Raw genomic sequence first — 57,671 nt, 5'->3', positions numbered from 1 at the left:
TTTGGCAATTGTATCTGGTCCTAGAATAGGTGGATTATTAAATGCTACTTTCGGTAACGCTGTTGAACTAATCATTTCGATTTTTGCACTACAGGCAGGATTAATTGAAGTTGTGTTAGCTTCTTTAACAGGTTCTGTACTTGGAAATTTATTATTAGTAGGAGGGCTATCCTTCTTTGTGGGAGGGCTTAAATATAAAAGACAAAGTTTTAATGTATATGATGCAAGGCATAATTCGGCTTTATTAATCTTTGCTGTAGTAGTAGCATTTGTTATTCCAGAGATTTTTTCAATGAAAATGGACGCTGGAAAGACGTATCAATTAAGTATTGGTGTCTCGATTATTATGATTATTATGTACCTTGCTGCATTGCTATTTAAGTTAGTTACGCACCGTGGTGTATATCAGCATAAAAGTGATGAAGTCGCTCATGAGGAAGAACCAGAGTGGTCGAAAGGGAAAGCATTACTCATTTTAGCGATAGCAACAATTGCGGTAGCTTATGTGTCAGAGGCGCTCGTGCATACATTTGAGACAGTTGCAAAATCATTTGGTTGGTCAGAATTGTTTATAGGTGTTATTATCGTTGCGATTGTTGGAAATGCAGCAGAACATGCATCTGCAATTATTATGGCGTATAAAAATAAAGTAAATATTGCAGTTGAGATTGCGATAGGTTCTACATTACAAATTGCCATGTTTGTTGCTCCTGTATTAGTACTGCTTTCTATGTTTTTCACGCAAAGGATGCCTTTAGTATTTACAATACCAGAACTTGTTTCTATGATTACAGCTGTTTTCTTAACGATTGCGATTTCAAATGATGGAGATACGAACTGGTTTGAAGGCGGTACTTTATTAGCTGCGTATGTCATTATGGGAATTGGTTTTTATTTATTATGAAAAATAGGCATAACAATTGTGCTCAGAGAAAACAATAAACGAAGTAGTATATATACCTTTATGTAGGAAGGAGCCAGACAGGTGAAACGAGTATACAGCATATGTCTTTCAACTATGGTCTCGTTTATTTTATTATTTCCTAACAGTGGCTTTGCAAAGACAACAGTAGAAACAAAAATGCCTTCATCTGTTTTAAATATTTCTAAAGACAATACGTTTCCAAATGATGCGCAAGATTTACCGCGTTTACAGCCGAGTAAGTTTGCTCAAGAATTATTAAAAACAGCAAATATTAAAATTGAAAATCCGGACTTAATTCGAATGTTTAATGAAACAACAATTTCGAATGCGCCGCTTGCGGTAGGGTACCGAGCAAAGATTTATTTAGGGCAATGGGCTTTACATTATGAATCGATTGATACATCGGTTAATTGGGAATATAAACAAGTAAATCGCAATGTGTACGATAATCGCGGAGGAGATCGCCTATATCCACTACGCTATAAGCAAGAAACACAAAAGACGGTTGAAGGTGATTTAACAGCAGATATGAAAGATGCTGCAGATGTGAAAAAAATGATGCTTCTCAAAGCACTTGAAAAAGTACAATTGCCACTTTCATTTAAAACGACTATTGGTTATGGTACAGGGCATGAGCGTGTGTATAATATTAGTCCGAGTCAACTTGGATATTTATATGCTTATACACCAGCAGTAAATGAAAAAGGGAAAGTAACATTTGGAGAAGTATATCTCGTATTAAAAGGAAATCAAAAAAGGCTTGTTGTAAAAAATATTACTTCTCAAGGAATTGGAGCCGCTATCCCAATTCATGATCATTTATATTTTAAATTCATTTCTTCTTCTCATTCGCAATAAGATAAAAAACGTCAGCTTATAAGCTGACGTTTTTTTATAATGTAATATTTGCTGTTTTTGATAAGAAATCTTCGGTTGGATAGTAGCTGTTTTTTACAAGAACATTCGGTCCAAGACATTTTACTGCTGGACAGTGACAGCTTAATGATTTTGCTGTTTTTGAAGCGCTCCATTTTTCATACGCTTCTTGTAACGTATTTGTTTGAATGTTACCTAGAAGTGGAACATCACCAAAGTCCGTTACAATAATATTTCCATCAAAAATATTTACATTTAAACGAGAACGGCCATCGGGATCGTTACGAACAGTTACATTTTTGCTCTTTTGTAATTTTTTAAATGTGGCAATGTCTCGCTCATCATCGCTACAAGCATAGAAAGGTAAAGTTCCAAATAACATCCATACATTTTCATCGCGAATTTCTAGTAAATGCTCAATTGCATCACGAATTTCAGCTTTTGTTAAAATCTCTAGATTACTCGCGAAGTCACTTGGATACATTGGGTGAACCTCATGACGTTTACATCCCATTTCATCAACGATTTGACGATGAATATGCTCAATGTGTGGTAGAGTTCGTTTATTCAACATCGTTTCGGCTGATACGAGTACACCTGCATCTGATAGAGCTTTACTATTTGTGATCATACGTTCAAATAATTTTGCACGCTGTTCATACGTAGGTTTACGCTCCATCATTGCAAATCCGCCTTCAACGAAGTCGTCAATTGTTCCCCAGTTATGAGATATATGCAATACGTCTAAATAGGGAATAATTTGTTCGTAACGTGCTAAATCTATAGTTAAGTTTGAGTTGATTTGAGTGCGAACACCTCGTTCGTGGGCGTATTTTAAGAGTGGTGTTACATAGTTGTCGACGGATTTTTTTGAAAGCATAGGTTCTCCGCCAGTAATACTTAAAGAACGTAAATGAGGAATCTCATCTAATCGTTTTAATAAAAGATCCATCGGAAGCGGATTCGGGTCTTTCGGCTGTAACGTGTAACCAACAGCGCAATGCTCACAGCGCATATTGCATAACGTCGTTGTTGTAAACTCAACATTTGTTAATAGTAGTTTGCCGTACTCTTCAAGGTCCATATACGCTTCCCATGGATCGTAAGAAGGAGTAATCGGCTTCATTTTTTGTGATATCGTCATATGAAATACTCCTTTGACTATTGAAATAACAATTTGTCCATCCTCTATAATAGAAGAATATGTGCTTTTTATAAAGCGAAACTTTTTAGAGGAAAAAGAGAGAGGGCTTACATTATAGTGAATAACCGTGACAAAATTGATGAAATTACATACCCATTGTAATCATTTTTGCGGTATAATAAAAGCAACTCGAATTAAAAGGAGAGTGCCTTCATGGGAAAAGCAATTCAAGATAAAGATACACAATTAGTATATTTAAAAGAACGTTTAAATATGTTCATTGAAGTAATTGATACAATTGAACCTGAAGAAGTAGAATTAGAAGATGTAGATCGTCTTCTTGCAATGCTAGATGAATTAGAATTAAAATGTGAGCAATTTAAAAAAGACGAATAATATATTAAAAAGGCTGCCAATTCCAATTTGGTAGCCTTTTTCTGTGCGGATAATAGAAGGACGATAGAAAAAGAGGTATAATCAAGTTGTGAAAAATTTCATGTATGCTTGAATAGCGTGAAAGAAATAAAAAGCTGCAGAGCATAACAATGGAATTTTCAGCTCATAACGTTTTGGTAGCGTTCACAATTGAGGGGGAAGTAACAATGGAAAAGCTTCAAGAAAGCATGTATCAACTAATTGTTGAAACGTCAACGAACTTACCGAAAGATGTTCGTCGTGCGATTCAACAAGCGAAAGAGCGAGAAAATGCAGGGACTCGTTCTGCGATGGCACTTGGCACAATTACAAATAATATTAAAATGGCTGATGATAACATCTCACCAATTTGCCAAGATACAGGGATGCCAACGTTTAAAATTTATACACCAGTTGGTGTGAATCAATTAAAGTTGAAGGAAGCTATCTATAATGCGCTTGAGCGGGCGACAAAAGATGGTAAACTTCGTCCAAATTCTGTTGATTCTCTTTTTGGAGACAATAGTGGAAATAATTTAGGACCAGGTACACCGGTTATTAAGTTTGAACAATGGGAAAAAGATTATATTGATGCACGTTTAATCCTAAAGGGGGGTGGCTGTGAGAATAAAAATATTCAGTATAGCTTACCGTGTGAACTAGAAGGACTTGGACGAGCTGGCCGTGATTTAGAAGGGATTCGTAAATGCCTTCTTCATGCGGTATATCAAGCACAAGGTCAAGGATGTAGTGCAGGTGTAATTGGTGTTGGTATCGGGGGAGACCGCACATCAGGTTACGAATTAGCAAAAAATCAATTATTCCGTACATTAGATGATGTCAATCCAATCCCAGAATTACAACAACTTGAAGAATATGTATTAGAAAATGCGAATAAGCTTGGCATTGGTACGATGGGATTTGGCGGAGAAACAACTTTACTTGGCTGTAAAATTGGCGTGTATAACCGTCTGCCAGCTAGTTTCTACGTATCTGTGGCGTATAATTGCTGGGCATACCGTCGCCTTGGTGTAACAATCCATCCTGAAACAGGTGAAATTATGGATTGGTTATATCAAGAAGGTGAAGATACACTGGAGCAAGAAGTACAAGAAAAAACGGAGCAGCGTGAAATTGTATTACAAGCGCCAATTACAGAAGAGCAAATTCGTGAACTTCGCGTTGGTGATGTTGTAACAATTAATGGCATGATGTATACAGGTCGTGACGCAATTCATAAGCATTTAATGGATAACGATTGTCCAGTAGATTTAAATGGACAAATTATTTACCACTGTGGTCCAGTTGTTGTGAAAGATGACAATGACAATTGGCAAATTAAAGCGGCAGGTCCAACGACAAGTATTCGGGAAGAACCGTACCAAGGTGATATTATGAAGAAATTCGGTATTAGAGCTGTCATTGGAAAAGGCGGCATGGGTGCGAAAACATTAGCAGCTTTAGAAGAACACGGCGGTGTATATTTAAACGCAATTGGTGGTGCAGCGCAATATTATGCTGAATGTATTAAAGAAGTGAAAGATGTTGATTTCTTACAATTTGGTATTCCAGAGGCAATGTGGCATTTACGTATCGATGGATTTAAAGCAGTTGTAACAATGGATTCTCACGGTAATAGCTTACATGCAGATGTTGATAAAACATCACTTGAAAAATTAGCTAGCTTTAAAGAGCCAGTATTTAAGTAAACAAAAATGCATCTCGAACGATTCGAGATGCATTTTTTTGGTATATATAGAAAAACATGTTCAGCATGAAAGAATGCGTAGCAACAGAAACTACGAGTACGATTATATATGGAAAGGAGACTATTTATGAAACATAAATGGTTATATATCGGTCTCATTTTTTCAATTATGATGGCACTTGTTCCAGTTTCGGCATTAGCTTATACAAATACTCCACATAACTGGGGAATCCCGCGTCCTAAAAATGAAACAGTACCAGATGCAGGAAAGTTATATACAGATTTACTACAAAAAAATGGCGGGTTTTATTTAGGGGATACGAAGAAAAAAGATATTTATTTAACATTTGATAATGGTTATGAGAATGGATACACAGGGAAAATCTTAGACGTATTAAAAGAGAAAAAAGTACCAGCAACTTTCTTTGTAACGGGGCATTACATTAAAACACAAAAAGATTTATTGTTAAGAATGAAGAATGAAGGACACATTATTGGAAACCATTCTTGGAGTCATCCTGATTTCACAGCGGTAAATGATGAGAAACTTCGTGAAGAATTAACGAGTGTAACGGAAGAAATTAAAAAAGTAACTGGGCAAAAAGAAGTGAAATATGTACGTCCCCCGCGCGGCGTATTTAGTGAAAGAACGTTAGCTCTTACGAAAGAAATGGGCTACTATAATGTATTTTGGTCACTTGCATTTTTGGATTGGAAAGTAGATCAGCAAAGAGGATGGCAATATGCGCATAATAATGTTATGACGATGATTCATCCAGGATCTATTTTATTACTTCATGCAATATCAAAAGATAATGCAGAAGCACTTGCAAAAATCATTGATGATTTGCGCGAGAAAGGGTATCATTTTAAAAGTCTAGATGACTTAGTAAAAAGCAATCAACCGTAAGCATGTATGCTTGCGGTTTTCTCATGCTATAATGATGTGTAAAAAGGATGGGGAAACGTATGTGGAGCGAACATGTTACGTTAGAGTATCCGTATCATTTTGAAGAAGTATTAAAACGTTTATCTTTTGATCCTCTTAACGTCATTCAATTAGATGAGAAAGTTATTTATGTCCCGATTTGTATAGACGAGGAACAGATTGTTGTTCGTCTGCAAGGGATTGGTACTGTTCAAAATCCACAGTTTTGGATTTCTAGTCAGACAGGAGATTCAGAGAAAGTCATGAAACGAATGAGGGCCATTTTTCATTGGAATGAACCGTTTCAAGATATACAAAATCATTTTTTAAACACATCATTACGTCCACTATTTGAAACATATGCTTATACTCCAATTATTTTAGAATTTGATTATTTTGCTTGTCTTCTTCGCTGTATCATTCATCAACAAATAAATTTGAAATTTGCTACTGTGTTAACAGAACAGTTTGTGAAACGATATGGAACAGAGAAGAACGGTGTATTCTTTTTCCCCACTCCAGAAATAGTAGCAAATATTTCAATAGAGGAATTGAGAGAGCAGAAGTTTAGTCAGCGAAAAGCTGAATATATGGTAGGATTAGCAAAGTGTATTATAGGTGGTAAGTTAGATTTAACTAGAATAGAAAACGAAACAGAAGAAGGGGTTACAGCACAATTGTTACCAATTAGGGGGATTGGTGCATGGACAGTGCAAAACTTTTTAATGTTTGGGCTTGGACGGAAAAATATGTTTCCGAAAGCAGACATTGGGATTCAGCGTGCAGTACAAGGTGTATTTCAATTAGATGAGAAACCTGATGATGCATTTTTAGAAAAAGTGAAACAAGAGTGTGAACCATACTGCAGTTATGCAGCGTTATATTTATGGAAAAGTATAGAGTAGAGGTGTAATAATGATACAAAAGCAACATGAGAGTAAGTTGGAAGTTGGTCAAACGTTTCCTGTGACAATTAAACGTCTTGGGATTAACGGAGAAGGCGTTGGTTATTTTAAGAGACAAGTTGTTTTCATTCCCGGGGCATTACCAGGAGAAGAAGTTGTTGCTGAAACGACGAAAATTCAGCGTGGCTTCGCTGAAGCGAAAGTGAAAAAAGTTCGTAAAGCTTCACCACATCGTGTGAAAGCACCATGTCCGGTATACGAAGAGTGCGGCGGTTGCCAATTGCAACATTTAGATTATAAAGAACAATTAAATCAAAAGCGTGATATCGTTGTACAAGCATTTGAGAAGTATATGAAAAACAGTATGGAAGAGAAAATTCGTCCGACGCTTGGCATGGAAAATCCATGGCATTATCGTAATAAGAGTCAATTACAAGTGGGGCGTAAAGACGAAAAGGTTATTACAGGGCTGTATAAACAAAACTCACATCAGTTAATTGATATTGCTCATTGTATGATTCAACATAAAGCAACGAATGAAGCGACAAAAGTTGTAAGACGTATTTTAGAAAAATTAAATGTTTCTATTTACAATGAGAAAAAACAAAAAGGTTTAGTACGTACAATTGTGACACGTACTGCAGTTCAAACAGGGGAAGTACAAGTTACACTGATTACAACAAAAGAAGAGTTGCCAAATAAAGAACAATTTATTGCAGAAGTACAAAAACAGATGCCAGCTGTTAAATCGATTATGCAAAATGTAAACTGGCGTAAAACATCTGTTATTTTCGGTGATAAAACATTTAAATTAGCTGGAAAAGAAGTAATTCAAGAAACACTTGGTGATTTATCATTTGAACTATCAGCACGTGCATTCTTCCAGTTGAATCCAGAACAAACGGTTGTTTTATACAATGAAGCGAAAAAAGCGGCTGCTTTAACAGGAAATGAGAAAATTGTAGATGCGTATTGTGGTGTTGGTACAATCGGACTTTGGCTTGCAAATGATGCGGCGGAAGTACGTGGTATGGATGTAATTCCAGAAGCGATTGCAGATGCAAGAAAAAATGCGAAGCGTCACGGATTTACAAATACGAAATATGAAGCAGGTAAAGCAGAACAATGGTTACCGAAATGGGTAAAAGAAGGATGGCGCCCAGATGTAATTGTTGTCGATCCACCACGTACAGGTTGCGATGATAAATTACTGGAAACAATTTTAAAGGTGAAGCCGAAACAAGTTGTTTACGTATCTTGTAACCCTTCTTCATTAGCTCGTGATGTACAAGCGTTAATGAAGAGCTATGAAGTGGAATATGTACAACCGGTTGATATGTTCCCGCATACAGCTCATGTAGAAAATGTAGTGAAGCTTGTTAGAAAGTAAAGTGTATTTATATTCCCTCACGATATGAGGGAATATTTTCTATGAAGGAGAATAAAATGAACAATTATAAATTAACGATTCAGTACGATGGTGCACGTTTTAAAGGATGGCAACGTCTCGGTAATAACGATAATACGATTCAAGGAAAAATCGAAAGTGTCATTTCCGAAATGGTCGGAAAAGAAATTGAAATTATCGGTTGTAGTAGAACAGACGCTGGTGTACATGCTTTGAATCAAGTTGCTAACTTTCAAAGTGATGAGAAGTTAGTGGAACATAAAGTAAAAAAATATTTAAATCAATATTTGCCAAATGATATTAGCATTACAAATGTGGAAGAAGTACATGATCGATTCCATGCTCGTTACAATTCTAAAGCAAAAACATATCTGTATAAAATTTGGAATGAAGAGCATACGAACCCATTTATGCGTAAATACAGCATGCATGTGAATAAAAAATTAAATGTGAAAAGCATGAAAGAAGCTGCGAAACATTTAGTTGGTTCACATGACTTTACTGCCTTTTCAAATGCAAAATCAAAGAAAAAGTCTATGGTGCGAGAAGTATATACACTTGAAGTGATGGAAGAAGCAGGATTTGTACAAATTAGAGTAAGTGGTAACGGATTCCTTCATAACATGGTCCGAAAAATTGTTGGAGCATTAATTGAAGTTGGATTAGGACAATTAGATGCAGAAGCAATTCCACACATTTTAGAGGCGAAACAACGCAATCAAATTAATTGCCTTGCTGAGGCGAGTGGTTTGTATTTGGAGAATGTTGAGTTTTAATAGTAATAAAAAAATCGAGCTGTGTAGGCTCGATTTTTTTATGGTTTGGAGTTAAGAAGATCTTTCTTTCTTCATACGTATCTTCAAATTCCAAAAAGCAGCAAGCATAATAGCTGCAAAAGAGCCGCTAATTGTTGCTAGTAGTTTTGCATAAGGATAGGCGTTTATATCAACTAGTAACATCATACATACAATGGTAGGGAAGAAGGCTAAGTATTGTAATAACTTTAATTTGTTATCATTACTCATATATATCGTTCCTTTCTAGTATGTTATATGTTTATTATAGCATATTTTACCAAATGTTTATTTGTACATTAAAGCAGATTTATGCTGCATTAACAAGCAATAAAAGTCGAATTGGTGAGGGCTAGTAATCCACTCATCCAAGCTTCATTTCATATGTGTAAATGCAGTTTTTTAATTCGATATTGTAAGTTTTGCCTACTTAATCCTAAAAACTTTGCAGCTTGTGAAATATTACCGTGATACTCTTTCAGAATTTGAGTGATGTAGTTCTTTTCCATTGCTTCTATTGTGTGTTTTAACGTTTTAGGTCTATCAGTATCGTTATTAGTTAGGAAAGGTTGCGTATTGGATTCTTTTTTTATTTGTTCACGAAAGCGAGTAGGAAGATGAAACGCCGTAATAATATTTTCATCTTCAACCAAGTTCATTGAACCTTCAATGATATGTTCCAATTCTCGGACGTTTCCAGGCCAATCATATGCATACAAGAATTCTCTTACATGTATATCTACATCCGTTACAGCGAGTCCAAATTGAATGTTGTACTTTTCGATAAAGTGCTGAACAAGAGCGGAAATATCTTCTTTTCGTTCACGTAAAGGCGGGAGGCATAAAGTAACGACGCTTAATCGGTAATATAAGTCTTCCCGTAATCGATTATGTGTAATAGCTTCAAGGGGGTCTTCATTAATAGTTGCTATAATACGAATATCAATTTCTTTTTCTTGTGTGCCCCCGATTCTTCGTATTGTTTTTTCTTGTATAGCTCGCAGTAACTTCGCTTGAAGTGCTGGACTTAATGAGTTGATCTCATCTAATAACAAAGTTCCTCCGTTTGCTTCTTCAAATAAACCAGCTTTATCGATTGCTCCTGTAAATGCCCCCCGGTTCGTACCAAATAATAAACTTTCCATTAACGTATCAGGTATAGCGGCACAGTTTTGTGAAATAAATGGTTTGCCTGAACGCTGACTTTCATTATGGATACTTTGTGCAAATAGTTCTTTTCCAGTTCCTGTTTCTCCTACGAGAAGTATGGAGGAGGATGTACGAATTACCCTTTTTCCTTCCGCAATGGTTGATTGAATGGCTTCAGAATCACCAATTATGTGATCAAAGGTAAATTTAGTGTTTTGTTTTCGGGAAGAGTCCATTTTTATTGTTTGCTTTAAGTGATTCATCTCTTTTGAAATTTCAATAGCGCCTTTAATTTTTCCATTTTCTATTATAGGGAAAGTATCGTTAATCGTCGTAATTTCTTGCCCTTTATTGTTAAAGTACGTTTGTTTTATATTTTTGTTTGTTTTTCCTAATTTTAATGCTTCTATAAGAGTACTATTTTTATTTTCTTCAAATGCGAATACTTCTAAAGGACTTTTATATAGCACATCTGAGCGCTCCATTGATTCAATTTCCATCATTTTACGGTTATAGATAATCGTTTTACCTTCCTCATTAATAATATGAATCCCGATATCGAGTTCATTGAGCAAAGTTTCATATAGCATATTCATTTCAATGATCTGTTTCAAATTAATTTCTTCTGTACGCATAGATTATCTTCTCCTCATTTCACCCTATGAAGACTGACTTTTTATAATTTTATTAAAATTCTTATAAAATCGCAAAATTTTTTTGCGATTTTCCTTTTAAAACTTCTTACACGGTAGAAAAAATTTGCGGTTATGAAGATTTTTTTGTGAGGAACCCTCATTTTAAATAGGAATTTAAGATTGGTACGCATTTTGCATAAAGAATAGTTGAAATTTTTAAAGGAGGGATATGCAACGTTTCAGTACCAATTAATAAGAAGGAGGAGTGTATAAAGTGAAGACGGTTATAGAAGGCGTGTATAGTCCTTGTTACGGGAAAGTTGAGAAGTTATTTGTTACGGAAAGTTCTTACGTATACGAATGGGAGAAATTAGCGTTAATTGAAACAATAGATAAACAGAAAGTAGAAATTAAGGTAGGAATCAGTGGATATATCGATTCATTAGAAGTAGTAGAAGGACAAGCTATCGCTGATAAAAAGTTATTAATAACAGTGAGGGATGATCTTTTAATAACAGGTAGTGATTAATACTATGTATTTTGCTCTTTTCAATAATTATTTTTCGTATAAAAAATTTTAAAAACGCTTACATGAAATGGGTTTCCAAAGGGAAAAGGGGGGATTTTTATGATGGATCAAAACCAAGGATTAAAAAGGGAATTGAAAAGCAGACACATATTTATGATTGCACTTGGAGGAGTTATTGGTACCGGACTTTTTTTAGGATCGGGGTATACAATTCATGAAGCTGGGCCTGGAGGAGCGATTGTAGCTTATCTTGTTGGAGGATTTGTTATGTATTTAACGATGCTCTGTCTCGGAGAATTAGCTGTTGCGATGCCTGACGCAGGATCTTATCAAACGTATGCGACGAAGCATATTTCCCCTGCAGCGGGTTATGTAGTCGGATGGATGTCGTGGCTAAACTGGTCGGCTACAATAGGTATTGAATTAATTGCAGTTAGTATTTTAATGAAACGATGGTTTCCTGATGTACCGTCTTGGATTTGGTGCGTAGTGTTTGCGGCATTACTTTTTGCTATTAATGCGTTATCTTCAAGAAGTTTTGCAGAAGTTGAATTTTGGTTTGCAAGTATTAAAGTCATTACAATCATTGCATTTATTATTTTGGGCGGAGCAGCAATGTTTGGTTTTCTAGATATGAAAGGAAATGAACCAGCACCAATGTTTTCTAGCTTTACTGATTATGGTGGGTTGTTTCCAAATGGATTATCCGCTATTTTAATTACGATGATTGCTGTTAATTTTTCCTTCCAAGGAACAGAGCTAGTTGGTATTGCAGCTGGAGAGAGTGAAAATCCAGAGAAAACGATCCCGAAGGCAATTAATAATACAGTTTGGCGTATACTTGTGTTCTTTGTATTATCTATTTTCATTCTTGCAGGATTATTCCCATGGCAACAAGCAGGAGTGATAGAAAGTCCATTCGTAGTTGTATTTGATAAAATTGGTATTCCTTATGCAGCCGATATTATCAATTTCGTTATTATTACAGCGGTTCTATCCGTTGCGAATTCAGGATTATATGCAACTTCTCGTATGCTATGGTCTATGTCTAATCAAGGAATGATTAGTCCGATTTTCGGTAAGTTATCTAAAAATGGTGTTCCTATTTATGCATTGATTGTAAGTACAATTGTAGGTTGCCTTTCATTACTATCAGGTATTTATGCGGAAGATACAGTTTATTTATGGCTACTTTCTATTGCTGGGTTCGGAGCGATATTAGTTTGGGCATCTATTGCTCTATCTAACTTATTAGCTAGAAGGGCGTATATAAAGCAGGGCGGGGATGTGAAAGACTTGAAATTTAAAACACCGCTGTATCCATTCGTTCCACTGCTTGCGTTAGTATTAAATATAACAGTAATTGTAGGTATGGCCTTTATTCCAGAACAAAGAATGGCATTGTATTGTGGTATTCCCTTTATGATTGTTTGTTTACTGTTTTACCGTGCGACAAGAAATAAGGGGGGTAACTTAGAGCATATTGAAAAGACAAAGACAACAGAAATAGAAAGTTTATAATAGTGATTAATTTGGAGACTGTAAAATTGTAAACAGTCTCTTTTTTTGTGAAAATAAAGCTGGAAACATACTACGTATGCAAAGGGGAATTAGCGATGAATGAAGAAGTTGCACAGCTATTAGAACAGATTGATCTACGAAAAAATGAGTTACTAGAGCTTACAAAAACATTAATTCGTTTTGAAACACCAGCACCGCCGGCGAGAAATACAAATGAGGCGCAAGAATTTGTTGCACAGTTTTTAAGAAAACGAAATTTTAGTGTTGATAAATGGGATGTATATCCGAATGACCCGAACGTTGTTGGGGTGAAAAAAGGAATAGAAAGTGACACATATAAAAGTCTTATTATTAATGGGCATATGGATGTAGCGGAAATATCAGCAGATGAGGCGTGGGAAACGAATCCGTTTGAGCCATTTATAAAAGATGGTTGGTTAGTTGGACGTGGTGCAGCAGATATGAAAGGGGGACTGGCTGGGGCACTATTTGCTATTCAGCTTTTACAAGAAGCAGGCATTGAATTACCTGGAGATGTAATCTTTCAATCCGTAATTGGGGAAGAAGTTGGAGAGGCGGGAACACTTCAATGCTGTAAAAGGGGATATGAAGCTGATTTTGCAGTCGTAGTGGATACGAGTGATTTACATATGCAAGGACAGGGGGGCGTAATTACTGGATGGATTACTGTGAAAAGCCCCCAAACGTTTCATGATGCAACACGTAGGCAAATGATCCATGCAGGGGGTCGTTTATTCGGAGCGAGCGCGATTGAAAAAATGATGAAAATTGTGCAAAGTTTACAAGAATTAGAGCGTCATTGGGCAGTCATGAAAACATATGAAGGCTATCCATCTGGAACAACAACAATTAATCCAGCTGTTATTGAAGGCGGAAGACATGCAGCATTTATTGCGGATGAGTGCCGGTTATGGATAACAGTACACTTTTATCCGAATGAAACACATGAACAAATAATAAAAGAAATTGAAGAGTATATTGGGAAAGTGGCAGCTGCCGATCCATGGCTAAGTGAAAATCCACCACAATTTAAGTGGGGCGGAGAATCAATGATTGTGGATCGTGGCGAAATTTTTCCTTCTTTAGAAATAGATAGTGAACATGCAGCTGTAAAAACGCTTAGCTCAGTACACGAATCAATTCTTTCTAAAAATGCAATTTTAGATATGTCTGCAACGGTAACGGATGGTGGTTGGTTTAGTGAATTTCATATTCCGGCCGTTATTTACGGACCAGGTACATTAGAGGAAGCTCATTCAATAAATGAGAAAGTAGAAATAGAACAGTTAATTGAATTTACAAAAGTAATAACAGCATTTATATACGAATGGTGTCATACGAAAAAAATAGATTAGTATGTTGAAATCGTACAGGTATGTATACTTGTACGATTTTTTAGTGAACTATTTCAGAGTTGGATAGAAACAACTGAAATAGTTCTTTATTTTTCTATGTCTTTCGTTTTAGCTCAATTAATTTCTCTTTCGCTAATTCAACAGCAATTGCATCATCTAAATAACCAATTGGAAAGAGATAGTCGGGAATAATATCTGTCGATAAAATGAAATACAGTAATGCGCCGCCAAGAACTGCACGCTCTTCTTTTGAAATCGTTTCATTGCAAAATTGTTGATACATATCCGTTAATTGTTCAATGAAAGGACCAGCGCTATCAATTTGTTCTAACTTGCTTGCAAAACTTTCATGAATACGTTTTTCACCCTCTGTTGTTTGCGCATATCGTTCATAGTTTTCAAGTTCTTGTTTTACGCGGGTTGTTGTGTAGTCGAAATCGAATAAGTTAGAGGATTGCAGCGTTTGCTGAATTGTATCAAGAGATGTGTACATATCCGTCTTTTCTTTATTAATGTGAGGAGAATCCGGATACATTTCATCAAATAACAATTGGGGTGGAACTTGCAGACATTCTGCGAATTTTTGTAGGTGTTTTTGTTTTGGCGGTTGTTTACCATTCATAATTCTTGAGATTGTTGCGGGATCAATATTTGTAAGCATTCCGAGTTGACGCATAGATAAGGCACGTTCTTTTAAAAGTTTTTTTATTAATCTACTAAGCCGCTCATTTGGATTTTCTTTAGGCATAGCGAAGGCACTCCTTTTTATTGTTGAAAAAATGTTGAGTATTTATTACATGTATATGAAACAGACAGGCACAGTTGCTCAACATTTTCATAAGATGCATTGAAAAGTGAGAAAAAGGGGTGGCTATTTATGAGTACGGCAGGTCTATTTTCAATTTTTTTAATTGGGATTGCTTCTAATTTAGATAATGCAGGTGTTGGGATTGCATATGGCATTCGTAAAATTAGAATTTCGTGGTTCAACAATTTTATTATCGCATTTTTTGGTTTTTTATTTACTTTATTAGCTGGATTTTTTGGGAACTGGATTGCGTTATTTATTTCAGAGTTTACAGCAAACTTGATTGGAGCAATCGTTTTAGCGATAATCGGTGTGTTTATTTTGTGCCAGCCTTTCTTGGGGCAAAGAAATACCGTAGGCTCTAAAGATGGTAATGTACTTATGGGAATTTTACGTGATCCAGAAAAAGCAGATTTTGATGGTTCTAAAACAATTAGTTTTTCAGAAGCAATTGTTTTAGGGATTGCGTTGTCTATTAATAATATTGCAGGTGGATTTGATGCTGGAGTAACAAACTTGAACCTTTGGCTTACAGCAACTATTTCTGGGGTGTTTAGTTTTATTTGCATAAGTGGCTTTGCGTATGTAGGAAAACGATATTTAGCAGAATACTTAGGGAAATGGGCTACGGTTATTGCGGGTGTGTTATTAATTCTTATCGGGATAGATCAGTTGTTGTAAGGAGAGTAGAAAACAAGGTTCGAGTATTTCCTTGGAAATACAGCAAGGGATTGCATATATCGACGTACTTTTCTCCATACTAATACGGATTTCTTTTAAGAAAGGGGGATTTGTATGGGACGCGGGAAAGCATTTGATCATAAGAAAAAAGGGCATGATCACCAACCACCTAAAGGTGCGTTCATTCATAAAGATGTAAATGAACATACTTTGGAAGAGGAAGAGCTACCAGTAAATATTGAAGCGTATAAAAATAGTTTGAAAAAACATTAAAAGCACCTACATAGGTGCTTTTTTTAACGTATATCTTCAATTAATTGTTCTGATTCTTCATGCATACTGTACTCACTTAATACTTGGATACAAAGCCACTTTAATTCTTCAATCGTATGTTCAAGTTCTTCAGGAAGCACATGATGAATGTCTTCAAGTCCCATTCCGAAATGAATAAGTTCAAGTACTTGATCATCGATGTTCCGATCCATTAATAGTTCAAGTACTTCTAAATTGAATATGTATCGGTGAGCTTCATCGAGTGAAACAACTTTTAGCTTTAAGCTTTCTACAATACTCAATATAAAAAGAAGAATTGTTTTTTCAAGAACAGGCTGTTTTCCCATTTGAAATATTAGTTTCATCTTTCACACCTCCACATATAGCGCTAGGTTGTACTATATTATTCAGGAGGGGGGAGCAAATATGCATGATATAGAGAAACTTTCAGTACGGTTTCTGTACGGTCATGGATAGCTGATAAAGTTAAGATTTTTATGAAATGAAAAAATCCTGCTAGTATAGCAGGATAGTTCTGAATTAAAAAATGCTCCAACCTTCTTGAGCAGAAAGAAGTTCAAGAATTTTAAAACCAGCGATACTATTTCCGTTTGCATCTAAAGCTGGTCCGAAAATACCAATTCCCATTTCGCCTTTTACACAGCCGAAAATGCCACCAGCTACACCACTTTTTGCGGGGATACCAACACGAATCGCAAATTCACCAGACTCGTTATACATACCGCATGTAACCATAAATGTTTTACAAATCTTTGTAATATGCTTAGGGATAATTTGTTTTTCCTTATATGGATCATATCCATCCATTGCAAAAATTAAACCGATACGTGCTAAATCGATACAGTTTACCTCAACTGCACATTGACGAGTGTATAAATCCATCAGTTCTTCGATATCACAATCAATAATTCCGTTTTGTTTCATATAGTAACAAAGTGAACGATTTAAGTAAGCTGTCTCTAATTCTGAATTCGCAACTTTAGAAGAATAATTAATAGTAGGATTATCTGTTATTTCACGTACGAAATGAAGAATGCGCTCCATTTTTTCTTCATTATCTTTACCTGCTAACATGCTTGTAATGGCTAGTGCCCCTGCATTAATCATTGGATTAAGTGGTTTAGAAGGACTTGTCGTTTCTAATTTAATAATAGAATTAAATGGATCACCGGTTGGTTCCATTCCAACTTTAGAAAATACATATTCTTCACCACGATCTAAAAGGGCAAGTGCAAGTGTAATTACTTTTGAAATACTTTGAAGAGTGAATAGTGTTTGTGAGTTGCCAGCATGGATGTATTCTGTTTCTTTATGAAAAATGGCAATCCCTAAATCATCTGGATTGGCATTTCCTAGTTCGGGGATATAAGTAGCAAGCTTTCCTTTTTTCGTATATGGTTTTACTTGTTCTAACAACTGTTGTAAGTTGTTTGTCTCAATGCACTGCATAGTACCAACGCTCCTATTTTGAATTAACTAAGTTTACTTTTCCCGATATGCTCGGAAATAAATAATAACATGAAAAAGTGGAATGATAAAACGAAAGTTGCATGTTCTATAGTGGGTCTTTCGTTTCGCGTATTTTGTAGTGAAAAAGGAGAAATTTCCTTTTATATAACAGTTTGGAAATAGGAGATTTATCCATAAAAAATTCAAAAATAAAAACTACACATCTATACAACTATATGTTATTATGGTTATGTAAATAGAAAGCGTTTTCTAAGGCGTACTTATAATGATAACGATTTCATAAATTTGATAGGGGGAATTAAAATGTTGCAGTTTTTACAACGTATTGGTAAAGCGTTAATGCTTCCAATTGCCGTACTACCAGCAGCAGGATTATTGCTTCGTTTAGGACAAGAAGACGTATTTAACATTCCTGTTATGGCACAGGCCGGTGCAGCAATTTTTGATAATTTAGCACTTATTTTTGCAATTGGTGTTGCAATCGGTTTGTCTGTTGACGGTAGTGGAGCAGCTGGACTTGCCGGAGCAATCGGATATCTTGTTTTACAAAATACAACGAATGCTCTAAGTAAGACGTATTCAGCAGCAGAGTTAAATGATAAATTAAAAAGTGTTCAAGATTTAGTCGGTTCAGTAGATCCAACTAAATTAGCAGATACAATGACAAAGGTTTCAAAAGCAGCGGCGTTAACGCCGAAAATTAATATGGCCATACTCGGTGGTATTATTGCAGGGGTTGTTGCTGGGTTACTATACAACAAATTCCATAAGATTAAGCTACCAGAATGGTTAGGATTCTTTGCAGGAAAACGTTTTGTACCAATCATTACTTCAATCGTGATGCTTCTTTTAGGATTAGTATTCGGTCAAATTTGGCCAACGATTCAAAGTGGTATTGATGCAGTAGCACACGGTATCGTGAACTTAGGTTCAATTGGTGCTGGTTTATTCGGATTATTAAACCGTTTATTAATTCCAATCGGTTTACACCACGTAATGAACACATACTTCTGGTTCGTACTTGGTGACTTTACAAATGCAGCTGGCGATATCGTTCATGGTGATATTGCACGCTTCTTTGCAAAAGATCCATCAGCAGGTATGTTCATGACTGGTTTCTTCCCAATTATGATGTTCGGTTTACCAGCAGCATGTTTCGCAATGATTGCAGCTGCTAAACCAGAAAAACGTAAAATGGTTACAGGTATGTTAGGTGGTCTAGCATTAACTTCATTCTTAACTGGTATTACAGAGCCAATTGAATTCTCATTCATGTTCTTATCACCAGTATTATATGGTATTCATGCTGTATTAACAGGTCTGTCTCTATTCATTACAACAACACTTGGCATTCACGATGGTTTCTCATTTAGTGCTGGGGCAATCGATTACTTCTTAAACTTCGGTATTGCAACAAAACCATTGTTACTAGCAGGAATTGGTTTAATTTACGCAGCAATTTACTTTGTAGTATTCTACTTCTTAATTAAGAAGTTCGACCTAAAAACTCCTGGTCGTGAAGATGAAGAGGAAGTAGCTGAAGGCGAAGAAGCTCCAGTTGCAGGTTCAATTGGTGAAACTTACGTAGCAGCTTTAGGTGGAAAAGAAAACTTAACAGTTATTGATAACTGTGCAACACGTCTACGCTTACAAGTGAAAGATGCTGGTCAAGTAAACGAAGCAGCATTAAAACGTGCTGGTGCAAAAGGTGTTATGAAATTAAGTAACACGAGTGTCCAAGTTATTGTAGGTACAAATGTTGAATCTGTTGCCGATGATATGAAAAAACACGTATAAATAATGAGATAAGAGGATATCCGAAAAGATTGATGACATCAATTTTTTTAGAGGATATCCTCTTTTTTTGTTAACAATTTAACAGCAATCTTACTTTTGTAAATTTTCTTTTTCTTTTTTATACATATAGGTTGGTAATATGTGCAGTGCGTGATAAAGTAGGGATGACATAGAATGGCGTATCCATAATCTACTAAAAAAAATCTTTAGTAGAGGGAGTAAATTATTGTTGAGTAAGGGGAAAAAAGCAATCATGGATCAGGAAAAAAATAATGCGAATGGGAAAGCACGTCGGCCGATTGTATACATAAAAAGAACAATCATTATCGTCTTACTATTTTCAGTTGTATATTTCATGTATACAAAAATTGTTGCGCATAATAAGAAAGAAGAAACTTTAAAAGCAGCAGCAGAAATGAAGAAACAAGAAGAGCTAAAAAAGAAAGAAGAAAAAAAGAAGCAAGAAGCACAAAAACAAAAAGAGCAGGAAGAACAAGTGAAGCAAGCACAAGCTGCAGAACAGCCTGCTGAGGGACCACCTCAAGAAGTTAATGAAAACGCTCAATTAGATCAATATTTACAAAATACAGGATTTAGCGGGACAGCGGTTATTGTGAAGAACGGAAAAGTTCTTTTGAATAAAGGATACGGTATGGCGAATAAAGAGAAACAAGTACCGAATAATTCAGAGACAACTTTTTATATTGGTTCTATTTCAAAGGCATTTGTAGCGACTGCTATTATGCAATTAAAAGATCAAAATAAATTAAACGTAGAGGATACGATTGCAAAGTATATTCCAGATTTCCCTCAAGGTAATGGGATTCAGTTAAAACATTTACTAACACATACATCAGGAATTCCAGAGTATGAACAGGGAACAGAGGATATTTCGCATGAAGAACTGATAAAACGAATAGGAAACCAAAAGCGTGTTGGGGGTCCAGGAGAGAAATGGAAGTATTCCGATTCTAACTATTCGATACTCGCCTATATTGCTGAGAAGGTAAGCGGACAACCGTTAGAAGAGTATATTAAACAACATATTTTTGCTACTGCTGGTATGAAACATTCTGGTTTTGGTAGAGAGCTAGAACAAACAAGATTTCCATCGACAGGTTATAAAATAGTAAATAACAATATGACAACACCTAATATTCCAAGTATGTCACAACTTTATGGTTGTGGTGATATATATACAAGTGCCCATGATTTATATTTATTTAATGAAGCGCTCTTCTCTGGAAAGTTGATTTCAAAAGAAAGCTACGATCAAATGTTTACAGGTGGAAAAAAAGATTACGGGTTTGGATGGTACGTAGACCCGGGAAGTTATTCGAATCACGGTGTAATGCCAGGCTGGAACTGTTTAAATGGATTTAGTAAAAATGGTAGTGTGTATGTTGTTTTATTATCTAACATTCAAAACAATATTAAATCGTTTGGTAAAGTGAATAATGACATTTATACGATGTTACGAAATATTGAAGTGTAAGAGACTATCTTTTTAGGTAGTCTTTTTTTTATGTGATTAGAACATATTGTTTCGTTGAAAAATGTATGTCTTACCTATCACAAAAAGAGTCTGCTTTGTATACATTAAGATGTATGGATATGTTTTTATACTTTAAAAATAATAGGAGGAGAAGTGTATGTGTCTGTTCGGTAAGTATTGGAAAAAGTTATCGAGATTGTTTAATAGGCAATTAGATTACTTTTTAGATAATAAGTTATTACCTGCTGTGGAAAGACTTTTATTTTCACAAAACTTCGCGAGATTTATTCAAAGAAACTCTAAGCAAGCTACGGAAGAAGTTATTGAATCAAGTAGATTTCAATCTATTATTTGTAACATTTTAAAAGAATGTAATACATCACCTTTTAAAGAAATTGCAGAACAGTATTTGGGTAAAAACGTAGAAATTACTGTGACAGTCGGACAGTTAACAGGTGTGATTGTAGCAGTTGGTGATGATTTCTTAACACTGCAAGAAGGAATAGGAACAGAAGTTTTATTACCATTTACAAGTATTATATCAATTAAAGAAGCGTAAGAAAGGAGAGTTATATATGTTATTTACTGATGAATTACGTAACCATGTTGGTGAACTAGTGCAAGTTGTGACAGCTGTAGAAATCATTGCGGGCGTTCTTTTATCTGTGACGGATGGGGCAGTAATTATTCGTACTTCTCCTTCTTATGGACCACCAGAAGATGTAGCTGTACGTATTCCTATTATTGCTTATATTCGCTTGGAAGGGTAAGAGTGATACAAGTATGAGAGTGTCAGTTGTGATTCCAGTGCATAATGAAGCAAGTACTTTATCAAAAGTTTTAGTAGAAGTAAGGAAGTTGGAACCATATGAAATTATCATAGTAGATAATGGATCGACAGATGGTACGAAAGAAATAGCGCTACAGCATAATTGTCGTGTGATTTATTATAGATATTCTCTTGGTAATGATGTGGGACGGGCAATTGGCGCTAGAGAAGCAAAAGGTGAAATTGTCTTATTTTTAGACGGTGATATCGTCATGAAAAGTGAAGAATTATATCCTTTTATTAAAGGAATACAACAAGGACATCAAATTGTTTTGAATAACTTAACATGGTCTGTTTATTTAAAAGTACGACCGCATTATACGACGGTTGGAAAATATATGTTAAATCGTTATTTGAACAAGAAAGAATTTGTTGTAGGGTCTTTAATTGCGATACCACATGCAATCAGTCGTGAAGTGATTGAAAAACTAGGGTGGTGGAATTTAGCGGACCCAGCACTATTTCAAGCGATGGCGATGTCTAGAGGAGTAGATATTTCTGATATGGCTTCAGTTGATGTCATTTACACAAATAAAGTTCGTCCTGTCCATACGGGCACATCACCTGGCTCTCCTTATCCGAAAGCGACTAGTCGTATTATGGGTGATCATTTGCGAGCTTTACAATACGTAATCGAAACATACGGTAATCGCGGTGGTTTTTCTGAGGGCAATAAAGATAGGGAGTTTGTAGGAAAGTATAAACCAGTTTTATTGCAAAAGAAAAAAGCGAAATATAGTGCCATTATCCCAGTATCAGAAGAGAAAACAACTATAAGGTCTGTTATACAGGAAGTGAAAAAAGCGGGTGTAGATGAAATTATAGTTGTTGCGAATGGAGCTGCCGTAAAGACCATTAAACAAGTAAAGCTAGAGAATGTTATTGTTGTTGAGTTGGAGGAAACGCTTGGGCATAATGTAGCACGGGCGATAGGGGCCATGTATGCTACGGCAGATATTTGTTTATTTGTTGATAGTGATTTTGTTATTCCAGCAACAAATTTAATTCTATTTTTGCGCGCTATTGAAGATGGAAGTGATGTGGCATTAAATGATTTACAGTGTTTATTAGATATGTTTCATCCAGCAGATCCAATTAGCATGGGAAAATATTTTGTGAATTTGATAGCGAAGCGACCAGATTTATGGAATAACTCATTAACAGCAGTACCACACGCTATGCATAAAAAAGTAATAGAGAAAATTGGTTATGATTCTCTTGTGATTCCTCCATTAGCTCAGATAAAAGCTATTTTAGAAGGATTCTCTATTACAGCAGTAGAGTTAGTAGATGTTATAAAAACAAATCGAGTACGTCCAGAGCAACACGAATTTGTAAATGGGCGTATTTCAGCATTTGATCGTATTTTCGGTGATCAAATTGAGGCGATTGCGTATTTATTACAATGTACGGACGAACGCGGTGGCTTTACGGATGGAGATAGAGATAGAGATATCATTCAACAATTGAGAAGGGAAGAAGAGAATACAAATGAATAGTAGTAAAGTAGCTATTATTGGCTTAGGGTATGTTGGCCTTCCTTTAGCAGTCCATTTTGCAGAGAGAGGGCATACAGTACTTGGGTTAGATAAAGATATTAGAAAAATAGAATCAATTATAAAAGGAGAAAGTTATATTCCGGACGTTTCTTCTAAAGAGTTACAAAGTTTATTGATGAAAAAAAAATTAATAGTGAACACACCGGATCAAGGCATTGCTGATTTTCAAAATAGTGATTATGTTATTGTTACTGTCCCGACTCCAATTAATGAACAAAGAGAACCAGACTTAAGTGCCCTCATTTCAGCCTCACATTATATACAACAAAACCTTCAAAAAGGACAAACCTTCATTTTTGAAAGCTCCACATATCCAGGTACACTCGAGGAAGTTATCATTCCTATTATTTCTCAAACAGGGAAAAAGGTAGGAGAAGATTTCTATATCGGATATTCCCCTGAGAGAATTGATCCGGCTAATAGTCACTATTCTGTTCAAACGATTCCAAAAGTTATTAGTGGACAAACAGAAAAGTGTAAACAAAAAGTTCAGGAGTTGTATAGCACTACATTTGATGTAGTTGTTCCAGTTAGTTCTCCGAAAGTAGCGGAAATGTGTAAGTTATTTGAAAATATTCAGCGCCTAGTCAATATTTCCTTAGTAAATGAGTTAAACACACTATGTGAAAGTTTAGGAATTGATTTTTATGAGGCGCTTGAAGCGGCATCTACAAAACCGTTTGGATTTACTCCATATTGGCCAGGACCAGGAATAGGAGGACATTGTATTCCAGTAGATCCTTTATATTTCCAATGGAGAATAAAAAGAAATGGGGAAATTAGTCAATTAATTGAGGCTGCACATGTGATTAATGAAGAAATGCCAGAGAAAATAGTCAGGAAAGTAAAAGGTATAGTGCAATCACCTGCATCAGTTTTAATTGTAGGAGTTGCGTATAAGAAAGATGTAAATGATTTGAGAGAATCACCTGCTTTACCAATTATTGAATTGTTAATAAAAGAAGGATATGAAATCGAATATCACGATCCATATATTTCTTCTGCAAAGTTTGGAGATAAGGTGTATCAATCTGTTTCTTTGGATGAACAAGTCGTTAAACAAGCGAATTGTATTTTAATTTTAACAGACCACTCTAATATCGATTGGAAGGTTTTTAAAGGGATAAAGCAAGTCGTAGATACACGTGGAATTATAAAGAAGGTGAGTGTATGAGTAAGAAATGTTTAATTACAGGTGGAGCAGGATTTATTGGATCGCATTTAGCTGAAGAGCTGGTGAAAAGAGGTTATGATGTCACTATCGTTGATAACTTCTATAAAGGGAGAAATAAATATCATGATGAGTTAATGAAAGAAATTCGGGTTATTCCAATAAGTGTTTTAGATAAAAATTCTATTTATGAATTAGTAAATCAACATGATGTAGTGTTTCATTTAGCAGCAATTTTAGGTGTGAAAACGACAATGGAAAAGAGTATAGAGCTTATTGAAACGAATTTTGATGGAACGAGAAACATTTTACAAGCAGCGCTAAAAGGAAAGAAGAAAGTAGTTTTTGCGTCTACTTCAGAAGTATATGGTAAGGCAAAGCCACCCTTCTCTGAAGAGGGAGATCGATTATACGGGGCAACTTCTAAAATACGTTGGAGTTATGCAGTGTGTAAAACATTAGAAGAAACATTATGTTTAGGATACGCATTAGAAGGTTTACCGGTAACGATTGTTCGTTATTTTAATATTTATGGTCCAAGAGCGAAAGATGGTCTGTATGCAGGGGTAATCCCGCGATTTATTAGTGCGGCTTTGCAAGGAGAAGACATTCTCGTATATGGAGATGGAGAGCAGACACGTTGTTTTACGTATGTAAGTGATGCGGTAGAGGCAACGATTCGGGCAATGGATGAGAAGGTAAATGGTGAGATTATTAATATAGGTTCTGAGAATGAAAAGAGTATAAAAGAAGTAGCAGAAGTAATTAAAAAACTAACGAAATCTTCTTCGAAAATTGTTCAAGTTCCTTTCGAAGAGGTATACCCACATGGCTTTGAGGAAATTCCAAATAGAAGACCGGATGTTGCGAAATTAAGAGAACTTGTTCAGTTTCAAGCAGAAGTAACGTGGGAAGAAGGATTGAAAGAAACTATTAAGTGGTTCCGTGAAGAAAATAATGGCTAAGTCACTATCGGTCATTATACCTGTATGTAATGAAGCTGAAACGATTTCAGATGTTATCCAATCGGCAAAAGGATTAAATCCAATAGAGATTATTGTAGTAGCAAACGGTTGTAACGATGGTACAGAAGAGGTTGCTGAGCATTTAGGATGTAAAGTACTGCGGTATACAGAAAAGCTTGGAAATGATGTTGGACGTGCAGCTGGTGCCAAAGAAGCTATAGGTGATGTACTACTATTTATAGATGGCGATTTTGCTATTCAAACTTCAAAATTACAGTTATTTCTTAATCCGATTTTATACAATCAGGCAGATGTAGTTTTAAATAATTTGGACGCATTATTTTTAAAAAGGCAAAAACCTAATTCTATTACAGTATGGCGCCAAATATTAAATGCAATATTAGAGCGTGAAGAGTTAAAAATTGATTCTTTATTAGCTGTACCTCATGCGTTGACGAAAGAAGTTGTTCAAAGTATTGGATATGAATGTTTTGTTAATCCTATTCTCGCTCATTTACGTCTAGTTCAAAGCAAATGGAGAATTAGTCGACATTGTGCAATTGACGTTATTACGCCAAATAAATTTCGGCCGACCGAGCATGCTGCGTATGGCGCAGGTCTTTCTCATTCTGAAAAACGGATGATAGGTGACCATATAGAAGCTGTAGCGGAGCGAATAGTAGGTAGCGATGAGCGCGGAGGGTATTATGATGGAAATAGGAAAAGAGATAGTGTCTATCATACTTTAGATTTTGAAGATTTTTATCAAGGATGGGGCGTTACATCTAATTTGTATAAGGGAAAGCAATTATCGGTCATTATTCCTGTACAAGATGAAGAGAAAACAATTGGAAACGTTATAGAAGAACTTCGCAAAATTGAACCTTTTGAAATTATCGTTGTTGTAAATGGTTCGTCCGATCAAACAGCAACGATTGCAAAAGAAAAGGGAGCAACGACAATCGTATATAAAGAAGCACTCGGAAATGATGTGGGGCGCTCACTTGGAACGTATTTTGCAAAAGGAGAAATTGTGTTATTTATAGACGGCGATTTTGTTATTCCAGCGAGTGAGTTATATCCTTTTGCGAAAGCTATTGCAGATGGAACAGATGTTGCATTAAATGATTTAAATCATTATTTAGATTTAAGAGTACCGCTTCATCTTGTAACTGCATTTAAATATGCATTAAATTTAGCTTGTGATAGAAAAGATCTAGGCGTAGGCTCTCTTATCGCTGTACCGAATGCGTTTAGTCGTAAGTGTTTGAAAGAAATTGGATATAGATCTTTACTGGCACCGTGTGTAGCCCAAGTGAAAGCTATTCTTTCAGGATTTGAAGTTGCATGTGTAAGTCGTGTTGAGGTCGATAAGATGAACCGTATTCGTCCCAGTGAACATTTTGCTAAAATAGGTCATCCACCAGCTGTACTTCGAATTATTGGTGATCATATAGAAGGGTTAGAGCAATTAATTGGATTAACAGGCAGTCGTGGTGGATTCCATGATGGAAATAGAAAAAGAGATATTTTATAAGTAACAAAAAAGTGTACAACATATGTACACTTTTTTGTTCTGTTATAAAAAACTATAACAGATTAGGAGATAAGAGTATTACAGCTCTACAATGGGTATTGTTTTTATATTACAAAATAGGACTCGTATATAAGAATACCAAAAAAATACAATTAAGGAAAGGGTTAATTTTAAAGACTTTCAAATGAAGTTAACACTATGTATATAGTAGTTTGCTCAATATTTCACAAACATGTCACAACTATTTCGTTCACTTTCGTAAAAAAGTAGTATTCTAAGTGTGTAAGCTGTTATATAAAAAATCTTAGTCCTGTACTAATCAAAAATGGAGGAGATTAGGATGACTCAAGTATTAGAAAATGTTAAAAACGCATGGGAAAACTTTAAAGGTGAAAAATGGAAAGCAGAGATTGATGTTCGCGATTTCATTTTAAATAATGTAAACGTTTACGAGGGAGACGAATCTTTCTTAGCGGGAGCAACTGAAGCAACGAAACAACTTTGGGATCAAGTAATGGATTTAACAACGAAAGAACGTGAAAACGGTGGCGTTCTTGATATGGATACAAAAATTGTTTCTTCTATTACATCACATGAACCAGGATATTTAAATAAAGAGACTGAAAAAGTAGTCGGTTTCCAAACTGATAAACCATTTAAACGTTCTTTACAACCATATGGTGGTATTCGTATGGCGGAACAAGCTTGTGAATCTTATGGATACGAAATGGATAAAGAGCTTAGTCGTATTTTCAGAGATTGGAGAAAAACTCATAACCAAGGTGTATTTGATGCTTATACACCAGAAATGAGAGCTGCTCGTAAATCAGGTGTTATTACGGGTCTTCCAGATGCATACGGACGTGGACGTATTATCGGTGACTACCGCCGCGTAGCATTATATGGAGTAGATCATTTAATTGAAGCGAAGAAAACAGATTTAAATTTAACTGGTGGTGTAATGAGTGAAGATACAATGCGTTTACGCGAAGAGTTATCTGAGCAAATACGTGCACTTCAAGAGTTAAAACAAATGGCTGCTTCTCATGGCTTTGATATTTCTAAGCCAGCAACAACTGCTCAAGAAGCATTCCAATGGTTATACTTTGCATATCTTGCAGCAATTAAAGAGCAAAACGGAGCTGCAATGAGTCTTGGACGTACTTCTACATTCTTAGATATTTATATTGAAAGAGATTTAGCAAATGGTACTTTAACAGAAGAAGACGTACAAGAAATTGTGGATCACTTCATTATGAAATTACGTCTTGTGAAATTTGCAAGAACACCTGATTATAATGAGTTATTCTCTGGTGACCCAACTTGGGTAACTGAGTCTATCGGTGGTATGGCATTGGATGGTCGTCCATTAGTAACAAAGAACTCATTCCGTTTCTTGCATACATTAGATAATTTAGGACCAGCTCCAGAACCAAACTTAACAGTTCTTTGGTCTAAACAATTACCACAGAACTTTAAAAACTACTGTGCGAAAATGTCTATTAAAACATCAGCAATTCAATATGAAAATGATGACATTATGCGTGCTGACTATGGCGATGACTACGGAATTGCTTGTTGTGTATCTGCAATGAGAATTGGTAAACAAATGCAGTTCTTCGGTGCACGTGCAAACTTAGCAAAAGCATTGCTATATGCGATTAACGGTGGTAAAGATGAAAAATCTAAAGCACAAGTTGGTCCTGAGTACGCACCGATTACTTCTGAAGTATTAGATTATGAAGAAGTTATGCATAAGTTTGATATGACAATGGAATGGTTAGCGGGTCTATATTTAAACACATTAAATGTTATTCACTACATGCACGATAAATATAGCTATGAACGTATTGAAATGGCACTTCACGATACAAATGTTCTTCGTACAATGGCAACAGGTATCGCGGGTCTATCTGTAGTAGCAGACTCTTTAAGTGCAATTAAATACGCAAAAGTAAAACCAATTCGCGATGAAAACGGAATTGCAGTTGACTTTGAAATTGAAGGAGATTTCCCTAAATACGGTAACAATGATGACCGTGTAGATGAAATTGCTGTAAATCTTGTGAAAACATTTATGAATAAACTTCGTAAACACAAAACATATAGAAATTCTGTTCATACAATGTCAATCTTAACAATCACATCTAACGTTGTATACGGTAAGAAAACTGGTAACACTCCAGATGGTCGCCGTACTGGAGAACCATTTGCACCAGGTGCGAACCCGATGCATGGACGTGATACAAAAGGTGCGTTAGCTTCATTATTATCTGTAGCTAAATTACCATATGAAGATGCACAAGATGGCATTTCTAATACATTCTCTATTATTCCAAAAGCACTTGGTAAAGAGGATGAAGTACAAGTACGTAACTTAGTATCAATGCTTGATGGTTATGCAGTAAAAGAAGGACATCACTTAAATATTAACGTATTTAACCGTGAAACATTAATGGATGCAATGGAACATCCTGAGAAATATCCACAATTAACAATTCGCGTATCTGGTTACGCTGTAAACTTTATTAAATTAACTCGTGAACAACAAATCGATGTAATTAACCGTACAATGCATGAAAGCATGTAAATGAAAAAAGTATCCCTCTGCATTTTATAAATAGCAGAGGGAGGCTGTTTCAATAAAGGAGGAAGTAACATGGTAAAAGGAAGAATTCATTCTGTAGAGTCTTGTGGTACTGTTGATGGCCCAGGAATTCGTTATGTCATATTTACACAAGGGTGTTTATTACGTTGTCAATATTGTCATAATGCTGATACGTGGGAGATCGGTAAAGGAAAAGAAATAACAGTCGAAGAAGTAATGCAGGATGTGACATGTTACCTTCCTTTTATTGAAGCTTCCGGAGGCGGTATAACAGTTAGTGGTGGGGAACCATTATTACAACTAGATTTCTTAATTGAATTATTTAAGAAATGTAAGGAAATTGGCATTCATACAACAATTGACTCTTCGGGTGGTTGTTATTCTGAAGAACCAGAATTCCAAAATAAGCTAGATATTTTAATGGAGTACACAGATTTAGTTTTATTGGATTTAAAACATATTGATTCAAAGAAACATCGTAAATTAACAGGAAAACCAAATGAACATATTTTACAATTTGCTCGTTATTTATCGGATAAAAATAAACCGATTTGGGTACGACACGTATTAGTTCCTGGTGTTACTGATAATGAAGAGGATCTACAAAAGTTATCTAGCTTTATTCAAAGTCTGTCTAATGTTCAAAAAGTTGAAGTGTTACCATATCATAAGCTTGGTGTATATAAATGGGAGGCACTTGGACATAAGTATCCACTTGCGAATGTAGAACCACCTACTGAAAAAAATGTAGAAGAAGCAAGACATATTTTACAAGCAGTCTAATCCAAATATTGGATTAGGCTTTTTGCTTTCTTTACAATAAAACCTAGAGTATATATAGAGAAAAGAGTATACTAAAAATAGAATATCCATATTTTTGTAAGGAATAAGTAGAGAAATTTACATAATTGTAAAGGGAAATCAAAATAGTAAAAAGAATTAAGAAGTAAAAGAGTGAGTATCATGGAATAGAGAACATTTGTAAGTTATTGCGAAAGCTCTTATAGGAAAGTATAATGTAAAGATATGAGCACAGATAGGATTAAGGGGTCAATCTTATATGCTTTGCATATCCACGACAGGTACATAGCTGAAAGAGAAATATTAGAGTCTGTTTATGTAATTTTTAAGGAAAATGTTTTTCCTATTGTCGTATATGCAATATGGAGAAACAATAAGCTAGGAGTGGATTTGTTTGATAAAAAACCCCAAGGTTTTAATATTAACTGCACATTACGGAAACGGTCATGTGCAAGTAGCGAAAACATTAGAGCAAACATTTCGCCAAAAAGGGATTAAAGATGTAATTGTATGCGATTTGTTCGGAGAATCACATCCGGTTATAACCGATATTACAAAATATTTATATTTAAAAAGTTATACAATAGGAAAAGAATTGTACCGCTTGTTTTATTATGGCGTAGAAAAAATTTATGATAAAAAAATAGCATCTTGGTATGCTAATTTTGGAAGAAAACGTTTGAAATTACTTTTACAAGCGGAGAAACCGGATATTGTTATTAATACTTTTCCGATTATAGCTGTACCAGAATTAAAAAAGCAAACAGGTATTTCAATTCCTGTGTATAACGTATTAACGGATTTTTGTGTGCACAAAATATGGATTCATCGGGAAGTAGATCGTTATTTTGTAGCAACTGATCACGTAAAAAAAGTTATGGTTGATATTGGTGTGCCTGCGGAGCAAATTGTTGAAACTGGAATTCCGATTCGTAGTAGTTTTGAGTTAAAGATCAATTCAGATATTATATATAATAAATATCAGTTATGTAAGAATAAAAAGATTTTACTAATTGTAGCAGGTGCTCATGGAGTATTAGGAAGTGTAAAAGAACTATGCCAATCATTTATGTCAGTACCTGATTTACAAGTAGTTGTCGTTTGTGGGAAAAATGAAGCGTTAAAACAGGATTTGGTAGGATTACAGGAAAAAAATCCTGATGCATTAAAAGTATTTGGTTATGTAGAAAATATTGATGAACTATTCCGTGTTACTTCTTGTATGATTACAAAGCCAGGCGGTATTACGTTAAGTGAAGCGGCAGCATTGCAAGTACCTGTCATTTTATATAAGCCTGTTCCAGGACAAGAAAATGAAAATGCGATGTACTTTGAAAGAAAAGGGGCTGCAGTTGTCATTCGTGATGATAGTGAGGTTTTTGCAAAAACAGAGGCGTTATTACAAGATGATATGAGGCTTCTTCAAATGAAAGAAGCGATGAAAAGTATTTATCGTCCAGAGCCAGCTGATCATATTGTGGATACAATTTTGGCAGAAAACCATGTAGAACCGAATCATATACCTATTAAATCACCTGCTCTTGCACAATCATTTACTTAATATGAAACCCTCTTTTGTATGTTTAAAGAGGGTTCTTTATTATTTTCGAAGATAAAGACTTATCCACATGAAGAGTGCGCTTTCATTAAACAGTAAAGTCGGAATATTAACAACTATATCCACATTATCCACAATTTTTAGAAAAATATCCACAATTCTAACATTTGATGTACGTTACAATATATAAACTTTTGAAAGATTTATTCAATTTATTCACAATTCTATAAATTATGTGGATAACGTTATCCACATAAAAAAGGTTCCTTATTTATAAGGAACCTTTTTTACTCTATCACGTAGAAAAAATATGTAATGAGAATGAATAATTAGGGGGGAGAACTTCTAATTATTCATTCTCACTTTAAATACTTTTCGAACGATAACCCGCTGCGCGATCTGCTTTACGAAATTCTCGTTGGTAGAGAACTTCTTGTGTACTAGATAATGCGTTTTTTGTTTTGTCACGTTTCTTTTTATCCATTACAAATCACCTCGTGTCCTAAAGTCACTATTTATCGTTTCCAAAGACATGGGGTGATATACGTATAGGTCAAAATGTTAATGGTTAATTATTATTTCTGAAAATTTAGATTATGCTTCTTTTAAGTGATGAGAATCTTGGAACGTTGTATCTCGCATTGTAGCAAGTGTATATTGATCTTTTGGAATTTCATATAAGTTATATACTTCTTCATTTGCGTTAATTTCATCATAAACGGCTTTTCTTGTTTCGTTTGCTAGATTTACATATTGTAATTTTTCTGCAGCTTTAATAGAACGAATATTTATTTTGCGAATACGCATAAAGATCGTTTCAATATCTAACTCGTAGAAAAGTTCGCTAAAAAATGAATCTTTTGCCAATTTATTGTAGCCTTTTCCGTGATAAGGTTTGCCAAGCCATGTTCCAAGGAATCCGGCTTTTTCTTGCACATCAAATAAAGTAATTGTTCCGATAGGGTTACCCCATTCATCTAAAATTGTGCGTGAAATTAATTCCCCACGCTCTTCAGCTTCAATCGTTTGTTTCGTTAAAAATAAATATTCCTCATAAGAATAAGCCTTTTGACGCACAAAAGGGAAGACAGCTGGATCCACCATTAACTCGTATAGAACGTGGCTGTCGTGTAAGTCGCGTTTTTTCAACATACTAACTCCTCCTCACACGAGGGTAGCATGACGAAAAAACACCCCACCCTCGAAATTTTTATATCAATCTTTAAAAAATTTCGGGGTGGGAATCGAACCCACTAGAACCAGTTTCTAACGCTGGTGGCGCACCATTTGCCTTCCCCATTCATCAATTTGAAAATGATAATCACGACACAAATTGATTATGGTTTCATTCAGTTTATAATCGTATAATACTTTATCTAGTCAAAAAAATAAACTAGTTTTTTTTATTTTTTTTGTAAATTATTTTTCCATCAATCATAGTTAGTACAGGCTTGGCTAAATAATGGAAAGGATGATGGGTCCAGAGCACAAGATCAGCGTCTTTTCCAGCCTCAATACTTCCAATTCTATCCTCTAAACGTAAATTTCGCGCTGGAAATATAGTGATTCCTTCTAGTGCAGTTTTTTCGTCTAATCCTTCCCTTACTGCGACAGCAGCACAAATATTTAAATATTGAATGGGTGTATAGGGGTGATCTGTTGTGATGGAAACTTCCACTCCATTTTTTGATAATATATGGTAAGTATCCCATGTTTTATTTTTTAGTTCGATTTTAGAACGGCGTGTAAGCGTGGGGCCAACTGAAACCTTCAAATTGTGTTTTGAAAGTTCTTCAACAATAAAGTGTCCTTCTGTACAATGTTCAATACGTAAATCAAGATTGAACTCTGTTGCAAAGCGTAGAGCAGAACTAATATCATCTGCTCTGTGAGCGTGGATACGTACGGGTATTTCACGGCGTAATGCTTTTAAGATAGGAAGCATTCGAAAATCAGCTTCATGCCCGTAGTGCTGTGCTTCATAGAATGATTCCCGAAGTAATCCCATAATTCCCATACGCGTAATGGACTCTTTTGTGCCATTACTATGGACCTTTTTAGGATTTTCTCCAAAGGCAATCTTTAAACCAGCAGGTTCTTGGATAATCATATGATCAATACAAGTTCCAGCTGTTTTTATTACACAAGTCGTACCACCGATAATGTTTTGACTTCCTGGCATAACGTGAACAGTTGTAATTCCATTTTGTACCGCATCTTGAAATGCAATATCCAAAGGGTGGATTCCATCTAAAGAACGGATATGTGGTGTTGAAACTTCAGACGTTTCATTTGCATCATTGCCAGCCCAACCAGTACCTTCATCATAGAGACCAAGATGGGTATGGACATCAATAAATCCAGGTAAGAGATGAAGAGCACGTGCGTCTATAACTGTCATCTCTTGAGTAGGTTGAATGGAAGGCTTGACCTCAGCAATTTTTTCTCCTATAACGAGTACATCCCCTTGAAATTTTTGGGATGTAATAGGATAGACAATGGCTTGTTTGAGCAATATTTTCATAGGTACCTCATTTCTGTTACTTTATAATGTTAATGGAATGTAAGGGAAAGTAACTGAAAGATTATTTGTGTAATAATGCTCCGGATGCTAGAAAATAAAAGTTTTGAAAGGGCCCTCTGTAAAACTGTGTTTTAGAAGTACTACATTGTATGCGAAAGTATATTTTGTAATGCATGGTCTATTGCCGGAAATGTATATTCATACCCATGCTCAATTGCTTTACTAGGTAATACATGTTGCCCTTCTAGTACAAGTATGCTCATCTCACCAAGTAAAATGCGAAGCATAAATGAAGGGACAGGTAACCAATGAGGTTTTTTCATTATAGCTGCAATGGTTTCTCCGAATTCCTTCATTCTTATAGGGCGGGGAGCTGTAATGTTAAGCGGTCCATCAATTTCTTTTTTGTGTATGATGAAATCAATCAGGCGAACGACATCGTCTATATGAATCCATGATAACCATTGATTTCCAGAGCCAATTGTACCGCCGATATAGAATTGATAGGGGAGTAGCATTTTTGGAAGAGCTCCTCCATCTGCACTTAATACGACTCCAAATCTTGCGTAGATTGTTCGTATTCCGAGAGCGCGTGCTTTGGATGCTTCTTGTTCCCATGAATATACTGTATGTGCTAAAAAGTCATCTCCAGGAGGCTCATGCTGTTCTGTAAAAGACTCGGTTTCAGACGTTCCATAGTATCCAATAGCGCTTGCGTTAATAAATGTGTGCGGTTTTATGGTGAGTGTCTGCAATTGTTTAATGAGTCCTTTTGTCGTTTGAATTCTACTGTTTACAATGGCTTTCTTTTGTTTCTTTGTCCATCTACTATTAATAGACTCTCCAGCTAGATTAATAACTACATCAATAGAAGAGAGAGGGAAGGTTTGTAAATCTGGTGTCCATTGTACGTATTGAAGGTTAGGATCGGAAGTTTCAGTCGTTTTGTTTCGAGTCAGAATGTAAACCGTATATCCTTTTTGAATAAAAAAAGTAGAAAGGTATTTACCGATAAAGCCGGTACCACCAGAAATTGCGATTCTCACAATTATTTCCTCCTCATTATATATATTCTTGAAAAGCAAAAACGTTCCTCGACTATGTTAAAATAATAGAGAGGTGAGAGTATGGCTGTCATTACAAAAATAGAAGTCCAAAAACGATCGAAAGAACGATTTAATATTTATATTGATAAAGGTCAAGGTGAAGAGTACGGATTTAGTGTGAATGAAGTAATCTTAATAAAACACGGATTACAAAAGGGCTTAGAAATTGATGAAATAGCGTTAGGAAATATTTTGTACAATGAAGAGGTACAAAAAGCATATTTACAAGCAATCTCCTATTTATCCTATCAAATGAGAACGAAACTAGAAATAGAAGATTTTTTGCGAAAAAAAGAAGTGGGACAGGCCATCATCTCTGAAGTCGTTTCGAAATTATTACATGACCGATATATTAATGATAAAGAGTACGCTGTTTTATATACAAGAACGCAAAGCAATGTGAATCGAAAAGGTCCCACTGTTATTAAAAGAGAGTTGTTAAATAAAGGTGTTCAGGATCTAATTATTACGCATAGTTTACAAGAATATCCGAAGGAAAAGCAAATTGAGAATGCTTTAATTCTTATAGAAAAGAAGAAGAAATCTTATCAAAAGCATTCCTTTTTACAAATGAAGCTAAAGTTAGACGAAATGCTTGTTCGTAAAGGATATTCTAGAGATGTGATTCAAATTTGTTTGGAAGAATTGAAAGACGAAAAAGATGACGAAAAGCAACAAGAAGCGTTACACTATCATGGGAATAAATATTATGAGAAATATAAGAAGCATGATGGATGGACATTCGAAAATAAGATGAAACAAGCGTTATATCGCAAAGGATTCTCTATCGATGAAATAGAGGTATTTTTGCAAATGAAACGCGAAGAGGGATGAGGAGAATAAGATGAATATGCCAAAGCGCTACAGTGAAATGACACCATATGAGCTAAGGGAAGAAATTGGGCTTTTGAAAGAGCAAGCGATAAAAGCTGAGCAACTTGGAATTGTAAATGAGTTCGATGTATTAATGCGAAAGATAGCAATGGCTCGCGCTTATATGACTGACATAAACAAATTCCATATCGGTGAGACATATGAATTAGTAGAAGAACCTGGTATATTATTTGAAATTACGTATTTCAATGGGGTATTTGCTTGGGGACATAAGCAAAATGATAATGAAGAGATTGGAATACCGATTTCTTTATTGCAAGAAAAATAAAAACCAGAGAGCGAATATCTCTCTGGTTTTCATCTTTGGTAGGCGTTACAGGAGATAGGAGATTCTAAAATTGGCGTTTTTTACATTCATTCGCCAATATAATGAGAGACTGGGTTTGTTGCGTCTGTCCGTTAACTTGCGCTTTTGCATGTTTCGGACGAGTCCACGTATGGTTAAATAATTCAGAACGACTATCTAAGCGATCACGGTAGCTCATCTTTATCACCTCGTGTAGGAAGTTAAGTTACTTTGTTACTACTCTTCCTGCTGATTTGCAGCACGCATACGTTCTTGTGGGTGCGTGTTAATTGTGCCGTTAGGTCGTTTCGAAGCGAAGCGTGATTTCGCTTTCGGTTGACCGTCGATTTTGCTGTTGTTTTTTGACTCAGACCAAAATTCGGCTTGTTTACCCATTGCGAACGCCCTCCTCATCATCAGTTGATACCTCTTGAAGAAGTATCAATTATAGAATGTGCAAAATAGAAGAAACTATCCTTTAGAAATGAAGGGATAATTAGGTAAAGGAGACTAGAACATGAATGATATTTATGAAGCATTAACGAAAGAACTATTAGACAAAAATGACAAGCTTTCTTACGCACAAGCGCGTGCTTGGGTTGAATTACTGTGGGAAGATTTTCAAACGACTTATGCGAAATCAGGTCGTTATCAAGGAGAAGAAATGACTGAACAAGTTGTGCGATCATGGATTAATAATCATGGAGGACGCCTTCATGAAATGCGTACAAATAATCCGAAATATAGCCATTTAATCAATCAAGAAGATCATTTGAAACATTAAAAAAAGCGACTGAAGTCGCTTTTTTTAATGTGGAAGTAACTCCAGTTTTTTTCGAAGTTTTTCTTCACTAAAAATCCATCCTGTATAGGAACTAATAATATTTAAATTATGATCGAGTTGAACGATTGCAACGAATGGATAATAGTCTTTACTGCGATATCGCAAATCAATGAATCGAACTTCATAATAATGATCATAATCGAAAATGTCCCAGCGATATACAGGGGAGAAAGATAAAAATGCTGAGATGTTTTCATCTTGTTTAGCTGCGCGCATAATAGCATTATCTGGGAACGGTACCCGATTGAACTTATCATATACCATGATGTTACCACGATGCCATCTAGCAACGTAGTAATAATTGGTTGTAACGATTGCTAAATGATAATGATAAAATCGATAAGAAGGAGAAATAATTATCTTCTCAACATGTTTGAAACGTTTTTGTACAACGCTTCTTATATTTCTATGCATCATAATCCGTCCGATATAGTAAACAATCATCAATATATACGCTGCTAAGGCAGTATACCCTTTATGGGAACCTACGAGCATACAAGCAATTGCGAGTATATGGATGAAGAAAATGACGGTATCGAATGTATTAATGATACCTAGTGCTACCCATTTTTTTGTGAAGGGTCGTAATGCCTGTGTACCGTAGGCATTGAAAATATCTACAAAGACATGAAGAAAGACGGCAATAAATGACCAAAGTAGTAGATGCAAATATGGAGCGTCTGAAAAGAAGGCGAAAGAGATGCCACTTATAAGGAATGACCAAAGAATCACTGCAGGAATGGAATGAGTAATCCCGCGATGATTTCTTATATATTTAGCGTTATTACGCAATTTTAAAACTGTATCGATATCAGGAATATTGGAACCAGCAATTGTAGCGAGCATAACTGCTTGTGGCCCAATATCACTTTGTGCTATGGCTGGATCTAACGTGGCCAAGCTGCCTAGAGTAACGCCCATAACAAGGTGAGTGGCTGTGTCCATAGAAATCCACCTCCGTTTTTTATTAATGTAACTCTTTTTATTCGATACCTCAAGTCCTTTGCCTTCTATTTCCTATGTCATCTTACTTAAATTTTTTCCTAAAATCTTTATAATAGTACTTATATGCAAAAAAATGAGGGGGATCAAGTTTGACACTTGAAATATTAAATAATTTTAACATAGAGCAGTTTCAAAATGATTTAATTGGTTGGTTTGAAAAAGAGCAACGCGACTTACCGTGGCGTAAAAATAAAGATCCATACCGTGTTTGGGTTTCGGAAATTATGTTGCAGCAAACTAGAGTGGAAGCTGTAAAACCATATTACGCGAATTTTATGGGGAAGTTTCCTACTCTAGAAGCTTTGGCAAATGCTGATGATGAAGAAGTGTTAAAAGCATGGGAAGGTTTAGGTTATTATTCTAGAGCAAGAAATTTACATGCGGCCGTAAAAGAAGTAAAAGAAGTATATGGCGGGATAGTACCAAGTGATGTAAAGAAAATTGAAAAATTAAAAGGGGTCGGCCCCTATACAAAAGGTGCTATTTTAAGTATTGCCTATGGTATACCAGAGCCGGCAGTCGATGGAAATGTAATGCGTGTATTGTCTCGCATTTTATCAGTATGGGATGACATTGCAAAACCAAAAACGAGAAAAGTGTTTGAAGAGATTGTGCGTGAAATTATTTCGGCAGAAAATCCATCTTATTTTAATCAAGGTTTGATGGAATTAGGAGCACTGATTTGTATTCCTAAAAATCCAGCATGCTTACTTTGTCCTGTACGTGAGCATTGCAGGGGATATGCTGAAGGTGTTCAAAAGGAATTACCAGTCAAAAGTAAAGCAAAGGCCCCTACGATGGTACCGATTGTTGCAGGAGTACTTCAAACGGAAGATGGTCGTTACGTCATTAATAAACGTCCAAGTACCGGTTTATTAGCTAATATGTGGGAGTTTCCGAATATTGAACTTGGCGAAGGGATTCGTAATCAGAAGGAACAGCTTATAGATTATATGAAAGAAAAATTTGAGCTTTCGATTTCTATTGAAGAATACGCAATGAATGTACAACATACGTTTACACATCGTACTTGGGATATATTCGTATTTTACGGAAAAGTAACTGGTGATATTGTTGAAACAGATACATTGAAATTTGTATCGAAAGAAGCATTTGAGCAGTTACCTTTCTCTAAATCGCATCGTACGATTTATGAGAGTTGTGTTGAGAAAATTACAATGCAATAAACAAAAAAAGTGTTCCCAGGTTGGGAACACTTTTTTAATCGTAAGAAATTTTCGTCCCATGAGTCCAACTAGCATCACCTTTTTGTAAGCCGCCTCTTGATTCAATTTCTATTACAATTTCTTTGTAAATACTTTGACCTTCTGCGTTTAAATAAGGCAAAATCTGTTGTAATGAATGATGAAAATAAGCTAATTCATCTTCTTTCCATTCATTTTTTGAAACCATCGTTAGTTCAGTCATATCGCGTCCTATATACATATTTCCACCTCCATTTTCTATAGTTTGAATGAGTGACAAGAGATATATACGGAGATTAAAAAAAGAAAATCACGGATAGCTTCTAAGTGAATTGGTTACATTATTGGTTGTGGAGGTGAGAAAGATGAGTAAAAAACAACAAGGTTATAACAAGGCAACTTCTGGTGCTAGCATTCAAAGTACAAATGCTAGTTATGGTACAGAGTTTTCAACTGAAACAGATGTGCAAGCAGTAAAACAAGCAAACGCGCAATCAGAAGCAAAGAAAGCACAAGCTTCTGGTGCACAAAGTGCAAACGCTAGTTATGGTACTGAATTTGCAACTGAAACAGACGTGCATGCTGTGAAAAAACAAAATGCACAATCAGCTGCAAAACAATCACAATCTTCTAGTTCAAATCAGTAATGAAAGAAAAACACTTCTCTAATTCGAGAGAAGTGTTTTCTTTGTGCTTTGGTCATGGGAATGAAAATAAAACGAACGACATAACTTCTAATAAGTCAACAAATGTAGTCAAAGGAGAAGGAAGTTAAAGATTAGAAATATGTAATGAGGAATAATAAATGATAAATAAGTCCAAAAGGGGGTAAGTAATGAACGATTTTGATAAGTTGGTAGGAGAGCAATTGGAAACGATGGATGAGTTGTTGAAGTTACAAGCTCACCTAGAGAAGTATCAGCAAATTGAAATGAGCGAAAAGGATACGTGCGATAAAAAGGAATTACATTTTATCCGCCAAGAAATATATAGAACAGAATTAGCGCTCAAGCTATTACATGAGAAATTTGAAGAGCAAACAAATAGTGTGATTCAATCTTTTGAAACTGAAAAAATGATTTCAAATTTAGGATAAGATATATCGTTACCTTTAGGTGAAAGGTCCTTCTTTACATGGAAATGAGGAAGGACTTTTTTTATCCCACTTTAATGGGCAGTAAGACCCCCATCTCAAAATTCAGCGAAAGCAAAGGCGTTAGGTGGGGGCAGGCTGACCATAAAAGTCCGATTGGTGAGGGCTGATTAAAGTTTCACTTTATTCTCCTTTCCTCGTTTGGCCCCGTTCCCTAAGAAAGACTATAGATATGGTATTCAGTGTGAAATATAGAGTCTTATCGCTTTAGTTTTAAAATTTCGACAAAAAAGTTATAATAGAAAAAAAGTGAATGCAGTTCAAAGGGCATTTGCAGTTGAAGGAAGGGAGCATATATGGGATTTCCCAAAGAAGGAGAAAAAGTACAAATACATAGTTATAAACATAATGGCTCCATTCATAGAATGTGGGAAGAGACAACGATTTTAAAAGGGACACAAAGTCTTGTGATCGGAGCAAATGATCGTACAGTAGTGACAGAATCAGATGGCCGAACATGGATTACTCGTGAACCAGCAATTTGTTATTTTCATGCAAACTACTGGTTTAATGTGATTGGAATGTTAAGGGAAGAGGGCGTATATTATTATTGTAATTTAAGCTCACCTTTTGCATATGATTCTGAAGCGTTAAAGTATATTGATTATGATTTAGATATTAAAGTGTATCCAGATATGACATATACACTTTTAGATGAAGATGAATATGAAAAACATAGTCAAATTATGCAATATCCACCTGTAATTGATACGATTTTAAAACGAAATGTAGCACAACTAACACAATGGATTCATCAAAGAAAAGGGCCATTCGCACCAGACTTTGTAGATATGTGGTATGAGAGATATTTAATGTACAGAAATTAAAACAAACCTGCAGGGGATTTCCCCGCAGGTTTGTCCTATTAGAGGGGGGATTATGTGCAAGGTATAAAAAGATATTTGCAATTTGTTAAACCATATCGATGGCTTATTGCTATTACGATTATGATTGGTCTAGTTAAATTCGGCATCCCGCTCATTATGCCGTGGTTATTAAAGTATATTATTGATGATGTCATTCAGGGCGGAGGGTCACTTCAAGATAAGACGTCCCAACTAGTAACAGCGATTGGGATTGCTTTTTTTATTTTTGCAGTGTTAAGACCACCGATTGAATATTATCGTCAATATTTTGCGCAGCGTATCGCAAATACAATACTATATGATTTGCGAAAACATATTTTTGGTCATTTACAAAAGTTGAGTTTACGTTATTATTCGAATACAAAAACAGGGGAGATTATTTCGCGTGTCATTCATGATGTAGAACAAACGAAGGATTTTGTAATTACTGGTTTGATGAATGTTTGGTTAGACACGGCAACAATTGCTATCGCTATTATTGTTATGTTTTCTATGAATATAAAATTGACATTTGTTGCGCTATTAATTTTACCTATTTATGTAGTGGCAGTGAAATATTTTTTCGGGCGTCTTCGAAAATTGACGAAAGAGCGTTCACAAGCGTTAGCAACGATGCAAGGGTATTTACATGAACGTATTCAAGGGATGCAAGTGACACGTAGCTTTGCATTAGAAGAGTATGAAGGGAAGCAATTTGAAAAAAGAAATAATGAATTTTTGACGAAAGCTTTAACACATACGAGTTGGACGGCGAGAACATTTTCGGCAGTAAATACGTTAACAGATTTAGGGCCGTTACTCGTGATCGGTTTTGCGGCGTATGAAGTGATTCAGGGGCAGTTAACCTTAGGAACTATGGTTGCCTTTGTTGGATATATGGATAGTTTGTATAGTCCACTTCGCCGCCTTGTTAATTCCTCTACGACATTAACACAGTCTTTCGCATCGATGGATCGGGTGTTTGAACTGTTAGACGAAAAATACGATATTGTGAATGTACAAGGTGCGGTACAAACGAAAAAATTAAATGGTGAAGTGATATTTGATAATGTATCTTTTCGTTACAACTCGGATGAAAAAGAGGTATTACATAACCTTTCGTTAACTATATTGCCAGGAGAGAAGGTAGCACTTGTAGGAGCGAGTGGGGGAGGGAAGTCATCTCTTGCTAGTTTAATCCCGCGTTTCTATGATGTTTCTTCAGGCGCAGTTTATGTAGATGGGATAGATGTTAGAAAGTATGATATGAGAAATTTACGTAGTCATATTGGAATTGTACTGCAAGATAATTTGTTATTTAGCGATACAATCGGGGCAAATATTTTATATGGGAATCCGAAAGCTACAGAGGAAGAAGTAATTGCAGCTGCCAAAGCTGCGCAAATTCATGATTTTATTATTGAGTTACCTGATGGTTATGATACTGTCGTCGGGGAACGCGGTGTGAAGTTATCTGGTGGGCAAAGGCAACGTGTAGCGATTGCACGCGTGTTTTTAAAGAATCCATCGTTACTTATATTAGATGAAGCGACTTCCGCTTTGGATTTAGAAAATGAACGATATATTCAAGAGGCGCTTCAAACGTTAGCTGCTGATCGAACGACGATCATAATTGCACATCGATTGGCGACGATTACGCATGTGGATACGATTATTTACATTGAAGATGGTGAAATTAAAGAAACAGGATCTCATGAAGAATTAATGAAAAAAAGAGGATATTACCACAATTTATATCAACTTCAACATATAACAGAAACAGCTCCTTTAGCGTAAAAGGAGCTGTTTTTTATTCGTCTTCTTTTTTATCATCGATTTTGAGTTCTGCTTCTGGTTTATGGTATGTGTAGAAGCTATCCACAAGTAAATCTAAATGCTCTACTTCTTCACTATAGTTAATAATAGCAGAAATAAGAGGGAAGAGATGTAGCCATGTTTTATATGCCTCTTCATCATCCTTGTTTTGATATTCCATAAAGATATCAATTAATTCCTGTTTACCTGTTTCAACTTCATCAAGCATTTCAACAGATTGTTGTTTTTTTGCTTTACCAATAAATTTTAATAAAACTTGTTCATGATAATGTGTTAATGAATCAAGTTCGTTCTGAATAGATTCCTGGAATTCTTCTGGCATATAGCGCAGTTCGTTTTCAGTACGATGTAATGATTTTAACGTACTTAAAGCACGACTTGTCGTCGCTAACATTTGTCTGAATAAAACAAGCTTACGAATTTTTGCGAACTTTACTTTTTTCGTATAGCTTCTTTCTTCTTTATACAGCAAATAGTAATGGTTTAGTTTGATCATTTTTTCTTTCATACGATCAATATCAGTTTTTAATGTTGTAAAATCAGAAGCTTGCCTGCTATTCATTCGAATCCATTTTACAATTTCTTCTGTATTATCAACGATGCGATGATATAACTTTGTTTCGTATTTTGGCGGCATAAACACTAAATTTACAAGTGAAGCCGCAATAATTCCAACCATAATCGTCGCAAATCGAAGTAAGGCAAAACTAAAGAAATCTTCACCTTGATACTCCATAATAGCGATAACTGTTACTAAAGCAATTGATATTGTGTTTTCTAATCGTAATTGCAATGTAAGAGCAATTACTAATATACATGTTAATCCAATAATAAAAGGATTATGTCCAAAAGCAGTAGCGAATGCGATAGCGAATACCGCACCAATGACGTTTGCTTGAATTTGTTCAAGTGCAGTTAAATACGAACGGTATACAGATGGTTGAACAGCGAAGATAGCTGAAATTCCCGCAAATACTGGACTCGGTAAGTTAAGTAAAATACAAGCAAATAAAGCTAATGTGATGGCAATACCCGTTTTTAAAATGCGAGCACCAAGTTTCATACCCTTAATAAGATCCTTTCTCTTGTCATAATGAATGTACAACATGATACTATACATTCATTACAATATGTTAGCAAGTGATATTTTAGTGACGTTAATAAGAAATTAAGATTCATTTTATACTTTTTCCTAATTCTTTTTAAACATCAATTTTTAGTAAAAAAACCTGCTGAATTTCAGCAGGTTTCAAATTGTTACTATAGATTACTATGAGAAGTGTACTTCGTCAATTTTTTTCTTGAAGATGAAAATTAGGCATATCACTCTGTTGAGATAGATGGATCAGCCTGCTCTTTTTTCGGGATGATTTCAAAAAACTGTTGCTGCATATCATCGAATAACGGTGTCAATAAAGCAACTTCCTCGTATTGCTCATGTTCATTTAATACACGGATATAATCTAGTAATAACTCGGTCACATCTTGCACACCATTTTTACTAAGTGGTTGTAATGTAACATTTGCTCCTTTTGCGATTCTTCTTTTTAAGGCCTGTTCTGTTAAACCTAAGCTTGAATCATGGCGTAAATAAACAACACCGCCAGTCATACCAGCGCAAATCCATGGACCAGGATCTCCTAAAACAAGCGCGCGCCCATTTGTCATATATTCAAAAGCGAAACCTTTAATATTAGAGTATGCTCCTATATTCCCTTGTTCTTTTTCGCGGAGTGGCTTTATCATGCGTCCGCCAATTATCATGTCTGCTCCAGAGAGGCGAATGCCAGCGCGAGCATCAGCGTTACCTTGAACGTATAGCGCCCCTTTTTGTGCACCGTATCCAAAACCTTTTCCGACAGAACCGTTATAATATAGACCGTCTTTTCCTTTTGCTTTCGTTATATAAATACCACCACCAAAGGAGGTTTTACCAATACCATCTTGTGCGCCGCCGTTTACGTGTATAAATAAGTTCTCACTATTGTAAGCACCTAATCCATTTCCAGGAATCGAGCCATTCGTATACTTTAATGTAAGTGGTTCAAGCTTCGTGTCTTCATATAATTTACTACGAACGCGATAGCAAGATTCTAGACCGCCCATAACGCGTTGCTCTACGCCAACCCCTACTAATTCTTTCGAATGAGGGGAATGAACTGTTTCAAATTGTTTTTCTGGTACGTCTTCTGTTTTTGTGATAGATGGATGTTCTATCGTTTGTAGTAAATTACATAAGTCTAATAAATTTTCGCCTCGAACTTGTTCTAATAAATCGGAACGTCCGACAATTTCTTGTAAATTTGTATAGCCGAGATTTCCTGTTAATCGTTTTAGTTCTTTGCCAAAAGTAGTGAATAAATGTAATAATCCAGCCACGGCGCTTTCTAATTCACGCGGGACGAAGCGGCGTAATCCGTGTTCTTTCGCCTGAGCTTCAGATTCAATTTGTGTTGCAATTCCAACGTGACAAGTATCTAGATGACATCCGCGGCAAGTTGTACAACCAATTGCAATCATGGATAATGTACCAAATCCAATGCGGTTTGCCCCAAGAAGCATGATTTTTAAGGCATCATTCACACTTCGAATACCACCGTCAGCCCAAATTTCTACTTTATGTCTCATATTTGCTTCTAATAAAGCATTGTGAGCGGCTTTCACACCAATTTCTACAGGAAGCCCTACATGTTGCAATGCATGAATACGTGCGGCACCTGTACCACCATCAAATCCGCTAATGTTAATAAAATCAGCACCAGCTTTTGCGATACCGACAGCAATTGTTCCAATGTTAGGGACGACAGGAACTTTTACAGCTACTTTCGCAAGTTGATTGGCCGTTTTAATTTCTGTAATCATTTGAGCTAAATCTTCAATGGAATAAATATCATGGTTGTTAGAAGGTGAAATTAAATCTGAGCCAATTGTAGCGTTACGTGCTTCAGCGATTTTGGCTGTTACTTTTGAACCTGGCAAATGTCCACCTTCACCAGGCTTGGCACCTTGCCCAATTTTTATTTCAATTAAGTTTGATGAATTGAGTAGTTCGGCGTTTACGCCAAATCGTCCGGACGCGATTTGTTGTCCACGTGTATGTGGATATTTTCCAATCATATCTTTAATTTCGCCGCCTTCACCGTTCAAACTAATCATATTTAGCTGATCGGCTGCTTCTGCATATGCACGAAAGGCAATTTCATTTTGAGAACCGAATGACATAGAACTAATAATAAATGGTAAATCATGATTTTGAATACTGATGGACACTTCTTCAGCCGGAACGACATGTTTTGTTTCTTTCGTTTGAACAAGATGTCTAATTGCGATTGGGTTATTTTCTTCTAATTCACTTAATTTTTCACGGTAATCATCATAAGAGTTTCCCTTTGCGACATCACCGATTGCTTTCCAAATTCGCGGGAATATATGAAAAGATTTTCGCATTCTAACTTTAGGATTGTTATAATCATCTGCTCGCATTTGTGCATCTTCAGCAAGTGACTCAAGCGAGAAAGCTAAATTATTTGAACCGAAGAAATTTGTAATTTGTAATATGTTTGCGATTTCTTCATGTAATCCGATAGAAGAATAGAGGCGACCGTAACCGCGTAATTCATGAATTCCGATTGTTGAAATGACTTTCTCTAGCCCTTTATTAAGTGCATGATATAAATTCGTAATAGGTGTTTTCGTCCCATCATTTACGGTTGCAAATAATAAATATGGATTAATACTATCTGCTCCTAATCCATACAGTGTGACAATATCGTGTAAGGAGCGAAGGGCACCAGAACGTATAACGAGAGAGCAGTTTCGGCGTAATTTATTTTCGCTTAATATTTGATGTACTTTAGCGGTAACTAAATGCGGATCAATCCATAATCGTCCATTTAGGTGAGCATCAGCATCGTCTATTAATAATAGGGAAGCTCCATCGTTCACAGCTGTTATCGCTTCAGAACTAATTCGATTTAAGGCGCATTGTAAAGTTTCTGCCTGACTGAATGTAGCAGAGATTGTAGCGATAGAGCTATGAGTATTGAATAGCTGTATAAGTTGTTCGTACGTAATTGTGTGTAATTCTTCTGCAATAGATTGTGCTACGCTTCCTTCTAAAATGATTGGGGAAAGCATCTCAACTACAAATGGCTGTTTAGCACCAGCCAATAAACTTGGACGTTCGCCAAGTATCGTTCGTGTGGAGAAGTGTTCAACTTCTCGGTCACGATCGATTGCTGGATTTGTAACAACAGCTACACTCTCCTTAATGAAGTCAGCGATATTTCGTCTATCAGTATCGAGTGCAGCGAGTGGTGAGTCATGCCCAAGTGAGCGAATTGGCTCAACGCCTTTTGTTGCCATCTGTTCAAGAAGTTGAATATGTTCACGATCCCATCCGAAAGCAACGTATTGCTTCGTTTCAACTTGCATAGAATCACATAATCCTTGGATTTCTTTCGTTTCAGGGGTAGATAAGTTTAAATGATAATCTTTAGTATCCACTCGTTTTTTAAAACGGTCATATACTTGAGCTTGGTATTTGTCATATTCATAAAGAACAAGCTCATCTTGTTCATTCCACTTTAGTCCGACTTTTTCTCCAGGAGCGAGTGGTTTCGGTTCTGCTACATATTCAGTTGGAGATACAACTCCAGGTTCAGAAGAGAAAATATAAGAACTCTCTGTCTCTACTTTCCAAACTGGTCGTAGTCCGAGGGAATCGACGCTGAAAACAGCTTCATCTTTATAGCGTGAAATAATGCCAGCTGGACCTTGTGCAAAATGGCCCCATGCTTCACGTATATACGTATATAAATCTTGTAAATGCGGTTCATAAAGTTTAATTTCATTAATGATTGGTGGGAATAGTATATCCATTGCTTCAAATAAACTGTAGTCGTATTGAACAAGTAGAGTTTCTAAGGTGCGGTTTAAATCTTGGGAGTCGCTACCCCCAGCAGTAAGTGGAACATGAATCATGTCAGCTTGATCGCGTAACTTGGCAATTGTGTTAATTTCACCATTATGTCCGAGAATGCTAAATGGTTGTACACGAAAAAAATTAGATAATGTATTTGTAGAATAGCGATTATGTCCAAGTGTCATAGTTGAAGCGATCAGCGGGTGTTGTAAATCATTGTAATAGGCCACAAGCGTATCACCAGCACCGAGAACTTTATATACAACATGATCACGACTTAAGGAAGCAACATGAATCGCTTCGTTTTCCTCTATTTTTATCGTTACTGAAAATAATGTTTGCTCAATATTTTTAACTTCATTTTCAGCGATAAGAGCAACTTGCCAAAATAAAGGTTCTTCTTGTTTACCAAGTGGACCGAGTGCATCGGAGTTTATTGCATCGTCACTTTCAAAAAGAATTGCAAAGTTTTCGTTGCTTAGTTGGGTACGAATATGATTTTTTAAATTAACTACATTTGCGTTTTTGTTTAGAAAAAAATGTCCAACGATAAAGTGGGGATGATCCACGATCGTTGGATTATATCCGCTACTTTTTAGTTTTTCACTCCAAAGTGCTTTTGGTACATCAATGTGAATACCGATTCCATCGCCTTCACCATTAATGAAACCAGCTCTATGATTCATTTTAACGAGAGATTGTATGCAAAGATCAATGTTTTCTTTTGTAGGAATTTTTCGTTTCTCCATAACGGAAACGATTCCACACGCATCATGTTCTGCATTTTTATAACCTCGAAATAAAGACGGTGTCCATGTATTTGTTTTATTGAGCATCCGTCAATCCCCCCTCTTATTGAAGTTTGAATAATCTTACTATTTAAGGCGTGAGCAGCCTTGCATACAAAGATAGTAAGGATATAAAAGAAAATTAAACAGATAATTATGAATAATTATACTATTAATGAGGAATTTATGAAATAGAAAAAAGGAAAAAAGAAAGGTGTGCTTTCTTTTTTCCTTTTAATGGCGGGATTATTTATTGTTTGCTAAAGCAGCAAATGCTCTACCTACAGCTTCAATTGTATATTCAATATCTTCTTTTGTATGTTCTGTCGTTAAGAACCATGCCTCGTATTTAGAAGGTGCTAAGTTAATTCCTTCTTGCAGCATAAGCTTGAAGAATTTACCGAACATTTCTCCGTTTGTATCTTGTGCTGCATCGTAATCTTCAATTGTATTTGTTGTGAAGTATACAGTTAAAGCACCTTTTAGGCGGTTTAATGTAATATCGATATTATGTTTTTCAGCCTGCTCTAAAATTCCTTTTTCAAGCATTGCACCAAGTTCATCTAATTTTTCATAAAGCCCTTCTTGTTGAAGAACTTCTAGACAAGCAATACCAGATGCCATAGAAGCAGGATTTCCTGCCATTGTACCAGCTTGATATGCAGGTCCAAGAGGGGCAACTTGTTCCATAATTTCTTTCTTACCACCGTAAGCACCGATTGGAAGTCCGCCGCCAATAACTTTACCAAGCGCTGTTAAGTCTGGTGTTACGCCAAGTAAGTCTTGAGCACCACCGTACATGAAGCGGAAAGCAGTAATAACTTCATCGTAAATTACTAGTGCACCAGCTTCGTGAACAAGTTCATTCACTTTCTCAAGGAAGCCAGGTTTTGGCTCTACAATACCGAAGTTTCCAACGATTGGTTCTACAAGAATAGCTGCTACTTCATGTCCCCATTTATCTAATGCTTCTTTTAAAGTTTCTACATTATTAAATGGAACGGTAATAACTTCTTGAGCGATACTTTGTGGTACACCCGCTGAGTCAGGAGTTCCTAGTGTAGAAGGGCCAGATCCAGCTGCTACAAGTACTAAATCAGAATGACCGTGGTAACAACCAGCGAATTTCATAATTTTTGTGCGGCCTGTGTAAGCGCGAGCGACACGAATTGTTGTCATTACAGCTTCAGTACCAGAGTTTACGAAGCGGACTTTATCTAATGCAGGCATTGCTTCTTTTAACATTTTTGCAAATTTTACTTCTAGCGCTGTTGGAGTTCCGTAAAGTACACCATTTTCAGCAGCTGTTGTAATTGCTTTTGTAATGTGCGGGTGAGCATGTCCAGTAATAATAGGACCGTATGCTGCTAAATAATCGATATATTTATTTCCGTCTACATCCCAGAAATAAGCACCTTTTCCACGTTCCATAGCAACAGGAGCGCCGCCACCAACTGCTTTAAAAGAACGAGAAGGACTATTAACACCGCCAACGATATGTTCTAAAGCTTCTTTATGTAATGCTTCTGATTTTGTGAATTTCACTACCATTCATCTCCTTACAAAAATCTATGTATTATTCTAACATGTTTTTCGAAAAGACGTATTGTTTGTGATAGAGAAGGCAGTTGGGTAAACTATTCGTTGTGACATTTAGGAAGGGGGTCCGGTTATGAAATCGGTAATTGAGGTACAAGGGTTACGTAAAGAATTTACAGCCTATTCAAGTCGTCCAGGTTTAAAGGGTGCATTTCGCGATTTATTAAATCGTAATTATAAAATAGTACCAGCAGTAAATGATGTATCTTTTACTGTGAAACAAGGTGAAATGGTTGGATATATCGGTGAGAATGGTGCTGGTAAATCAACGACAATTAAAATGCTTACGGGGATTTTGACTCCGACATCAGGAGACATTTTAGTAAACGGGATGAACCCGCATAAGCAGAGGGAAGAATTTGTAAGAACGATTGGTGTTGTTTTCGGACAACGCTCACAGCTTTGGTGGGATATTGCGGTACAAGAATCGTTTCGTTTATTAAAAAAAGTGTACGGTGTATCAGACGCTCAGTATAAAGAACATATGGAGCACGTGATCGAAACGTTAGATATTGGTCCTTTATTAGATAAGCCAGTTCGAAAGCTATCTTTAGGTCAAAGAATGCGTTGTGAATTAGCGGCAGCATTAATTCATAATCCGCCGTTATTATTTTTAGATGAACCAACAATTGGGTTAGATGTACTTGTGAAATTGAAAATACGTGAATTTTTAAAAGAAATGAATGAACGTTATAAAACAACGATTTTATTAACAACTCATGATATTACTGATATTGAAGCTTTATGTGAGCGCGTTATCATGCTGGATGAAGGCAATATTATGTATGACGGTTCTTTACATAATCTTCGTACGCAGTGGGGAGCAGAGAAAGAAATACATTTTCAGTTTGTCGCACCAGTTTCTTATCAGGATTTATCAATGGTTATGCCAGATAGTCATGTCGTTTGGTCGAAAGCGAAAGAGGAAAACGCGTGGATTGCCAAAATACCGAATGAAGAAGTTATTATTTCAATGCTTATTTCTAAAGTGGTACAAGCCTTTCAAATTAAAGATTTAAAAATTAACGAAGTGTCTACAGAGGAAATTATTCGTAACATTTATGAGGAAGGTATTAAACATGGGTAAGTACATTGAAATGATTCGAATTCGCTTTTTAATGATGCTTGCGTATCGTACAAACTACTATAGCGGGATTTTAATTTATACAATTAATATCGGCGCATATTATTTTTTGTGGCAAGCAATTTATAGCGGAAAAGAGAATATTGAAAGTTTATCTATTTCGCAAATGACTACGTATATCGCAATTGCCTGGATGGCACGTGCTTTTTATTTTAATAATATAGACAGGGAAATTGCGATGGAGATTCAAGAGGGACGTGTAGCGGTAGAACTGATACGTCCATATAACTATTTAGGGATGAAAGTGATGCAAGGTCTTGGTGAAGGAATATTTCGCTTTGCCTTCTTTTCAATTCCGGGTATGGTCATCGTTACCTTATTATTTTCATTGCAAATTACAACGAACTTTCAAACGTGGTTATATTTCTTCTTATCTTTAATATTTAGTTTTATTATTAATACACAAATTAATTTAATGACGGGAATGCTCACATTCTTCTTATTTAATAATAGCGGAATTATGTATGCAAAACGTGTTGTTATTGATTTGTTTTCAGGTCTATTATTACCAATTAGTTTTTATCCGTTATGGGCCCAAAAGACAATGATGTTTTTACCGTTTCAGGCTATTAGTTATATTCCGAGTATGATTTTCTCAGAAGGTATACAAGGAAGTAAATTGTATGAGGCATTATTATTCCAAGTAATTTGGGCCATTGTACTTATTATTCCGATTGTACTTATGTGGAGAACGGCGAGAAAACGTCTAATTGTACAAGGGGGATGATGAGATGATATATATAAAACTATTTTTGCAATATGCAAGCCAATATATAAAAACAAAATTGGAGTATCGGGGCGATTTTATCGTTGGATTACTTTCTGATTTATCACTACAGGCTGTTAATTTAATCTTTATTCTCGTTGTGTTTGGGCATACACAAGCATTAAAAGGATGGAGTAGAGAAGAAGTAATCTTTATTTATGGTTTCTTTTTAGTGCCATTTGCCATTTTCTCAGCTTTCTTTAACATATGGGACTTTAATGATCGTTACATTATTAAAGGAGAAATGGATCGCATATTAACGAGACCGATTCATAGTTTATTTCAAATTATATTAGAAAGAATGGAGCTTGAATCTTTAATTGGAGCGATTACAGGGATGATTGTAATGGGCTACGCAGCAGTGGAGTTGCAATTATCTTTTTACTGGTACGATATCTTCTTATTCTTGTTGATGGTAGGAGGGGGCGCACTTGTATACGGAGGGATATTTGTTACGCTTGCAAGTCTTGGTTTTTGGTCGGACGCGAAAAGTTCGATTATGCCGCTAATGTATAACATAGGGAATTATGGCCGCTATCCTGTTAATATTTATAACCGTGTGATTCGCTTCATTTTAACGTTTGTCCTACCATTTGCGTTTGTTGGAGTGTATCCAGCAGCATACTTCTTAAGAAAGACAGAGTGGAATAGCTATGCATTTGCAACACCATTTGTTGGTGTTATCTGTTTTACGATTGCAATCACTCTTTGGAATCAAGGGGTAAAAAGGTACCGTGGTGCAGGGAATTAATTATAAAAGCTTGTTTGTTTCTAAGGGATAAATCTAATGGCTGTCTCATACATATAAAATGAGGTGGAGGACATGTTATGGGGATTTATTCTATTAATTGCAGCAATTGCTATTTTGAGGAGTGTCCAATTATTATGGAGTTCCTATTCGGATTCAACGCGTTTTTTTTCGCTGTATAATTTAGCTACATTATTTTTGATTTATACAACAGTATTGATTGCATTTGGATTAAGTTACGTTGTATTAGAGGAAATGGGTTTTGCAGTTTTGAAAGAGGATGGAGAAAGCTTAAACGCTCACTCTTTTCAACTGGTTGAAATTTGTTTATATTTTAGCGCAGTTACTTTATTGTCTGTTGGATATGGTGACATATCTCCGATTGGAATTGGGCGGTGGATTGCAATTGGAGAAGCGCTAATTGGATATACATTACCGTTTGCTTTCGTGATGAGGTCTGTAATAGACAATGAAAAATAAGATGGCATTTGTTATAGTAAAAGAAAAGAATAGGAGTGATAACAATGGTTACAGTAGGAGAAATGGCACCGGAATTTACATTAGAGGGAAGTAACGGGGAACAAGTTCGCTTAGCTGATTTTCGTGGGAAAAATGTAGTTCTATATTTTTATCCGAAAGATATGACTCCAGGGTGTACAACTGAAGCGTGTGATTTTCGAGATGCATATGGATTATTTCAAGAGAAAGATACAGTTATTCTTGGTGTAAGTCCTGATTCAGCGAACAGACATCTGAAATTTATTGAGAAGCATGAACTTCCATTTGTACTTTTAGTAGATGAAGATCATAAGGTAGCGGAATTGTACGATGTTTGGAAGTTGAAAAAGAACTTTGGAAAAGAGTACATGGGAATTGAGCGCTCTACATTCCTTATTAATAAAGACGGTGAGCTTGTAAAAGAGTGGCGTAAAGTGAAAGTGAAGGGACATATTGAAGATGTTCTTTCTTATATAAAGTAAATCCATTGTGGAGATAAAATATATAGAAGTAAGGCGAGTGTCTATACATATTTTATTGTCTTACATAAAGTGAAGTGTAGGGCATACCTCCTCAGATGATAGTATTCCAAGTGCGATTATGTCGCACTTTTTTTCTATTGTAAATGCATAAAAAATAGGGAAAGATACATAAGAATAAGGCCATATACAAAAATAAACCACATACTTATAGTAGAAATATTGACGATTTATAAGAAAAGGAGTACACTCTTTATAAGAATTATAAAATAATAATCCGTATAGAATCGGGGTGCATGACGGTGGTCAAAGAAGAATTAAAAGAAGCGCTAGAAATGCTGAAAAATACGGGTGTACGCATTACTCCACAGCGTCATGCTATTTTAGAGTACCTTGTGGAATCTATGACGCACCCAACAGCGGATGAAATTTATAAAGCATTAGAAGGTAAGTTTCCAAATATGAGTGTTGCAACTGTCTATAATAACTTGCGTGTATTTAAAGAGGTTGGACTTGTAAAGGAATTAACTTATGGAGACGCTTCAAGTAGATTTGATTATGTTACAAGTCAACATTATCATGTAATTTGTGAAAAATGTGGTAAGATTGTTGATTTTCCTTATGGAGGTTTGGAACAGCTTGAAGAGGAAGCTGCGAAAACGACAGGCTTCGTTATTAATAGTCATCGCTTAGAAATTTATGGCGTTTGTCCAGAGTGTCATAAGGCGTAATATATAATAAAGAAAGAGGTTGACGGCTTTACGTCAACCTCTTTCTTTATTATATATGGGAATTACGTTAGGTTCAGAATGATTTAAAATGTTCAGTGGAGGATTTAATTAAGGATAAATACAAAAGGTGATTTCTTAACCAAGAAATCACCTTTTAATGTTTAGCTCAGTAAGGATACACTTTCCTTACTGTACTCATATGTGCCTATGATTTATAGCTCTTCTTATTATATTTTTCATCAAATTCTTTTCCTTCTAGATTTCGATCCATTGTTAAAGGTTGGTTGCAATGCATACATGCGTCGACACGACCGAGCATTTTTGTAGGTTTATCGCAGCTTGGACAAATAATTTGTACAGTTTTAGTAGATAACATACCAATCCAAAAGTAAACGACTGTACTAGCGATAACAGCTAAAAAGCCAACCATCATAAATGTTGTCATAATAATAATATTCTCACGGAAAAAGACTCCTAAGTATGCAATGAAGAGGCCGATAAATACTAAACTTAATGCAAAGGTCCGGATTTTATTGATTTTGTTTGAATACTTAATGCTCATTCTCACCACGCTCCTATAATAATAATATAACATAAAATTTAGAATTTTCTATCGCTCAGAAATATGGTAAAGTGATAAGATATGAAATGCAGAAGGTAGGGAGATTATAATGATTTTTGAAACATGTTTTTAAACTTTTAACGGGATGTGAAATTTTTTTATAAAAAGTATTGACCATGTATGTACTGCATGATATATTAATAACCGTCGCTGATGCGGAAACGCAGAAAACGATAAAAAAGAAATTAAAAAACTTAGTTGACATCGAAAAACGAAGATGTTAACATAAGGAAGTCGCAAATGAGCGACTAAGTAGTTCTTTGAAAACTGAACGAAACAAACAACGTGAAACGTCAATTTTTATTTTAGATGCTAGACAAACTAACTTTATTGGAGAGTTTGATCCTGGCTCAGGATGAACGCTGGCGGCGTGCCTAATACATGCAAGTCGAGCGAATGGATTAAGAGCTTGCTCTTATGAAGTTAGCGGCGGACGGGTGAGTAACACGTGGGTAACCTGCCCATAAGACTGGGATAACTCCGGGAAACCGGGGCTAATACCGGATAACATTTTGAACCGCATGGTTCGAAATTGAAAGGCGGCTTCGGCTGTCACTTATGGATGGACCCGCGTCGCATTAGCTAGTTGGTGAGGTAACGGCTCACCAAGGCAACGATGCGTAGCCGACCTGAGAGGGTGATCGGCCACACTGGGACTGAGACACGGCCCAGACTCCTACGGGAGGCAGCAGTAGGGAATCTTCCGCAATGGACGAAAGTCTGACGGAGCAACGCCGCGTGAGTGATGAAGGCTTTCGGGTCGTAAAACTCTGTTGTTAGGGAAGAACAAGTGCTAGTTGAATAAGCTGGCACCTTGACGGTACCTAACCAGAAAGCCACGGCTAACTACGTGCCAGCAGCCGCGGTAATACGTAGGTGGCAAGCGTTATCCGGAATTATTGGGCGTAAAGCGCGCGCAGGTGGTTTCTTAAGTCTGATGTGAAAGCCCACGGCTCAACCGTGGAGGGTCATTGGAAACTGGGAGACTTGAGTGCAGAAGAGGAAAGTGGAATTCCATGTGTAGCGGTGAAATGCGTAGAGATATGGAGGAACACCAGTGGCGAAGGCGACTTTCTGGTCTGTAACTGACACTGAGGCGCGAAAGCGTGGGGAGCAAACAGGATTAGATACCCTGGTAGTCCACGCCGTAAACGATGAGTGCTAAGTGTTAGAGGGTTTCCGCCCTTTAGTGCTGAAGTTAACGCATTAAGCACTCCGCCTGGGGAGTACGGCCGCAAGGCTGAAACTCAAAGGAATTGACGGGGGCCCGCACAAGCGGTGGAGCATGTGGTTTAATTCGAAGCAACGCGAAGAACCTTACCAGGTCTTGACATCCTCTGACAACCCTAGAGATAGGGCTTCTCCTTCGGGAGCAGAGTGACAGGTGGTGCATGGTTGTCGTCAGCTCGTGTCGTGAGATGTTGGGTTAAGTCCCGCAACGAGCGCAACCCTTGATCTTAGTTGCCATCATTTAGTTGGGCACTCTAAGGTGACTGCCGGTGACAAACCGGAGGAAGGTGGGGATGACGTCAAATCATCATGCCCCTTATGACCTGGGCTACACACGTGCTACAATGGACGGTACAAAGAGCTGCAAGACCGCGAGGTGGAGCTAATCTCATAAAACCGTTCTCAGTTCGGATTGTAGGCTGCAACTCGCCTACATGAAGCTGGAATCGCTAGTAATCGCGGATCAGCATGCCGCGGTGAATACGTTCCCGGGCCTTGTACACACCGCCCGTCACACCACGAGAGTTTGTAACACCCGAAGTCGGTGGGGTAACCTTTT

General features: G+C 36.1%; 57 protein-coding genes and 1 rRNA gene (1 of these 58 running past the window's edge). 40 read left to right on the top strand and 18 right to left on the bottom strand.

What is annotated here, in order from left to right; genetic code table 11:
- Positions 1-904 carry the 3' portion of a calcium/proton exchanger gene (cax, locus tag MR070_RS17955; RefSeq protein WP_000482144.1) on the top strand. It extends 152 nt beyond the left edge of the window, so the window shows 904 of its 1,056 coding nt (coding positions 153-1,056); its start codon lies beyond the left edge, outside the window; it ends in the stop codon at positions 902-904.
- Positions 905-985: 81 nt separating this feature from the next.
- Positions 986-1,783, top strand: coding sequence for a YfkD famly protein (locus tag MR070_RS17950; RefSeq protein WP_001992424.1), 798 nt, complete (start codon positions 986-988; stop codon positions 1,781-1,783).
- 34 nt (positions 1,784-1,817) lie between these two features.
- Here the strand turns inward: MR070_RS17950 and yfkAB are convergent, their stop codons facing one another.
- Positions 1,818-2,945, bottom strand: coding sequence for a radical SAM/CxCxxxxC motif protein YfkAB (gene yfkAB, locus MR070_RS17945; RefSeq protein ID WP_000156010.1), 1,128 nt, complete (start codon positions 2,943-2,945; stop codon positions 1,818-1,820).
- Positions 2,946-3,158: 213 nt separating this feature from the next.
- On the opposite strand from yfkAB, the gene MR070_RS17940 reads away from it, so the two are divergent.
- The 6 genes from MR070_RS17940 to truA all read left to right on the top strand — a co-directional run bounded on the left by MR070_RS17940 (position 3,159) and on the right by truA (position 9,084).
- Positions 3,159-3,341 (top strand): SE1561 family protein, encoded by a 183-nt coding sequence (locus tag MR070_RS17940; RefSeq protein ID WP_000513558.1) that lies wholly within the window; start codon positions 3,159-3,161, stop codon positions 3,339-3,341.
- 206 nt (positions 3,342-3,547) lie between these two features.
- The gene (fumA, locus tag MR070_RS17935; protein WP_000413516.1) at positions 3,548-5,068 is read left to right on the top strand and encodes a class I fumarate hydratase; all 1,521 of its coding nucleotides are present in this window, start codon (positions 3,548-3,550) and stop codon (positions 5,066-5,068) included.
- 126 nt (positions 5,069-5,194) lie between these two features.
- The gene (gene pdaA, locus MR070_RS17930) at positions 5,195-5,977 is read left to right on the top strand and encodes a delta-lactam-biosynthetic de-N-acetylase (RefSeq protein ID WP_000681212.1); all 783 of its coding nucleotides are present in this window, start codon (positions 5,195-5,197) and stop codon (positions 5,975-5,977) included.
- A gap of 59 nt (positions 5,978-6,036) precedes the next feature.
- Positions 6,037-6,900, top strand: coding sequence for a DNA-3-methyladenine glycosylase family protein (locus MR070_RS17925; protein WP_242261730.1), 864 nt, complete (start codon positions 6,037-6,039; stop codon positions 6,898-6,900).
- A gap of 10 nt (positions 6,901-6,910) precedes the next feature.
- Positions 6,911-8,290, top strand: a complete 1,380-nt coding sequence (gene rlmD, locus MR070_RS17920; protein ID WP_000615206.1) for a 23S rRNA (uracil(1939)-C(5))-methyltransferase RlmD — start codon at positions 6,911-6,913, stop codon at positions 8,288-8,290.
- Positions 8,291-8,346: 56 nt separating this feature from the next.
- Positions 8,347-9,084, top strand: a complete 738-nt coding sequence (gene truA, locus MR070_RS17915) for a tRNA pseudouridine(38-40) synthase TruA (RefSeq protein WP_200730804.1) — start codon at positions 8,347-8,349, stop codon at positions 9,082-9,084.
- A 51-nt stretch (positions 9,085-9,135) separates the two neighbouring features.
- Here the strand turns inward: truA and MR070_RS17910 are convergent, their stop codons facing one another.
- A complete protein-coding gene (locus MR070_RS17910) occupies positions 9,136-9,333 on the bottom strand; it encodes a hypothetical protein (RefSeq protein ID WP_000063917.1) in 198 nt (65 codons plus the stop codon).
- A gap of 149 nt (positions 9,334-9,482) precedes the next feature.
- Complete coding sequence (locus tag MR070_RS17905; protein ID WP_242261729.1) at positions 9,483-10,886, bottom strand: sigma-54 interaction domain-containing protein; 1,404 nt, start codon at positions 10,884-10,886, stop codon at positions 9,483-9,485.
- Positions 10,887-11,160: 274 nt separating this feature from the next.
- On the opposite strand from MR070_RS17905, the gene MR070_RS17900 reads away from it, so the two are divergent.
- The 3 genes from MR070_RS17900 to MR070_RS17890 all read left to right on the top strand — a co-directional run bounded on the left by MR070_RS17900 (position 11,161) and on the right by MR070_RS17890 (position 14,312).
- Positions 11,161-11,415 (top strand): biotin/lipoyl-containing protein, encoded by a 255-nt coding sequence (locus MR070_RS17900; protein ID WP_242261728.1) that lies wholly within the window; start codon positions 11,161-11,163, stop codon positions 11,413-11,415.
- Between the two features lie 99 nt (positions 11,416-11,514).
- Positions 11,515-12,936 carry an amino acid permease gene (locus MR070_RS17895; protein ID WP_242261727.1) on the top strand — a complete coding sequence of 474 codons (1,422 nt, stop codon included), beginning with the start codon at positions 11,515-11,517 and terminating at the stop codon, positions 12,934-12,936.
- Between the two features lie 95 nt (positions 12,937-13,031).
- Positions 13,032-14,312, top strand: coding sequence for an acetylornithine deacetylase (locus MR070_RS17890; RefSeq protein WP_242261726.1), 1,281 nt, complete (start codon positions 13,032-13,034; stop codon positions 14,310-14,312).
- 94 nt (positions 14,313-14,406) lie between these two features.
- Here the strand turns inward: MR070_RS17890 and MR070_RS17885 are convergent, their stop codons facing one another.
- Complete coding sequence (locus MR070_RS17885) at positions 14,407-15,060, bottom strand: helix-turn-helix domain-containing protein (protein ID WP_001123720.1); 654 nt, start codon at positions 15,058-15,060, stop codon at positions 14,407-14,409.
- Between the two features lie 129 nt (positions 15,061-15,189).
- Here MR070_RS17885 and ytaF point away from each other — a divergent pair, with 129 nt between their 5' ends.
- Positions 15,190-15,801: a sporulation membrane protein YtaF gene (ytaF, locus tag MR070_RS17880; RefSeq protein ID WP_000100718.1), complete on the top strand. Its 612-nt coding sequence runs from the start codon at positions 15,190-15,192 to the stop codon at positions 15,799-15,801.
- A 114-nt stretch (positions 15,802-15,915) separates the two neighbouring features.
- Positions 15,916-16,074, top strand: a complete 159-nt coding sequence (locus MR070_RS17875) for a hypothetical protein (protein WP_000532409.1) — start codon at positions 15,916-15,918, stop codon at positions 16,072-16,074.
- Between the two features lie 23 nt (positions 16,075-16,097).
- Here the strand turns inward: MR070_RS17875 and MR070_RS17870 are convergent, their stop codons facing one another.
- Together MR070_RS17870 and glsA are read right to left on the bottom strand one after the other, a co-directional pair.
- On the bottom strand, positions 16,098-16,439 hold the full coding sequence (locus MR070_RS17870; RefSeq protein WP_000766603.1) for a DUF3969 family protein: 342 nt from the start codon (positions 16,437-16,439) through the stop codon (positions 16,098-16,100).
- A 175-nt stretch (positions 16,440-16,614) separates the two neighbouring features.
- On the bottom strand, positions 16,615-17,544 hold the full coding sequence (gene glsA, locus MR070_RS17865; protein WP_001149852.1) for a glutaminase A: 930 nt from the start codon (positions 17,542-17,544) through the stop codon (positions 16,615-16,617).
- Between the two features lie 69 nt (positions 17,545-17,613).
- Here glsA and MR070_RS27135 point away from each other — a divergent pair, with 69 nt between their 5' ends.
- The 12 genes from MR070_RS27135 (at position 17,614) to MR070_RS17810 (ending at position 31,888) form a co-directional block, all read left to right on the top strand.
- Positions 17,614-17,727 carry a hypothetical protein gene (locus tag MR070_RS27135; RefSeq protein WP_002020305.1) on the top strand — a complete coding sequence of 38 codons (114 nt, stop codon included), beginning with the start codon at positions 17,614-17,616 and terminating at the stop codon, positions 17,725-17,727.
- Between the two features lie 141 nt (positions 17,728-17,868).
- Complete coding sequence (gene nagE, locus MR070_RS17860; RefSeq protein ID WP_000938880.1) at positions 17,869-19,362, top strand: N-acetylglucosamine-specific PTS transporter subunit IIBC; 1,494 nt, start codon at positions 17,869-17,871, stop codon at positions 19,360-19,362.
- Positions 19,363-19,615: 253 nt separating this feature from the next.
- Positions 19,616-20,857 carry a serine hydrolase domain-containing protein gene (locus MR070_RS17855; RefSeq protein WP_000371818.1) on the top strand — a complete coding sequence of 414 codons (1,242 nt, stop codon included), beginning with the start codon at positions 19,616-19,618 and terminating at the stop codon, positions 20,855-20,857.
- 157 nt (positions 20,858-21,014) lie between these two features.
- Positions 21,015-21,416, top strand: coding sequence for an LSm family protein (locus tag MR070_RS17850; RefSeq protein WP_046953685.1), 402 nt, complete (start codon positions 21,015-21,017; stop codon positions 21,414-21,416).
- A gap of 16 nt (positions 21,417-21,432) precedes the next feature.
- On the top strand, positions 21,433-21,627 hold the full coding sequence (locus tag MR070_RS17845; protein ID WP_242261725.1) for an LSm family protein: 195 nt from the start codon (positions 21,433-21,435) through the stop codon (positions 21,625-21,627).
- A 13-nt stretch (positions 21,628-21,640) separates the two neighbouring features.
- Positions 21,641-23,185, top strand: coding sequence for a glycosyltransferase family 2 protein (locus MR070_RS17840; protein ID WP_242261724.1), 1,545 nt, complete (start codon positions 21,641-21,643; stop codon positions 23,183-23,185).
- Positions 23,178-24,419 (top strand): nucleotide sugar dehydrogenase, encoded by a 1,242-nt coding sequence (locus MR070_RS17835; protein WP_242261723.1) that lies wholly within the window; start codon positions 23,178-23,180, stop codon positions 24,417-24,419. The genes MR070_RS17840 and MR070_RS17835 overlap by 8 nt, the downstream gene beginning before the upstream one ends.
- Positions 24,416-25,381 carry an NAD-dependent epimerase/dehydratase family protein gene (locus MR070_RS17830; protein ID WP_242261722.1) on the top strand — a complete coding sequence of 322 codons (966 nt, stop codon included), beginning with the start codon at positions 24,416-24,418 and terminating at the stop codon, positions 25,379-25,381. The genes MR070_RS17835 and MR070_RS17830 overlap by 4 nt, the downstream gene beginning before the upstream one ends.
- Complete coding sequence (locus MR070_RS17825) at positions 25,374-26,918, top strand: glycosyltransferase family 2 protein (protein WP_242261776.1); 1,545 nt, start codon at positions 25,374-25,376, stop codon at positions 26,916-26,918. The genes MR070_RS17830 and MR070_RS17825 overlap by 8 nt, the downstream gene beginning before the upstream one ends.
- A 340-nt stretch (positions 26,919-27,258) precedes the next feature.
- Positions 27,259-29,508, top strand: a complete 2,250-nt coding sequence (gene pflB, locus MR070_RS17820; protein ID WP_000195490.1) for a formate C-acetyltransferase — start codon at positions 27,259-27,261, stop codon at positions 29,506-29,508.
- Positions 29,509-29,577: 69 nt separating this feature from the next.
- On the top strand, positions 29,578-30,309 hold the full coding sequence (gene pflA / locus MR070_RS17815; RefSeq protein WP_000238474.1) for a pyruvate formate-lyase-activating protein: 732 nt from the start codon (positions 29,578-29,580) through the stop codon (positions 30,307-30,309).
- Between the two features lie 412 nt (positions 30,310-30,721).
- Positions 30,722-31,888 (top strand): diglucosyl diacylglycerol synthase, encoded by a 1,167-nt coding sequence (locus tag MR070_RS17810; protein ID WP_000594714.1) that lies wholly within the window; start codon positions 30,722-30,724, stop codon positions 31,886-31,888.
- Between the two features lie 361 nt (positions 31,889-32,249).
- Here MR070_RS17810 and MR070_RS17805 read toward each other — a convergent pair whose 3' ends face one another.
- The 4 genes from MR070_RS17805 to MR070_RS17790 form a co-directional block, all read right to left on the bottom strand.
- Entirely contained in the window at positions 32,250-32,369 is a 120-nt protein-coding gene (locus tag MR070_RS17805) for a YfhE family protein (RefSeq protein ID WP_000358485.1), read from the bottom strand.
- A gap of 110 nt (positions 32,370-32,479) precedes the next feature.
- Positions 32,480-33,037 (bottom strand): GNAT family N-acetyltransferase, encoded by a 558-nt coding sequence (locus tag MR070_RS17800; protein WP_000914738.1) that lies wholly within the window; start codon positions 33,035-33,037, stop codon positions 32,480-32,482.
- Positions 33,038-33,278: 241 nt separating this feature from the next.
- A complete protein-coding gene (locus MR070_RS17795) occupies positions 33,279-34,409 on the bottom strand; it encodes an amidohydrolase (protein WP_000698305.1) in 1,131 nt (376 codons plus the stop codon).
- A gap of 140 nt (positions 34,410-34,549) precedes the next feature.
- Positions 34,550-35,455, bottom strand: coding sequence for a TIGR01777 family oxidoreductase (locus MR070_RS17790; RefSeq protein WP_242261721.1), 906 nt, complete (start codon positions 35,453-35,455; stop codon positions 34,550-34,552).
- Positions 35,456-35,536: 81 nt separating this feature from the next.
- Between MR070_RS17790 and recX the strand changes: the two genes are divergently transcribed.
- Both recX and MR070_RS17780 read left to right on the top strand, forming a co-directional pair.
- Positions 35,537-36,349, top strand: coding sequence for a recombination regulator RecX (gene recX, locus MR070_RS17785; RefSeq protein WP_242261720.1), 813 nt, complete (start codon positions 35,537-35,539; stop codon positions 36,347-36,349).
- Between the two features lie 10 nt (positions 36,350-36,359).
- Positions 36,360-36,677, top strand: a complete 318-nt coding sequence (locus MR070_RS17780; protein WP_001057032.1) for a YfhH family protein — start codon at positions 36,360-36,362, stop codon at positions 36,675-36,677.
- Between the two features lie 64 nt (positions 36,678-36,741).
- On the opposite strand, the gene MR070_RS17775 is transcribed toward MR070_RS17780, so the two are convergent.
- Both MR070_RS17775 and MR070_RS17770 read right to left on the bottom strand, forming a co-directional pair.
- Positions 36,742-36,894, bottom strand: a complete 153-nt coding sequence (locus MR070_RS17775; RefSeq protein ID WP_000122093.1) for a YpzG family protein — start codon at positions 36,892-36,894, stop codon at positions 36,742-36,744.
- 38 nt (positions 36,895-36,932) lie between these two features.
- Positions 36,933-37,091 carry a small, acid-soluble spore protein K gene (locus MR070_RS17770; RefSeq protein ID WP_000517891.1) on the bottom strand — a complete coding sequence of 53 codons (159 nt, stop codon included), beginning with the start codon at positions 37,089-37,091 and terminating at the stop codon, positions 36,933-36,935.
- Between the two features lie 121 nt (positions 37,092-37,212).
- Between MR070_RS17770 and MR070_RS17765 the strand changes: the two genes are divergently transcribed.
- Complete coding sequence (locus MR070_RS17765) at positions 37,213-37,479, top strand: YfhJ family protein (protein ID WP_000998157.1); 267 nt, start codon at positions 37,213-37,215, stop codon at positions 37,477-37,479.
- Positions 37,480-37,503: 24 nt separating this feature from the next.
- Here MR070_RS17765 and MR070_RS17760 read toward each other — a convergent pair whose 3' ends face one another.
- The gene (locus MR070_RS17760; RefSeq protein WP_000379128.1) at positions 37,504-38,484 is read right to left on the bottom strand and encodes a metal-dependent hydrolase; all 981 of its coding nucleotides are present in this window, start codon (positions 38,482-38,484) and stop codon (positions 37,504-37,506) included.
- Between the two features lie 149 nt (positions 38,485-38,633).
- Here MR070_RS17760 and mutY point away from each other — a divergent pair, with 149 nt between their 5' ends.
- On the top strand, positions 38,634-39,731 hold the full coding sequence (gene mutY, locus MR070_RS17755) for an A/G-specific adenine glycosylase (protein WP_000171401.1): 1,098 nt from the start codon (positions 38,634-38,636) through the stop codon (positions 39,729-39,731).
- Between the two features lie 34 nt (positions 39,732-39,765).
- Here the strand turns inward: mutY and MR070_RS17750 are convergent, their stop codons facing one another.
- The gene (locus MR070_RS17750) at positions 39,766-39,990 is read right to left on the bottom strand and encodes a hypothetical protein (RefSeq protein WP_242261719.1); all 225 of its coding nucleotides are present in this window, start codon (positions 39,988-39,990) and stop codon (positions 39,766-39,768) included.
- A gap of 124 nt (positions 39,991-40,114) precedes the next feature.
- Here MR070_RS17750 and MR070_RS17745 point away from each other — a divergent pair, with 124 nt between their 5' ends.
- The 4 genes from MR070_RS17745 to MR070_RS17730 all read left to right on the top strand — a co-directional run bounded on the left by MR070_RS17745 (position 40,115) and on the right by MR070_RS17730 (position 43,544).
- On the top strand, positions 40,115-40,396 hold the full coding sequence (locus MR070_RS17745) for a gamma-type small acid-soluble spore protein (RefSeq protein ID WP_000039045.1): 282 nt from the start codon (positions 40,115-40,117) through the stop codon (positions 40,394-40,396).
- 188 nt (positions 40,397-40,584) lie between these two features.
- Positions 40,585-40,845 carry a YgaB family protein gene (locus tag MR070_RS17740; protein ID WP_000997582.1) on the top strand — a complete coding sequence of 87 codons (261 nt, stop codon included), beginning with the start codon at positions 40,585-40,587 and terminating at the stop codon, positions 40,843-40,845.
- Positions 40,846-41,198: 353 nt separating this feature from the next.
- Entirely contained in the window at positions 41,199-41,729 is a 531-nt protein-coding gene (gene ntdP / locus MR070_RS17735) for a nucleoside tri-diphosphate phosphatase (RefSeq protein ID WP_000506628.1), read from the top strand.
- A gap of 54 nt (positions 41,730-41,783) precedes the next feature.
- Positions 41,784-43,544 (top strand): ABC transporter ATP-binding protein, encoded by a 1,761-nt coding sequence (locus tag MR070_RS17730; RefSeq protein ID WP_044790792.1) that lies wholly within the window; start codon positions 41,784-41,786, stop codon positions 43,542-43,544.
- Between the two features lie 13 nt (positions 43,545-43,557).
- On the opposite strand, the gene MR070_RS17725 is transcribed toward MR070_RS17730, so the two are convergent.
- The 3 genes from MR070_RS17725 to hemL all read right to left on the bottom strand — a co-directional run bounded on the left by MR070_RS17725 (position 43,558) and on the right by hemL (position 50,846).
- Positions 43,558-44,646 (bottom strand): aromatic acid exporter family protein, encoded by a 1,089-nt coding sequence (locus MR070_RS17725; RefSeq protein ID WP_000765784.1) that lies wholly within the window; start codon positions 44,644-44,646, stop codon positions 43,558-43,560.
- 260 nt (positions 44,647-44,906) lie between these two features.
- Positions 44,907-49,343, bottom strand: a complete 4,437-nt coding sequence (locus MR070_RS17720) for a glutamate synthase-related protein (RefSeq protein WP_242261718.1) — start codon at positions 49,341-49,343, stop codon at positions 44,907-44,909.
- 198 nt (positions 49,344-49,541) lie between these two features.
- Complete coding sequence (hemL, locus tag MR070_RS17715; RefSeq protein ID WP_242261717.1) at positions 49,542-50,846, bottom strand: glutamate-1-semialdehyde-2,1-aminomutase; 1,305 nt, start codon at positions 50,844-50,846, stop codon at positions 49,542-49,544.
- A gap of 121 nt (positions 50,847-50,967) precedes the next feature.
- Here hemL and MR070_RS17710 point away from each other — a divergent pair, with 121 nt between their 5' ends.
- From MR070_RS17710 to perR, 6 genes are all read left to right on the top strand, one after another.
- Entirely contained in the window at positions 50,968-51,981 is a 1,014-nt protein-coding gene (locus MR070_RS17710) for an ABC transporter ATP-binding protein (RefSeq protein WP_000843643.1), read from the top strand.
- Entirely contained in the window at positions 51,974-52,765 is a 792-nt protein-coding gene (locus MR070_RS17705; protein ID WP_000521525.1) for an ABC transporter permease, read from the top strand. Before MR070_RS17710 ends, MR070_RS17705 begins: the two co-directional genes overlap by 8 nt.
- Positions 52,766-52,769: 4 nt before the next feature.
- Entirely contained in the window at positions 52,770-53,555 is a 786-nt protein-coding gene (locus MR070_RS17700) for an ABC transporter permease (RefSeq protein WP_000639353.1), read from the top strand.
- Positions 53,556-53,627: 72 nt separating this feature from the next.
- Positions 53,628-54,032, top strand: a complete 405-nt coding sequence (locus MR070_RS17695) for a potassium channel family protein (protein WP_000964350.1) — start codon at positions 53,628-53,630, stop codon at positions 54,030-54,032.
- Positions 54,033-54,076: 44 nt separating this feature from the next.
- The gene (bcp, locus tag MR070_RS17690) at positions 54,077-54,532 is read left to right on the top strand and encodes a thioredoxin-dependent thiol peroxidase (protein ID WP_000259038.1); all 456 of its coding nucleotides are present in this window, start codon (positions 54,077-54,079) and stop codon (positions 54,530-54,532) included.
- Positions 54,533-54,831: 299 nt separating this feature from the next.
- Positions 54,832-55,260, top strand: a complete 429-nt coding sequence (gene perR / locus MR070_RS17685) for a peroxide-responsive transcriptional repressor PerR (protein WP_000237834.1) — start codon at positions 54,832-54,834, stop codon at positions 55,258-55,260.
- A gap of 205 nt (positions 55,261-55,465) precedes the next feature.
- Here perR and MR070_RS17680 read toward each other — a convergent pair whose 3' ends face one another.
- Positions 55,466-55,822 carry a YgzB family protein gene (locus MR070_RS17680; RefSeq protein ID WP_000025063.1) on the bottom strand — a complete coding sequence of 119 codons (357 nt, stop codon included), beginning with the start codon at positions 55,820-55,822 and terminating at the stop codon, positions 55,466-55,468.
- Positions 55,823-56,209: 387 nt separating this feature from the next.
- On the opposite strand from MR070_RS17680, the gene MR070_RS17675 reads away from it, so the two are divergent.
- Positions 56,210-57,671, top strand: a 16S ribosomal RNA gene (locus MR070_RS17675); the annotation flags it as partial.

Origin of the sequence: Bacillus cereus group sp. BfR-BA-01453, from assembly GCF_022662915.1 — a bacterium.
Lineage (GTDB): Bacteria > Bacillota > Bacilli > Bacillales > Bacillaceae_G > Bacillus_A > Bacillus_A paranthracis.
This window is presented reverse-complemented; position numbering and strand designations above follow the sequence as displayed.

What these genes read in the sequence shown, in the direction of transcription:
- yfkAB (WP_000156010.1), bottom strand. Translation starts at nt 2,945, where the DNA reads ATGACGATATCACAAAAAATGAAGCCGATTACTCCTTCTTACGATCCA.
- MR070_RS17940 (WP_000513558.1), top strand. Translation starts at nt 3,159, where the DNA reads ATGGGAAAAGCAATTCAAGATAAAGATACACAATTAGTATATTTAAAA.
- fumA (WP_000413516.1), top strand. Translation starts at nt 3,548, where the DNA reads ATGGAAAAGCTTCAAGAAAGCATGTATCAACTAATTGTTGAAACGTCA.
- pdaA (WP_000681212.1), top strand. Translation starts at nt 5,195, where the DNA reads ATGAAACATAAATGGTTATATATCGGTCTCATTTTTTCAATTATGATG.
- MR070_RS17925 (WP_242261730.1), top strand. Translation starts at nt 6,037, where the DNA reads ATGTGGAGCGAACATGTTACGTTAGAGTATCCGTATCATTTTGAAGAA.
- rlmD (WP_000615206.1), top strand. Translation starts at nt 6,911, where the DNA reads ATGATACAAAAGCAACATGAGAGTAAGTTGGAAGTTGGTCAAACGTTT.
- truA (WP_200730804.1), top strand. Translation starts at nt 8,347, where the DNA reads ATGAACAATTATAAATTAACGATTCAGTACGATGGTGCACGTTTTAAA.
- MR070_RS17910 (WP_000063917.1), bottom strand. Translation starts at nt 9,333, where the DNA reads ATGAGTAATGATAACAAATTAAAGTTATTACAATACTTAGCCTTCTTC.
- MR070_RS17905 (WP_242261729.1), bottom strand. Translation starts at nt 10,886, where the DNA reads ATGCGTACAGAAGAAATTAATTTGAAACAGATCATTGAAATGAATATG.
- MR070_RS17895 (WP_242261727.1), top strand. Translation starts at nt 11,515, where the DNA reads ATGATGGATCAAAACCAAGGATTAAAAAGGGAATTGAAAAGCAGACAC.
- MR070_RS17890 (WP_242261726.1), top strand. Translation starts at nt 13,032, where the DNA reads ATGAATGAAGAAGTTGCACAGCTATTAGAACAGATTGATCTACGAAAA.
- MR070_RS17885 (WP_001123720.1), bottom strand. Translation starts at nt 15,060, where the DNA reads ATGCCTAAAGAAAATCCAAATGAGCGGCTTAGTAGATTAATAAAAAAA.
- ytaF (WP_000100718.1), top strand. Translation starts at nt 15,190, where the DNA reads ATGAGTACGGCAGGTCTATTTTCAATTTTTTTAATTGGGATTGCTTCT.
- MR070_RS17875 (WP_000532409.1), top strand. Translation starts at nt 15,916, where the DNA reads ATGGGACGCGGGAAAGCATTTGATCATAAGAAAAAAGGGCATGATCAC.
- MR070_RS17870 (WP_000766603.1), bottom strand. Translation starts at nt 16,439, where the DNA reads ATGAAACTAATATTTCAAATGGGAAAACAGCCTGTTCTTGAAAAAACA.
- glsA (WP_001149852.1), bottom strand. Translation starts at nt 17,544, where the DNA reads ATGCAGTGCATTGAGACAAACAACTTACAACAGTTGTTAGAACAAGTA.
- MR070_RS27135 (WP_002020305.1), top strand. Translation starts at nt 17,614, where the DNA reads ATGAAAAAGTGGAATGATAAAACGAAAGTTGCATGTTCTATAGTGGGT.
- nagE (WP_000938880.1), top strand. Translation starts at nt 17,869, where the DNA reads ATGTTGCAGTTTTTACAACGTATTGGTAAAGCGTTAATGCTTCCAATT.
- MR070_RS17855 (WP_000371818.1), top strand. Translation starts at nt 19,616, where the DNA reads ATGGATCAGGAAAAAAATAATGCGAATGGGAAAGCACGTCGGCCGATT.
- MR070_RS17850 (WP_046953685.1), top strand. Translation starts at nt 21,015, where the DNA reads ATGTGTCTGTTCGGTAAGTATTGGAAAAAGTTATCGAGATTGTTTAAT.
- MR070_RS17845 (WP_242261725.1), top strand. Translation starts at nt 21,433, where the DNA reads ATGTTATTTACTGATGAATTACGTAACCATGTTGGTGAACTAGTGCAA.
- MR070_RS17840 (WP_242261724.1), top strand. Translation starts at nt 21,641, where the DNA reads ATGAGAGTGTCAGTTGTGATTCCAGTGCATAATGAAGCAAGTACTTTA.
- MR070_RS17835 (WP_242261723.1), top strand. Translation starts at nt 23,178, where the DNA reads ATGAATAGTAGTAAAGTAGCTATTATTGGCTTAGGGTATGTTGGCCTT.
- MR070_RS17830 (WP_242261722.1), top strand. Translation starts at nt 24,416, where the DNA reads ATGAGTAAGAAATGTTTAATTACAGGTGGAGCAGGATTTATTGGATCG.
- MR070_RS17825 (WP_242261776.1), top strand. Translation starts at nt 25,374, where the DNA reads ATGGCTAAGTCACTATCGGTCATTATACCTGTATGTAATGAAGCTGAA.
- pflB (WP_000195490.1), top strand. Translation starts at nt 27,259, where the DNA reads ATGACTCAAGTATTAGAAAATGTTAAAAACGCATGGGAAAACTTTAAA.
- pflA (WP_000238474.1), top strand. Translation starts at nt 29,578, where the DNA reads ATGGTAAAAGGAAGAATTCATTCTGTAGAGTCTTGTGGTACTGTTGAT.
- MR070_RS17805 (WP_000358485.1), bottom strand. Translation starts at nt 32,369, where the DNA reads ATGGATAAAAAGAAACGTGACAAAACAAAAAACGCATTATCTAGTACA.
- MR070_RS17800 (WP_000914738.1), bottom strand. Translation starts at nt 33,037, where the DNA reads ATGTTGAAAAAACGCGACTTACACGACAGCCACGTTCTATACGAGTTA.
- MR070_RS17795 (WP_000698305.1), bottom strand. Translation starts at nt 34,409, where the DNA reads ATGAAAATATTGCTCAAACAAGCCATTGTCTATCCTATTACATCCCAA.
- recX (WP_242261720.1), top strand. Translation starts at nt 35,537, where the DNA reads ATGGCTGTCATTACAAAAATAGAAGTCCAAAAACGATCGAAAGAACGA.
- MR070_RS17780 (WP_001057032.1), top strand. Translation starts at nt 36,360, where the DNA reads ATGAATATGCCAAAGCGCTACAGTGAAATGACACCATATGAGCTAAGG.
- MR070_RS17775 (WP_000122093.1), bottom strand. Translation starts at nt 36,894, where the DNA reads ATGAGCTACCGTGATCGCTTAGATAGTCGTTCTGAATTATTTAACCAT.
- MR070_RS17770 (WP_000517891.1), bottom strand. Translation starts at nt 37,091, where the DNA reads ATGGGTAAACAAGCCGAATTTTGGTCTGAGTCAAAAAACAACAGCAAA.
- MR070_RS17765 (WP_000998157.1), top strand. Translation starts at nt 37,213, where the DNA reads ATGAATGATATTTATGAAGCATTAACGAAAGAACTATTAGACAAAAAT.
- MR070_RS17760 (WP_000379128.1), bottom strand. Translation starts at nt 38,484, where the DNA reads ATGGACACAGCCACTCACCTTGTTATGGGCGTTACTCTAGGCAGCTTG.
- MR070_RS17750 (WP_242261719.1), bottom strand. Translation starts at nt 39,990, where the DNA reads ATGTATATAGGACGCGATATGACTGAACTAACGATGGTTTCAAAAAAT.
- MR070_RS17745 (WP_000039045.1), top strand. Translation starts at nt 40,115, where the DNA reads ATGAGTAAAAAACAACAAGGTTATAACAAGGCAACTTCTGGTGCTAGC.
- MR070_RS17740 (WP_000997582.1), top strand. Translation starts at nt 40,585, where the DNA reads ATGAACGATTTTGATAAGTTGGTAGGAGAGCAATTGGAAACGATGGAT.
- ntdP (WP_000506628.1), top strand. Translation starts at nt 41,199, where the DNA reads ATGGGATTTCCCAAAGAAGGAGAAAAAGTACAAATACATAGTTATAAA.
- MR070_RS17725 (WP_000765784.1), bottom strand. Translation starts at nt 44,646, where the DNA reads ATGAAACTTGGTGCTCGCATTTTAAAAACGGGTATTGCCATCACATTA.
- MR070_RS17720 (WP_242261718.1), bottom strand. Translation starts at nt 49,343, where the DNA reads ATGCTCAATAAAACAAATACATGGACACCGTCTTTATTTCGAGGTTAT.
- hemL (WP_242261717.1), bottom strand. Translation starts at nt 50,846, where the DNA reads ATGGTAGTGAAATTCACAAAATCAGAAGCATTACATAAAGAAGCTTTA.
- MR070_RS17710 (WP_000843643.1), top strand. Translation starts at nt 50,968, where the DNA reads ATGAAATCGGTAATTGAGGTACAAGGGTTACGTAAAGAATTTACAGCC.
- MR070_RS17705 (WP_000521525.1), top strand. Translation starts at nt 51,974, where the DNA reads ATGGGTAAGTACATTGAAATGATTCGAATTCGCTTTTTAATGATGCTT.
- MR070_RS17700 (WP_000639353.1), top strand. Translation starts at nt 52,770, where the DNA reads ATGATATATATAAAACTATTTTTGCAATATGCAAGCCAATATATAAAA.
- MR070_RS17695 (WP_000964350.1), top strand. Translation starts at nt 53,628, where the DNA reads ATGTTATGGGGATTTATTCTATTAATTGCAGCAATTGCTATTTTGAGG.
- bcp (WP_000259038.1), top strand. Translation starts at nt 54,077, where the DNA reads ATGGTTACAGTAGGAGAAATGGCACCGGAATTTACATTAGAGGGAAGT.
- MR070_RS17680 (WP_000025063.1), bottom strand. Translation starts at nt 55,822, where the DNA reads ATGAGCATTAAGTATTCAAACAAAATCAATAAAATCCGGACCTTTGCA.